Consider the following 57,671-nt stretch of genomic DNA (forward strand, 5'->3'; position numbering starts at 1 on the left):
CACCATTTTTGATAATCAAACGGCGCGCACAGGTACAGCGCTGACCTGCGGAAATAAAGGCAGATTGAATGGTTAAGTTCACTACCGCATCAATATCGGTAATTTCATCGATGATTAATGCGTTGTTACCCCCCATTTCTAGCGCGAGAATTTTCTCTGGAGCACCTGCTAATTGTTTATGCAAGTGGTAACCCGTATTGGCACTGCCTGTGAACAACAAGCCATCAATTTCATGGGATTGAGCCAGTGCTTCCCCAGTACTGCGACCACCTTGTACCAAGTTCAATACGCCTGCTGGTAAGCCTGCTTCTTGCCACAACTTCACGGTTTCTTCCGCTGTCCACGGCGTGAGTTCACTTGGTTTAAAAACAAGGGTATTGCCCGCGATTAAGGCTGGCACAATGTGACCATTCGGCAAGTGACCTGGGAAGTTATATGGACCAAATACAGCCAATACCCCATGTGGACGGTGACGCAAAGATGCTGCACCATCTGCCATTTCAGTGATGCTTTCGCCAGTACGTTCATGGTAAGCACGAATCGAAATCGCCACTTTGGCAATCATCGATTGAACTTCAGTTAAGGTTTCCCAAATTGGTTTGCTGGTTTCACGACTAATGATTGTCGCTAACTGTTGTTTATTTTGTTCTAGCAAGCTGGCAAAGCGGTGAATCACTTCAATACGCTCTGCAAGTGGACGACGCGCCCACGCAGCAAAAGCTGCACGTGCCGACTGACAAGCCTGTTCCACTTGTTCAGCCGTAGCTTCTGCACCGTGCCAAATTTTTTCTTGTGTGACAGGATCGAGTTTGTCCCATGCTGCACCCTGTGCAGGAGACCATGTCCCATTAATATATAAATTTCCTTGTGACATTATTTTTACTCCATCTTGTCTAAAGGCAGCATACGAATACTTTGCCCCGCTTGTACGCCAAGCGCATAGGCTTGTTCAGCCGTTAAACTTAAGTTGTCTGCATCCGCAGCATGTTGAATTAAAATCGCGCGATAATCGTGATAACGGTCATTTGCTACCAAATAACGACCTGTCGCTTCTGGCAGACTGCTCACGATTTTCACGGCACAGGTCTGGCTTTCCTTGACTGCACGTAAGTTTTTCACTTCGGCTTCGAGGGTTGGCCCTGCATCAAAAATATCGACATAGCCTTGATAACGCAGACCTTCCGACTCTAAAACACGAGAAGCTGGAACGGTCTGAGGATGAACTTGCGCAATCACTTGCTGTGCTGCCAATGGCAATAAATCGGTATACACAGGGAAACGAGGCATCAATTCCGCAATAAAGACTTTTTGCCCAATACCACTTAGGTAATCAGCCGTGGAGAAGTCCATATTGAAAAAGTGATAACCCAAGGCATCCCAAAAGGGTGATCGACCATTTTCATCCGAATAACCACGCATTTCTGCAATCAGGGTATTTTGAAATGCCTGCTGAAATGCTGCGATAAATAGAAAACGGATTTTAGAAAGCAATTTACCATTTTGATCTTTACGATATTCAGGATCTAAAAACAGCGTGCACAGCTCACTACATCCCGTATGGTCATTGCTTAAAAACAGAGTGTTTAAAGCCTTATAAACATTCAGAGCTTGTGAGGCATGAACTTGCTTACCCACATGAAAGTTATAAAATGGTTCTGTCAAACCCACCGCAACTTCAATCGCACTGACGCCAACCACGCGCTGCAACTGGGTATCTTCTAAAACAAATAAATAACCTTGCTCATTTGGCGCAGCTTGACCTTGTAAGGTCTTTTGTGTGCGTGCAATCCGAGCCAATAAGATGTCTTTATTTTGGGGTAAAGAAGTCAGACCTACGCCCGACTTCCCCGCCAGAATGAAGATATCATCTAAATCTCGATGCTCTGCATGTCTAACAATCATCATCAGCGGTGGCCTATCACGCGCCAACGAAACGTGCGAGCGCACGCTCAAAACGTTGTAAACCTGCTTCAATATCCGCTTCTGGAATAATTAAAGATGGCGTGAAACGCACGACATTTGGACCTGCAACTAATGCCAACAAGCCTTCTTCACCAGCAAGCGTAACGATGTCTTTGGCTTTGCCGGCATATTCTGCTTTGAGTACACAGCCAATCAATAAACCTTGACCGCGAACTTCTTCAAACAAGCCAAAACGTTCATTCAAACGCTTTAAACCATCAGCAAAGATTTGCGCACGAGTACGTACACCATTCAATACTTCAGGAGTATTAATAAAGCCAAATACCGCAGATGCCACCGCAGATGCCAATGGGTTACCACCATAAGTTGTACCGTGATCACCCACCGCATACATATTCGCGTATTTATCTGTGGTAATCATGGCACCAATGGGGAAACCACCACCCAATGCTTTGGCTGTGGTTAAAATGTCTGGCGTCACTTCTGTGTTCATATAAGCATATAACGCCCCTGTACGACCCACGCCAGTTTGTACTTCATCAAAAATCAATACTGCACCATGTTGATCACACAGTTCACGTAAGCCTTTTAAGAATTCAGGATCAGCCGTAATAACCCCACCTTCACCTTGAATCGGTTCAACAATCACTGCGCACGTATCGGCATCAATCGCTGCACGCGCTGCATCCAAATCATTAAATGGAAGATGCTGAATGCCTTCTGGTAAAGGGGCAAAATCTTGCGAGTATTTCGGTTGACCACCTGCCGAAACGGTAAATAACGTACGGCCGTGGAAGGCATTTTTAAATGCAATAATCTTGTTCTTGCGCGCAGAGCCTGAAAGTAGACCCACTTTGCGCGCAAGTTTCAAAGCCGCTTCGTTGGCTTCTGCACCAGAGTTACAGAAAAACACTTTATCGGCGAAGGTACTTTCAACCAATTGTTTTGCTAGAGTAAGTACAGGTTCATTGGTATAACCGTTACCGATATGCCATAACTTCTGACCTTGTTCGACTAAGGCTTTGACTGCAACTGGATGTGCATGTCCAAGCGCATTCACCGCAATACCACCTGCAAAATCAATATATTCTTTACCTTGCTGATCCCACAAACGAGAACCTTCGCCACGCACAGGAATAAATTGAGCAGGTGCAAAAACAGGCACCATATACTGATTAAAATCTTGGCGATTAGGTTGGCTATTCTGGTTCATGGTCTGTTCTTCCTTAATAAATCTGATATTTTTCTTACTTGAATGTGCCCCGAAGGGCACGAAACTCCCCCTTAACCTGGGAAAATTCCTCGTTCTTTACGTGCTTTCAAAATACGTTCACAAGCCAAAATGTACGCTGCGGTACGCAAGCTGCAATCTTTGTCATCTGCTGTATGCCAAACATCTTCAACTGCTTTAATCATAAGCTTGTCTAAACGCTCATTAATTTCTTCTTCAGTCCAGAAGTAGCTTGCCATGTCTTGAACCCACTCGAAGTAACTCACGGTTACACCGCCCGCGTTACACAGTACGTCTGGAACAATCATGATTTGGCGTTCTAAAAGAATGTCTTCTGCGTCTGGATAAGTTGGGCCGTTCGCACCTTCCAACACCAATTTGGCAGTCAATTTTTGCGCACGCTCAGCCGTAATCTGACCTTCTAACGCAGCAGGGATTAAAATATCCATCTCTACTGACCAGAACGCTTCATCTTCAATTAACGTTGCATCAGGGAAACCTGCGACACCTTTATGAATCGCAACGTAGTCTTGCAACTGCTTCACATTAAAGCCTTCCGCATTGAAGATCGTGCCTGTGTGGTCTTGCACACACACCACTTTCGCATTGGCTTTATGGAACAAATATGCAGCTTCGCTACCCACGTTACCAAAGCCCTGAACTGCAATACGACTGCCTTCAAGTGCTAAGTTAAGTTTTTTGGCCACTTCTAAACCCGTTACGAATACACCACGACCCGTTGCACGTACACGACCTAATGAGCCACCTAAATGCACAGGTTTACCTGTCACAACACCTGTTACGGTATGACCTTTGATCGTAGAGTAGGTATCCATCATCCAACCCATAATGTCCGCATTGGTGCCTACATCTGGTGCTGGAATATCGGTTTGTGGGCCAATGATTGGGCTAATTTCAGTGGTAAAACGACGCGTCAAACGTTCAAGTTCACGTGGAGACAATTTACGCGGATCTACTCGAATACCGCCTTTTGCACCACCATACGGTAAGTTTAATACCGCAGTTTTAATGGTCATCCACGCTGAAAGAGCCATCACTTCATTCAGTTCTACATCTGGATGGTAACGAATACCGCCTTTACCTGGTCCACGCGACAAATTGTGTTGTACACGGTAACCTTCGAAATGCTGAATAGAACCGTCGTCCATAACAATAGGCACATCGACAATCAACGCACGCTTTGGACGTTTTAAAGTATTGATAAATGGGATTAAGTCTTCTTCAAGATAAGGTGCTACACGGTTAATCTGAGCAAGGTAGGTTTGCCATGCGCCACTATTTTCCATTTCATACGACAAAGACATTATTTTATCCTCTGAGAATTTAATTGAGCTAATCCATTCAAAATAGGAAACACCCCATCTATTGGACACCGCCTCAGCTCGGTGTTGTTCCAACTGGAGTGTTACCTAATACGCATAGTATGAAAAATCAAAACGACTCTAAAAAGTTGTAATTTTGATAAAAATGCAATAAATTTTATCAAAATGATAATTATGGAAATCAAAATGAATGATACTGACAGCCAAATTCTAGGTTTGCTGCGTGACAACGCCCGTATGTCAATTACCGACATTGCCCACAAAGTGCGCGTTTCTCGAAACACTGTGCAGAAACGCATCGAATATTTAGAATCGAGTGGCATCATTACGGGCTATACCGTCCGTTTAAAACCGGGTAGCGAGAAAAACACCATTCGTGCATGGATGAATATTATGGTGGAAGGCACCAAAACCAGTGCCGTGGTAAAAGAATTAAGAATTGATCCCTCAGTACATACGCTGCATACCACCAACGGTAAATGGGATTTATTGGTTGAGCTAAAATCAGACAGTTTAGAAAGTTTTGATAAAACCTTAGAGCGCATTCGAACCATTTCGGGCATTTACAATACCGAAACCAGTATTTTGCTTTCGACTTATAAAGCATAAACAATTCACTTATCGTGATTTCAAGTGAGAAACCCGCATACTCTTAGAAAACAAACCACTCGGAGCAATACGACCTAATTTGACTAAAATGTACAGTTTGACCCCGTTTTCTTGAAAATTTGATCCGATTTTGACCCAATGAGTTTAATCGATTGCTCATTTTTAAATAGCACAACTCTTTTAAAGTCTTGCATGGCTGTGTATAACAATCGACGTACAGAAAAGTAAAAGCATAGGCAAACTGTCTAAAAAAGCGTTAGACTATGCCACAACCAAAAATGCAAACCCCTTGGTGATTTGCAGACGAATAGAAAGGTGAAGATTGATGCCGCTCAATACCGTTGAAGAGCTCGTAGCAGATATCCGTGCAGGGAAAATGGTCATCCTGATGGATGATGAAGACCGTGAAAATGAAGGTGACTTAGTTATTGCGGCGACACACGTGCGCCCAGAAGACATTAACTTCATGATTACGCATGCGCGTGGTTTAGTGTGCTTAACTTTAAGCCGTGAGCGTTGTCAGCAATTGAATTTACCTTTAATGGTCGATGCCAATGGTGCACAACATGCCACCAACTTCACCTTATCGATTGAAGCAGCAGAAGGGATTACCACAGGTATTTCCGCTGCTGAACGTGCTCATACCATTCAAACAGCGGTTGCTGCACATGCCAAGCCGAGCGATATTGTACAACCTGGACATATCTTCCCGCTGATGGCACAACCCGGTGGTGTACTGCACCGTGCAGGACATACTGAAGCAGGCTGTGACCTCTCACGTATTGCTGGCTTAGAACCCGCTTCCGTGATTTGTGAAATCATTAAAGAAGACGGCACCATGGCCCGTCGTCCAGATTTGGAAATTTTCGCTGAAAAGCATGGTCTTAAAATGGGGACCATTGCTGACCTGATCCATTACCGCATGACCAATGAACAAACAGTCGAGCGTTTAGGTCAAGAAACCATCGACACTGAATATGGTACATTTGAACTGTTCCGTTATCGTGAAATTGGCAATCCAGATATCCATTTGGCCTTGGTTAAAGGTGAGCCGAAAGACGGCGTAACCACAGTTCGCGTGCATGGTTTTAATCCAACTCGTGATTTATTGAAACTCAATAAGCAAGATGGCGAACCTGCTTGGAACTTAGACCGTGCGCTAAAAGAAATTGCCCACAGTGATCGTGGTGTACTGGTGTGGATTGGTCAACGTCACCTACAAGATTTAGGTCCTGCCCTAGACAGTTTAACTGCACCAAAGAAAACCAAATCGAGTGCAGCATTGTCTCAGCAATATCAAACGATTGGTGTGGGCGCACAAATTTTACGTGATTTAGGCGTTGAAAAAATGAAGCTGCTTAGTTCGCCGCTACGTTTCAATGCATTATCAGGTTTTAATCTTGAAGTGGTGGAATATGTCACCGCTCAACAAACATTAACGAAATAATCGAGGTTGCTATGGCGATTCGCCGAATTGAAGGTTTATTACATCTCGCGAGCGAAGGCCGTTACGCGATTTTAGTGGGTCGTTTCAATAGCTTTGTGGTTGAACACTTACTAGAAGGTGCAATTGATACATTGAAACGTCATGGTGTATCAGAGGATAATATCACTGTTGTTCATGCACCAGGTGCTTGGGAACTTCCAGTGGTTGCAAAAAAACTGGCCGCTTCTGATCGCTTTGATGCCATCATCGCTCTTGGCGCTGTGATTCGTGGTAGTACGCCTCACTTTGACTTTGTTGCAGGTGAATGTGCCAAAGGTTTAGGCGTAGTTGGCTTAGACACTGGTTTACCAGTAATTAACGGTGTATTGACTACGGACAGCATTGAACAAGCGATTGAACGCTCTGGAACAAAAGCAGGTAATAAAGGTAGCGAAGCTGCTCTTACTGCAATTGAAATGGTTAACTTGTTAAAGGCTATTTAAAGCATGTCGCAAACACTTCAAGCCGCTTATGCTGCAAAACGTAAAGCACGTCGTTTTGCTGTACAAGGCATTTATGAATGGCAAATGAGCCGCAACCCAGTGCATGAAATTGAAGCACGTACGCGTGTTGAAAATGCCATGCATAAAGTGGACCTAAGCTATTATCATGAATTGCTGACTCAAGTGGTTGCCAATCATGAAGCTTTGGATGCGCTTCTTATTCCTGTGCTAGATCGCCAAATCGAAGCACTAGACGGTGTTGAACTTGCAACATTACGTTTAGGCGCTTACGAATTGAAAGAACATCTTGAAATCCCGTATCGCGTGGTTTTAGATGAAGCGATTGAACTTGCCAAGCACTTTGGTGGGGCTGACAGTCATAAATACATCAATGGTGTATTAGACCGTTTAGCCAACAACCTTCGTGCAGCAGAAAAGCAACAAGCACAATAAGACGTGTAGTAAGTAATATGGCTGAGTTTTCTATCATTGAAACCTATTTTAATCGACAGAAGTATACTTCAGTCGACTTAGGGGTCGGAGATGACTCAGCCGTACTTACCCCTCCTCCACAGCAACAATTGGTGATCTGCACGGACACCTTGATTGCAGGACGGCATTTTCCTCTCGATACCCCTGCCCATGCGATTGGTTGGAAATCTGTTGCCGTGAACCTTTCCGATATCGCTGCAATGGGGGCCAAACCCCACAGTATTTTATTGGCATTGAGCCTACCCCAAATTGATCATGACTGGCTGAAAGACTTTAGTCAGGGACTCTATGATTGTTGCGATCAATTTGGCGTGAGTTTAATTGGCGGTGATACCACCCAAAGCCCACATCTCACTATTTCCGTTACTGCCCTCGGCTGGGTGGATACGGGTCAAGCGGTAAAACGCGCAGGTGCTCAAGTCGGTGATTACGTTTGCGTCAGCGGGCAAATCGGTGATGCAGCCTATGGGCTTCAACATTCCGATCATGCTTTAAAGCAACGTTTAGATTACCCAACACCACGCTGCCAGCTTGGACAGCAGTTAAAAGGCCTAGCCTCTGCCATGATTGATGTCTCTGATGGTCTAGCACAGGATCTGGGACATATTCTCAAAGCCTCACACGTGGGTGCTCGACTACAATTGGAACAGCTTCCTATCGATGGCGCTCTACAGCGCGTAACACAAGTACAACAATGGCAATACGCACTCGCGGGTGGCGATGACTATGAGTTATGCTTTACAATAAGTCCGCAAAATTACCAACGGCTTTTACAACAAGAATTAGATGTAAAAATTACGGTGATTGGAACCATTACAACGTCAACAGGGCTTACATTTGAAAAAGATGGCAAAGATCATCCGCTTCAATTCCAAGGGTATCAACACTTTGCATAAACCTCCAATTCAGTTTAACCATATGTCTTGGTCGAACCGCTGTATTGTTTTTTGCGGTGTCGGTTTTGGCTCTGGTTTATTACCCAAAGCACCCGGTACTTTTGGTTCTGCCTTTGCGTTACTTTTTATCCCATTGTGGTTGAATTTAGGCTTTCTCAACTCCATATACGCCATCATCTTCATGTCGCTGATTGGCATCTATATTTGCGGTCAAACCGCCAAAGTGATGGGTGTACATGATGATGGACGCATTGTCTGGGATGAATTTGCAGGTCAATCCATTACCTTATTGCCGCTGATTTATTTCGGACAAATGAGCATCTTCTCCGCATTGATTGGTTTCTTGCTGTTTCGCCTGTTTGATGTGTGGAAGCCATGGCCCATTCGTGTCATTGACCGCCAAGTCCACGGCGGATTTGGCATTATGCTCGATGACATTATTGCGGGGCTTTGGGCAGCGCTCTGTATTTTTATATACCTCAATAATATTTCTCTGGCTTAGCGCCAGCTTGTAAGGTGTGTTATGACAACTTCTGTGATTATTCTTGCTGCAGGTAAGGGAACCCGAATGCGTTCCCAACTCCCCAAAGTGTTACAACCCTTAGCAGGACGCCCCTTACTTGGACATGTGATTAAAACGGCAAAGCAACTCAATGCCGAGCATATCATCACCATTTATGGACATGGTGGTGAACAAGTGCAACAACACTTTAACCATGAACAAATACAATGGGTCGAACAAGCAGAACAACTGGGTACGGGTCATGCTGTTCAGATGACTTTACCTGTACTACCTCAAGATGGCATTTCCCTGATTCTGTCTGGTGATGTGCCGTGTATCACACCCATAACATTACAAAAATTGCTCGATGCTTCACGTGAAACAGGGATTGGTCTCGTGACCTTAACCCTTGACGATGCCACAGGCTATGGACGCATTGTCCGTAAAGATGGACAAATTCAAGCGATTGTTGAGCATAAAGATGCCAACGAACAGCAACGCCAGATTCGTGAAATCAATACCGGCATCTATTGCGTGAGTAATGCCAAGTTACATCAATGGCTACCACAGCTCACCAACAACAATGCTCAGGGTGAATATTACCTTACTGATATTGTCGCAATGGCGCTGACCGATGGTCTTGAGGTCGCTTCGGTTGAACCTGAGATGGCATTTGAAGTCGAAGGTGTGAATGACCGCATTCAACTCGCTGCATTAGAACGCCAATTTCAGAGCTTCCAAGCCAAACAATTGATGCAGCAAGGTGTACATTTGATTGACCCGAATCGTTTTGATTTACGTGGCAATCTTAAAGTTGGTCAAGATGTGCAGATCGACATTAATGTCATCATTGAGGGCGATTGCGAACTGGGTGATTCCGTTGAGATTGGCGCAGGTTGCGTAATTAAAAACACCAAAATTGCCGCAGGCACCAAAGTACAGCCATATAGCATTTTCGATCAAGCCATTGTCGGTGAAGATACCCAGATTGGCCCTTTTGCACGTTTACGTCCAGGCGCAAAACTGGCCAATGAAGTTCATATCGGTAATTTTGTTGAAGTGAAAAACTCCAGTATTGGTCTGGGTTCTAAAGCCAATCATTTTACTTATTTAGGCGATGCCGAAATTGGTGCAAATTCAAATATTGGTGCGGGAACCATTACCTGTAACTATGACGGTGCCAACAAATTCAAAACCATTGTTGGTGATTCAGCCTTTATTGGCTCGAACAGTTCACTGGTCGCCCCTGTACGCATTGGTCATGGTGCCACTGTCGGGGCGGGTTCGGTGATTACCCGTGATGTTGAAGATCATAACTTGGCCTTTGAACGTTCAAAACAGATAGTCAAAGAAAACTATCAACGTCCACAAAAATTGAAGAAATAAGAGGATATTCCTATGTGCGGTATTGTCGGTGGCGTTGCAGAACGTAGTATTACCAATATTTTAATTGAAGGTTTAAAACGACTGGAATATCGTGGCTATGATTCGGCAGGCTTAGCACTGGTGAGTCAAGATGATATTTTACGTGAACGTCGTGTCGGTAAAGTTGCCAACCTTGAACAAGCGGTGAATGAATCACTGGTCACAGGTTCACTTGGGATTGCACATACCCGCTGGGCAACTCATGGCAAACCAACTGAAAATAATGCCCATCCACATGTCTCAGGTCATGTTGCTGTCGTGCATAACGGCATTATCGAGAACTATCAAGAACTAAAAGATGATCTTGAAGCTTTGGGTTATGTGTTTACTTCACAAACCGATACCGAAGTCGTGGCACATCTGGTACATGATGCCTTGAAGTCAACCTCTAGCCTGTTAGAAGCTGTACAAAGCGTAGTACCACAGCTTAAGGGTGCATATGCACTGGGAATTATTCACACAGATTATCCTGATGAACTGATTACAGTACGTGAAGGCTCACCACTTGTGATTGGTGTGGGGATTGGTGAAAATTTCATTAGCTCGGATCAATTGGCTTTATTACCGATTACCAACCGCTTTATTTACCTTGAAGAAGGTGACATTGCTCGCTTAACGCGTGACAAGATTGAAGTCTTTGTGAATGGGCAATTGGTCAATCGCCCAGTGAAAGAACTGGATGCAACGGTCAGCAATGCCTCGAAAGGTGAATTTAAGCATTACATGCTGAAAGAAATTTACGAACAGCCTGAAGCATTACAACAAACCATTTCTCAAGCTTTAGATGGCAATGCATTACGTGCAGATTTCCTTCAACAAGCTGAAGCGGATTTCGCCAATATTCAACAAGTGCAAATCTTGGCTTGCGGTACCAGTTATCATGCTGGCATGATTGCCAAATATTGGTTTGAACAACTGATTGATGTGCCTTGTCAGGTTGAAATTGCCAGTGAGTTCCGCTATCGCACCCCTGTAATTGTCAATAACACGTTGTATCTGTGCATTTCGCAATCAGGGGAAACTGCAGATACGCTAGCTGCACTGCGTGATACCCAAAAGCGTGCCGCAGCGAAGCATATCAATATTGTCACCATGGCAATTTGTAATGTAGCAACGTCATCGATGATTCGTGAGACCAGCCACAGTTTATTGACCTTGGCAGGCCCTGAAATTGGAGTTGCTTCGACCAAAGCCTTCACTACGCAATTGGCCGCATTGATGTTACTGATTTTAAAAATTGGTCAAATCAAACAAACCATTTCAGAACATCAAATTCAAAGCATCGCAGCAGAATTATGGCACTTGCCTAAAGTTATTCTGGATACCCTGCAAAATAACGCCTCTATCCTACGTCTTTCAGAATTGTTTGTAGAAAAACAACACTGCTTATTCCTTGGTCGCGGTACGCATTTCCCGATTGCCTTGGAAGGTGCACTCAAACTGAAAGAAATTTCTTATATTCACGCTGAAGGTTATGCTGCGGGCGAACTCAAACATGGCCCATTGGCTTTGGTTGACAATGACATGCCTGTGGTTATTCTTGCACCACAAGATGACATGTTGGATAAACTTAAATCGAACATGGAAGAAGTTCAAGCACGTGGGGGCGAATTGTTTGTCTTCGCGGATGAACATAGTGGCATTCACAGCAAAGAGCGCCAACACGTGGTTAGCGTACCAAGTATCAGTGCGACTTTAGCACCAATCGTGTATAGCATCCCTGTACAACTACTGTCTTACCATGTCGCAGTATTGCGTGGCACCGATGTAGACCAGCCTCGAAACTTGGCCAAGAGTGTGACTGTCGAATAAGAATAAAGGCTCGAATTTCGAGCCTTTTTTATCAAATAATATGAGTTAAAAATATGACCTGCCTGACCTGTTTTAAAGCTTATGATATTCGTGGCAAACTTGGCACAGAATTGAATGAAGAGATTGCCTATAAAATTGGCCGTGCCTATGGGCAAATCTATCAACCTAAAACCGTGGTGATTGGTTGCGATATCCGCCTGAGCAGTGAAGGCTTAAAACAAGCCACCATTCAAGGCTTAATCGATGCTGGCATTAACGTCCTTGATTTAGGTATGACTGGAACTGAAGAAGTTTATTTCGGTGCTTTCCATCTTGATGTACAAGGGGGGATCGAAATCACGGCCAGTCACAATCCGATGGATTATAATGGCATGAAATTGGTGCGTGAAAATGCACGCCCAATCAGTGCTGACACGGGTTTAAAAGACATTCAAGCACTGGCGGAATCAGGCGCATTTACAACTGTTGAGCACAAAGGCACAGTTGAAAGTTACAATATTCTGCCTGAATTTATTGATCACCTCCTCACCTATATTCGTCCTGAAAAAATTCGTCCACTCAAACTGGTGGTCAATGCGGGCAATGGCGCAGCAGGACATGTGATTGATGCACTAGAGCAAAAGTTCAATCAACTGCAAGTTCCTGTAGAATTTATCAAAATTCATCATGAAGCCGATGGCACATTCCCAAATGGTATTCCAAATCCGATTTTAGTTGAAAATCGTGATAGTACGCGTCAGGCGGTACTAGAACATCAGGCGGATATGGGCATTGCTTGGGATGGCGATTTTGACCGCTGTTTCCTTTTTGATGAAAAAGGGCAATTCATTGAAGGCTATTATATTGTCGGCTTATTGGCTCAAGCCTTTCTATTAAAGCAAGCCAATGAAAAAATTGTGCATGATCCTCGTTTAGTCTGGAACACCTTAGATATTGTCGATCAATATCAAGGTATTACTGTACAGTCTAAATCTGGTCACGCCTTTATTAAAGATGTGATGCGTGAGCATAATGCAGTCTATGGCGGAGAAATGAGTGCTCACCACTATTTCCGTGATTTTGCTTATTGCGATAGTGGCATGATTCCATGGTTACTGGCGATTAGCGTTTTATCTGAAACACAGCAGTCTTTGTCTAGTCTGGTTGAAGATATGATCACCAAGTTTCCATGCAGTGGTGAAATTAATTTCAAAGTTGCAGATACACAAGCCACGATTCAAAAACTGTTTGACCATTTTGCACATCAGAATCCTGAGATTGATCGTACCGATGGGGTGAGTTTAGATTTTGGCACTTGGCGTTTTAACGTGCGTGCATCCAATACAGAGCCTTTATTGCGCCTAAATATTGAAAGCCGTTTGGATCAAAATCCGCAACCAATGCAAGCTTATGTGCATGAATTAACGCAATTGATCCAAAGTTAAAAAAAGGGGAGCGATTTGCTCCCCTTTTTAAAGTCTATTTTAATCTGCATACCCTTGCGGGTTCTGTTTTTGCCAGTTCCAACTATCAGCCAACATATCTTCCAGACCATATTTCGGTTGCCAGTTCAATTCTGTCACTGCGCGAGTATTGTCTGCGAATGAGGTGGCAACATCGCCTGCGCGTCGTGGTGCAAATTCAAACGCAATCGCAATCCCATTGACTTGTTCAAAGGTATTTTTAATTTGCAAAACTGAGGCGCCTTGCCCCGTACCAATATTCCATGCACGACAGCCCGTAGCCGCTAAACGATTATTCAAGGCACACAAATGCGCATTGGCCAAATCCACTACATGGATATAATCACGAACGCCTGTACCATCTACTGTATCGTAATCTTGACCAAAAATGGCCAGCTTTTCACGACGCCCCACAGCGACTTGAGTTACATAAGGCATTAAATTATTTGGAATTCCTTGTGGGTCTTCACCTATACGACCACTTTTATGCGCGCCTACAGGATTAAAGTAACGCAATAAAGCAATCGACCAACGCTCATCTGCAATACTGAGCTTTTGTAGCAATTGTTCAACAATCAGTTTGGTATAGCCATAATTATTAGATGGCATTCCTGTTGGCATCTCTTCATTCAATGGTGAAATATTTGCCTCATCATAAACAGTCGCAGAAGAACTAAATACCAACTTAAAGACGCCAGCACGTTCCATGGCTTTGACCAAATTCAGACTGCCCGTAATATTATTATCAAAATAGGTCAAGGGAATCTGCTGACTTTCACCTACGGCTTTTAAACCTGCGAAATGAATCACCGCATCAATCGCATGCTCTGCAAAAAGTTGATCGAGTGTTTCACCATCTCGAATATCCCCCTCAATAAAATCGAGTGATTTTCCAGATAGTTGTTGTACCCGCGTCAAAGATTCAACCGAACTATTTGAGAGATTATCTAAAACCACAACCTCATGACCCGCGGTTAATAACTCAACACAGGTATGTGAGCCGATATAACCCGCTCCACCTGTGACTAAAATTTTAGCCATGTCTATTTCCTAACAAAACTTTCAGTAAACCTTGGGTCGATGTATCAAACTGGGCAATATCAGATTGCTGACCATTCAACACAGGCAATAATTGGTTGGCAATCTCTTTGCCTTTTTCTACACCCCATTGATCAAAGGGATTAATATTCCAAATGACCGACTGTACAAATACTTTATGTTCATAGAGTGCAATGAGCATACCCAAAGTCTTTGGATTTAACTCATCCACCAGCATTGTTGAACTCGGCTGATTCCCCTCATATTTTTTATAATCGGGGAGATGATCCACTTCATCCGCACTCAATGCCTGATTACCAAACGCCAATAATCTGGATTGTGCCAAACAGTTAGAAAGAGCCAAATGATGTTGCTCAATTAAAGCTTCTGCATTTTCAACATAGGTAAATTGCTTGGCATTATAACGCTGTACAGGTGCGATAAAATCACAACTGACTGCATGCGTACCTTGATGCAACAACTGATAAAATGCGTGTTGCGCATTCGGCCCCACCTCTCCCCATACAATCGGACAAGTCGAGGATTCAACTTTTTGATGATCACGTTGTAAAGACTTACCGTTAGATTCCATCTCAAGCTGTTGTAAATACGCAGCAAAATATTTTAATCGACCATCATAAGGAAGTACGGCATGGGTTTGCATGTTCAGATAGTTGGTATTCCATACGCCCAACAATCCCATCAGCACAGGAATATTTTGCTCAAACGGTGCATTTTGAAAATGCTGATCCACCAAATACGCACCCGAAAGCAATGCTTTAAAGCCATCAACCCCAATTTGCAAGGCTATCGGTAGCCCAATACAAGACCAAAGAGAATAACGCCCTCCGACCCAGTCCCATAATACAAACTGGTGATCTGGATGAATTCCCCAAGCCGTCATTTTGTCAGGTTTAGTCGACACGCCAATAAAATGACTTTTTAAGACACAGTCACGCTGCCCTAAGGTTTTCTCTAACCATAGACGAACTGTTTCAGCATTCGACAAGGTATCAATCGTACCAAAAGATTTGGAAGAGATAATAAATAAAGTGGTTTCAGGTCTTAATTGATGCAATAACTCTGAGAGTTGGCTGCCATCCATCGTCGATACAAAATGCACATTTAAAGGTTTGGCTGTTTTCACTTTAAAATCAGATAGCGCATGGGAAACCATTAAAGGGCCCAAATCAGACCCGCCTACCCCAATATTCACCACATCCTGAATAACTTCACCTGTCACACCACGGTATTGTCCTGCATGAATTTTTTCAACCAGATCATACATTCGGTCTAATTGTTCATGCACTTGTTGTGACAATTCAGAAAAAACAAAAGAATCTTGCGGTAAACGTAACGCCCAATGCATGGCTGCACGTTGCTCGGTGTAATTAATTGCCTCAACTGAAAACAAGCGATCGATCCACGCTTTTAATTGTTTTGAGTCCGCCAAGGAAACCAAGGCCTGCATCACAGACAAATTGACCCGATGCTTACTGAAATCAAAAAGTACATTTTCACAGCGTAAGCTGAAATTTTCGAAACGTTGCACATGTTCTGAAAAAAGCTGATTCAAATTAACCGCTTGCATCTGTTCGGCTAACTGCTGTAATTTTTGTTCAGCAGAACGAATGCTTTGCTTGGGAAAATTTTCGATATTTTCTCTCATACTCGACCAACTCCCTCATAGGCAAAGCCCTGTGCTTTAACATACTGAGGATCATAGATATTACGTCCATCTAGAATAAGCGGATGACGCATGAATTGCTGTAGCTTTTTATAATCAGGGCTAAAATATTGCTTCCACGCCGTAATCACACATAACGCATCAGCATCTTGAACTGCATCATAAGCATCTGAACACAAGACCAAATCTGCACGATGACCGTACTGCTTATAAATTTCTTTCAACGCCTGCGGGTCATGCAGTTTCACCTTGGCACCTTGTGCCCAGAGTGCATCCAGCATGGCATGAATTGGGGAATTATGGATACTTGAAGTATTCTCTTTAAAGGCTGCCCCCCAAATGGCAACAACTTTATTGCTTAAATCTGAATGATAATAGTTCCAAAGTTTACGGAATAAAATTTCTTTTTGCTGTTCGTTAATGTCCAAAACTTGCTGTAATAGCCGACTTTTTGCACCACTTTTTGAGACTTCACTAGATAAAGTGAGAATATCATGCGAAAAATTTTCACCACCAAAACCTGCTCCAGGTGATAAATAAGACGAGCCTATTCGCGTATCTGCGCCCATCCCCTGTTTAACATTGGCAATATCAATTCCTAACTTTTCAGCCACCATCGCCAGATCATTGATATAACTAATCCGAGTCGCCAACATGCCAGAAATACTCAGTTTGGTAAATTCTGCATCAAGAATGGGCATAAATAAATATTGATTAGGCGTGCTAAATATTGGTCGTAATAATTCTTCAACCAAAGTTTTAGCCTGTTCTTCCCCCACCCCAACAATGATATGTTTCAAATGAAGTATGCTATTAATGGCATTGCCTTCCTGAATCACATCGGGTAAATAAACCCAGTGATCTTTAGGTGAAATCGCTTTAAGTTTTTCAGTACCATTTAACCCAAAAGTTGCAGCATTAATCATCAATTTTGGATGAACAATCGGCTTTAAAGCCAATACTTTGAGTGTTTGATCTGCTAATTCACTTTCTGTCGGACTATAACAAAAGAAATAAACATCCACATTCGAAGGTAAGTCTGCCAATGAAGAATAAAGAAGTTGGCCAAGTTTATACTGTTTATCTAGACGAAAATTGACTTCTTCATCTAAGTACTGGATATGTTTTGATGTGGAAGACTCATTATTCTGATGACTACACCAATACACCTGATTGCCATACTCAGACAATAAGGTAGCCATGACACCCGCATTGAGTGTCGCACCTAATATTGCAACTTTCATCACTCACCTATAAGAAATATTTATTATTAATCACTTAATTCGGCAATTAACTGTTTAAAGTCATGTCCTAAATTAGGATGAGCAATACCATAATGTAAAACAGCCTTTAAATAGCCTAGCTTACTTCCACAGTCAAAGGTCTCTCCTTTCATTCGATAAGCTTCAACTAAATCAGTACGCTGCAACATTGCAATTGCATCGGTCAACTGGATTTCATGTCCTGCACCTTTAGGTGTTTGTTCCAACAACTGCATAATTTTGGCTGGCAGAATATACCGTCCCACAACGGATAAATTCGAAGGAGCCGCCCCTACAGCAGGTTTTTCTACAATGCCCTGCATGGCAATACTTTCACCTTCTGCAGGAGAGCTTGCAACATCCACAATACCATATTGATCGACCATATGATCAGGAACTGCTTCAACCATGATTTGTGCAGCTTGCACAGCTTCATAACGCTGAATCATACAGGCAAGATCATTTTGATTTGATTTTGCTTTAACCAATACATCTGGCAATAGAACTGCAAAATCATCATCACCAATAATACTTTTGGCACAAAGCACAGCATGACCTAGACCTAAAGGTTGTGGCTGACGTACACTCACCACACTCACATGCGCAGGTAAAATTTCAGTAATTTCTTTTAGCAGACCAGTTTTATTTTTCTGTGCTAGGGTCGTTTCAAGTTCAAAATTTCGATCAAAATAGTTTTCTATTGAAGATTTCGAAGAATGAGTCACTAAAATAATTTGTTCAATTCCAGCCTCTACGGCTTCACGTACCACATACTCAATAGCAGGACGATCAACAACAGTAACCATTTCCTTAGGAATAGACTTACTTGCGGGTAAAAAACGTGTACCTAAACCGGCCACTGGTAGAACTGCTTTTTTAATCATGCGGCTAACTTTATTTAACTAACAATTAATACTGTACTTCATCTTTTTTTGGCGAACCTGAAAAACGACTTGCCCCTACTAACTGATCTGGTGCGTTAATCCCTTCTTTTTTCAACATAACCAGAACTGTTTTTACCATAATTTTAAAGTCTAACAAAATATTATGGGCCTCTACATATTCCACATCTAATTCGAATTTCTCTTCCCAGCTTAAATTATTTCGCCCACTCACTTGAGCAAGACCTGTCATCCCAGGTCTGACCTCATGGCGACGCATTTGTCTTGGCGTATAGTGCTCCATAAAATCAGCAAGTTGAGGACGTGGTCCAACAATACTCATATCACCTTTTAAAACATTAATAAGTTGAGGCATTTCATCTAGAGTAGTAGAACGTAATTTCTGCCCAAAAGGCGTAATACGGGCCTCATCGGGTAAGAGATTTCCATCCTTATCTAAAGCATCTTTCATTGACCGAAACTTAATCATTTTAAAAGTTTTTCCGTCTTTGCCTGGTCTTTCTTGGAGAAAGAAAATTGGAGAACCTAAGTTTTTACGTACTTTTAAAGCGACTAAAAGAAAAACTGGAAATAGCAACAAAAGCGCTATAGAAGCAATGATAATATCAACCAATCTTTTCATAAGAACCATTTAAACCCATGATTTCGAATAATCTATTATTTACTTGTTCAGCATCAAACTTTTGATGAGCCATTTTCATACTTTCTAGCCCCATAAGATTTATTTGAGATGGTGCCTCAATAAAAAAACACATTTTTTCTGCTAGTGCCTCGGCATCCCAACAAGGAACAATAAAGCCATTCACGCCATCAACTACCGTTTCTCTACATCCTGGAACATCTGTTGTAATAACAGGACGTCCTATAGCCATAGCTTCTTGTGTACTTCGTGGTACACCCTCTCTATAAGATGGAAGTACAAACACACTTGAGTTAGCGATCCAGTCTTTTACATTAGAAACATGACCAGGATATTCAAATAAGCCTTCTGCGATCAGTTCATCTAGCTGAGACCTCGACAATGCTCCCATATTCTGCGTGTCTAAGCCACCCAGTATTGTAAACTTCGTATTAGGATGTTTATGTTTTACAAATTTAATTGCATCAATAAATTCAAATATACCCTTTTCTTTCAACAAACGCCCAATAAATAAAAAATTTACAGGATCTATTGGAGCAAGACTATAACTATAATCTTTCAAGTCTAAACCGATGCCACCAAGAATGTGTACATTTTTGACTGGTAGATTATAGGTATGTATAAGATCTTTTTCATCATCAGAATTCAAAAAAATCATATCATCCAATCTTGGGAAGGCTAAACGATATAATAAAACCTGAATGTTACGAATCAGTTTCGTCTTAGTGCTTTGGCCTTCTGGTTGGTCTGTAAAAGTGTAACCGAGTCCTTCAAGCATACCAATAATATGAGGAACCCTTGCAAAACTTGCTGCTAGTGTTCCATAAATCACAGGTTTAGCAAAATATGAAAAAACGATATCTGGGTTAATTTTTTTTATTTTACGAACAAGTTGATATGTTGAGGCAATATCAGCAAAAGGGTTTAACCCCCCACGACTTAATTGATAAGTAACAGGTTCAGCACCTAAGGCTTTAATTCTTTCTAAACAGTCTTCTGTATATTCAGAAGTGAAAGCATATATTTGGTGGCCATTTGCTACGAGAGATCGTATTAAATCAGCGCGAAATCCATAGAAACTTGAGCCAGTAGTCCCTATAAGTATAATTACTTTCTTATTCATCAGATTTCACTGCCAGAGCTAAATTATTCCTCGCATTTTCAAGCTCGTGAGACGATATAAAATTATCATTTCTCCTCTTAACTAAATAGCCTTCCTTACCTAAATAAAATAAAATATTAACTATATTTTTTTTAAATAAATTATTAAAACTTGCTTTTAAGTAATAAATAGAGCCAATATTTTCTTTGAATTTCTTATATATATAGCCCGTAGTTTTATACGATAATAAAAGTTTTTCTTTAGTAATATTACCCACTTCACGATAGTATAATAATGGTTCAGGCAATACATGAACTTTTAAATCTTTATTTAAAATTGAACGAAGCCATAATTCATAATCCTCAGCACGCTCTGACTGCTCATCATACATGTTTCTAAGATACCAGTTTTTCTTAGCAAGAATAGTTGGGTGTGCAATTTGATTATTACCTCTCAATAACGATTGAATGGTCACAGGAGAATCTATTATTCTCTTTCCAACTATATTATTATTTATATCAATTGAGTACAATGATGAAGAGACCAAATCATATTCATTATTTTTTAAAAAATCATATTGAACTCTTAATCTATCAGGGTGCATAATATCATCTGCATCCATTCGAGCAATAAATTCATATTTAGATAAAGAAATAATCTGATTGAGTCTAGTTGGTAACTTTAAATTCAAACCATCTGATATCACTTTTATACGACTATCTTTTCTTTCAAATTCTTTTGCAATTTCAAGAGACCTATCAGTAGAACCATCATCAACTAAAATAAGCTCCCACTCTTTAAAACTTTGATTAATTACAGACTGTATAGCGTCAGATAAGAATTTTTCAGCATTATAGATAGGAATTGCAACACTCACTCCATCTTTTGAATACATTTAAAACACCTCGAATATCGGATTGATCTGATAAGGATATAATTCACCAAATCTCATGGTTATTATTAAGAAATAAAATATAGAGAAGATAACAAATAAAATATTAATAAAAATATTATTATATTTTTTTAAAACATATGGAATTAAAAAAATACACATACTTGTAAAATAATATAATATTCGTTGTGGGCCAGATGGATCTGTACCTAAAAAAGCGACTGGAAAAACCAAAGCCAAACCGCACAAGAGAATTTGCTCAGACCTATTAAATACTACATCCTCATTCCTAAATCTCTTACCAGTAACAAATACAAAAAAACCAATTAATGCAAAAAATAGTAATGTAATATACCCACCGGCCTGATCAACTTCCCTAGTATAATTATCATAACGACTATTTCCCTTAGCTAAATAACCTATTAGAATTTGACTAATCAAAGTAGAAAATATAAAACATACTAATACTTTATACTCGATTTTAATTTTTAAATTAACCAAAAAATATATAGGAACCATTACCAAGGCAGATACATGAAACATAGCAGCAAAAATAATTATTATAAAATAAGAAATTATCCGCTTTTCAATCAAATAAGGTAAGCTAAAAAAACATATTGCCATAGCAATACCTTGCCTAAGCCCATTAAAAAAAAATGTATAAAAACCAAATGTAACAAATATTAATATAGAGTAATAATAGTTTATAGATAGTTTCTTTATAGTTAATAAATATGCTGGAATTACAAATAAAGAGGATATAAAAAATAACCAAAAGTAATTATGTGTAAAATTTAAAATAATAGAATCGAGCAATTGATACCCATATTCTATATCTGGATCAAATCCATATCTGTAAGGATCATAATTAAAATCGTAGGCTAGAGTATAAGTTTTGCTATCTGTCCCAATATTATTACTCCTTAGTGATGGCAATAATATTAAAAAAAGAGATGGAACGATAATTGCCTTACGCGACAATTTCTTACTTTCAATAAAAGTAATAAACATCACAAAAAACAAAACAATTAAGTAAGGTATCATCTATAAAACATCCATCTATCTTAAAATAACCATTTTATATTTTTCCGCATAACAAAATAATTATATAGATAAAAATATTGAGATTCATATACTTTGATCTTTATAAAAAATTTTGATTATTTCTCATAAATATCTAACCATTGTTGGAAAATATTTTCTTTTGAAAAATTTTCTTTTACATACTCTTTTTGAGATATTAAAGAATTATTTTTTTCCTGAGAATTTAAAAAATTAATTGCTTTTTCGATACTTAAAGCCAATTCATTACAATCAGATATATTTGCAAGAAAAGGACTATCTCTTAAAATCTCATCAACCCCTTCACACTTTGTTGATACAACAATATTTTCAGCCATAATAGCTTCAACAAGTACTGTTGGTAAACCTTCAAATTTTGATGAAAGAACAAAAATATCTGCCATACTCAGTAATTCTTTAATATCATCTCTTCCTCCTAAAAAAATTATTTCATTTTCTAAACCATATGTGCTCACCATTTTCTTTAATTCTGTATCAAGCGGACCATTCCCAACAATAAATTGCTTAAAATTATGAATTCCTTGTACTTTTAAAATAGATATTGCTTTAATTAAAATTGGGTAATCCTTTGCTTCTTTTAAAGTTCCAACTGAAATTAATACAGTAGTATTTTCTAATTCAAAATTCTTCCTATACTTATCTCGGCTAATTTCACAAAAATCATAACTTAAAATATCAATTACGTTATAAACTCTACGAATATCGTTTTTTCTTATATAATTATTATCTATATACTTTTTTACAGCAGCATCACTCACATTTGTATTAATATCAGCCAAAAAATTAGTATATTTATAAATTTTCATAAAAATACCTCCACCTTCATTTGAACTATGTGCGGATGAAATTAATTTTTTCATCGGCGTAATTGTTCTAAGCAATCGAGTGATGACATTTGCATGTAAGCAGTGACTATGTACAACATCTGGATCAAGTTGATTAATTAAATATCTCAAGTCAATAAAAGATTTAAAAAAATTTCTTTTAAAATCTAGAAATTGAATATTCATATCATTAGTTTCCATACCTGAAATAGGTAATAAACTTACAATATGTATTTCATGTCCTTTTTTTTCCATTTCATTGGCAAGGTTCATTAAAACTCTTTCAGCCCCGCCTATCCCGAATTGAGTAATAATGTAAAAAATTTTCATTTAAAAAACAAATCCTTGACTGCTTTAAGGTATGTATATGGTATAATTAATTTTACGAAAAAAACAAATGTTTGTAAGGTAGTTATTGAATGATCCTTTTTTAATTTTTGTATTTCAATCAAAGCATTTCGTTTGTCATACCAAAGATAGTAGTTCAACCTATCTAATTCTAAAGTAGTTACTGCTTGTGCATAAAACTCAGAGTCTTGATATTTATTTATTAGCTTAATTCTTTCGTTAAAAATTATTTTTCGATTTTTTGTTATATTTTCATCATGATCTCTATACGAAGCCAAAATATTATCTATACACATAACATTCCACCCCATATGAGTTAACTTTAATAAAATATCTAAATCCTCTAACTTTGTATCAGTTGAATATTTTCCCACCAAATTTACTGCTGCTAATTTTGTAATCTGTGTTGGAGCATAAAGTGTGTAATTTCCAGTTAAGATTTTTTTAAAATCAACTAGCTCATTTCTCACTTTAAAAATTTTTCTTAACTTATTTTCATGATTTATTGACTTTATACTCCCATACAAAGCTACGATTTCTGGATGCTTATTTAAATAATTTACTTGGATATCAATTTTATCTTTTTCAATCATATCATCAGAAGCAATAACAGAATAATATTCTCCTTGGCACCATTCAAGGGCCTCATTTAAGGTAGTACACAAGCCTTTATTCGATCGATTTTTAAATTCGAATCTAATAAATCTTTCTTTACACTGATTCACTAACTTTTGAATTTTTTTAACAGATTCATCTTTTGAACCATCATCAATGATGATAAGTTCAATATTTTGATAGGTTTGATTAATCACACTTTGGATACAGTCTTGAACGAAATTTTCATGATTATAACAAGGTATAACGACAGAAACTAAAGGCTGATTTTTATCAGTCATACTGCACCCTTTTCTTTTAAACTTTTAAAAACACAAATACTCATGACAAACCAGTACACTCCATAATTAATTAAGTGAGCTATAGAGACTCCTTCAAATCCAAATATATGGGTGCACAGATAAGTTAATAATATTGAAGTTATTGCAAATAAAATTTCCGTTGTTACAAATAATTTGGTCATAGTCTTACTTAACATTAGATATGCAAGTATCCAGCTACCAATTTTTAAAGAATCGCCTATCATCTGCCAAAAAAACAGATCACGCATCGGCAAAAAATTTTTAGTAAACAAAATACCTATAATCCAATCTCTGAGAAAATATACAACTAGACTACCTATAGCAGCCAACGGAAATATATATTTATATCCCAAGTAAACTTCTGACTTAATTTCCCCAATTCTTGATAGTTCTGAAAGTCTCGGTAAATAATATACACTCAACGTTGTAGTCACTAACATGAGATATGCTGCACTTAGACGTATCATCGCTTCCCAGTAGCCAGCATAAGTTACCCCGTACTCGTGTGTGAGGTAACTTCGAATGACTATCTGAGAAAGTGGAACACAGATAGCGCTAACTAAAGCCATAAGAGCAAAAGCTACAAATTTTTTAGCAATAGCTTTATCTATTTTTCCGAATAGATATGACACTTTAAACCAATCAGCTTTGTAACATAAAAATAAAGTTATTAAGAAAGCTAGAGACTGATAAATTGAAAGAGCAACTAAAGCACCATACAAACCATATTTTATTGCTAAAAAACTCGTGACAGCTAAAGAAAAAATACTGCCTACAATATTTGCAATAACTAACCTTAAAACTTCTTTTTTTCCATTTAAAATAGCCAAAAAAAGTGCATTAAAGGTAAATAATGTTAAGAATATAGCAAACCAAACAAAGACTGCTTGATAAAGTTCAGTATGGAAAATATAAATTGAAAGTTGTTTTTGAAAAATTAGTATAATTAGTGAAAAAATTAAGCTAAAAAGTAAGACGATACTTCCCGCTGTTTTCCATATATTTCGTTGTTTGGTTTCATCTTCATAATACTCTGCTGTATATTTAATAACTGCAGTATTAATTGCACTACCAGCGAAAGTTGTCACCATTTGTATAAAATTTTGAAACTGCCCAATAGCCGCATAACCAGCTGGACCAACATAAATAGCTAAAATCTTATTTAAAATAAACATCGTGGCCGTTTTAATTAAAACAGCCACGCCATTTAGTACACTTGTTTTTAGTAAATTCATTTTAGACTTTAAAATTATTACAAATCTGAATTACTTTCTCAGCCTCTTCCACGCTTAGTGTAGGACCAATAGGTAAACTCATCACTTCAGCATGAATCTCCTCAGATATAGGATAACTTAAGTCATTCCATTCTTTATAAGCCTGTTGCTTATGAGGTGGGATAGGATAATGAATTAAAGTTTGTACACCCTGTTCAGCCAAGTACTTTTGCAAAGCTTCACGATGCTCAGTACGAATCACAAATAAATGCCAAACGTGTTGCTGATACTCTTCAGCATTTTTCTGGGCTAAGGGTAATTTGATTAAAGGATTGACTATATGCTGCAAATATAATTGAGCAATTTTACGGCGATGAGCTATTTCTTGATCTAAATATTTTAATTTAATATCTAGCATGGCAGCTTGAATTTCATCAAGACGACTATTTACACCAGGCACTAAATTTTTATATTTCTCATGAGAACCATAATTACGAAGAGCACGTAACATTTGTGCAAGTTCTTCATTATTAGTGGTTACAGCGCCAGCATCCCCTAATGCACCTAAATTTTTACCAGGATAGAAACTGAAACCAGAAGCATCTCCCCAGTTTCCAGCTTTTATTCCATTAATTTCAGCACTATGTGATTGAGCTGAATCTTCTAAAACAAATAGATTATATTTATTGGCAATTGCCATGATTGCAGGCATTTCTGCTAATTGCCCATATAAATGAACAGGTAAGATTACTTTCGTTTTTGGAGTAATTGCAGCCTCAATCTTGCTTGGATCGATATTATAAGTATTAATATCCGGTTCAACTAAAACTGGAGTTAGGTTATTTGCAGTGATTGCTAAAATACTTGCAATGTATGTATTTGATGGGACGATTACTTCGTCACCATCATTTAGTTTCCCCAACTCTTTCCATGCTCGAAGCGTAAGAATCAAGGCATCTAAACCATTTGCAACTCCAATTGCAAATTTTACTCCACAATACTCCGCAAAGTTTTTTTCAAATTGAGCTAGCTCATTTCCGCCTATGTACCAGCCAGAGTCTATGACACGAGTACAAGCCTCAATGAGTTCTGTACGATATTGACTATTTATACTTTTTAAATCTAAGAAAGGAATCATTATTTCACATAGCCTTTAATAATTGCAGGATTTCCTACTACAATTGCATTTTCCGGAACATCTTTAGTTACTACTGCGCCTGCACCAACCAATGCATTTCGACCAATTCTTATGCCCGGTAAAATGGTAGCATTACCACCAATACTTGCACCTTGTTCAACTATAGTTTTTAGAAACTCATCGGGGTATTGCTTTGAACGGGGAGTCTTATCATTTGTAAAAGTAACGCTAGGACCAACAAAAACGTTATCTTCTAATGTAATCCCATCCCATACATATACACCTGATTTAATTGTGACGTTATTACCAATTTGCACATCATTTTCAATCATAGTGTGCGCACAAATATTACAATTTTCTCCAATAACCGCTTGTGGGAAAATCACACTATATTGCCAAACTTTTGTTTTTTGACCAATATTTTTAGATTTAACATCGGATAATGGATGAATATAAGGCTGATTTACTACACGCAGAAACTCATCGTAATTTCGAATATAATCTTGCTCTGTAAAATGTTCACTTGCTAAAACGAGTAATACACAATCTTCTGAAAAATCATGCATTTCACGCCAGATCAATCCTTTAATAACCAAACCTTGGGTCGGGTTATCTAAAACAACTTCTTCTTTAGTAGAACCATTATCCAGAATAAATCTACAGCTACCTTTCAAACATATTGCAACTTGTTTTAAATCAATATGAGCATGAAAGCCACGCGGTTTTTGTGACGTATTAAAGATGTAATACAAACGTTTTACATCAAAAGGAATTGACTGATTAGACTCAATCGCAACTAAACCACCTCGTTCATCACCAAAACTCGGCAAGTCAATTAATTTTACAAAGCTCATTTTATTCAGTTACCAAAGAAATCAAATATTGACCATAATCATTCTTACTCATGCTTTGGCCAATTTCTAACACTTGAGCTTTCGTCAACCAACCATTATGAAGTGCAATTTCTTCAAGACACGCCACTTTATAACCTTGACGTTTTTCAATGGTTTCAACAAACTGTGCTGCTTCAAGTAAGCTTGCATGTGTTCCTGTATCTAACCAAGCAAAACCGCGTCCAAGTAACTCAACATTGAGATCACCACGGTCTAGATACATCTGGTTCACTGTCGTAATTTCAAGTTCACCACGATCTGATGGTTTTACTTGTTTTGCAATTTTTACTACATCATTATCGTAAAAATAAAGTCCCGTAACCGCAAAATTCGATTTTGGATGTTTTGGTTTTTCTTCTAATGAAACAGCTCGTTTTTCCTCATCAAACTCAACAACACCAAAACGTTCAGGATCTTTGACTTGATAACCAAATACGGTTGCACCCTTTTGACGAGCCACAGCCTGGCGTAGCATTGGTGTAAAACCTTGACCATAGAAAATATTATCGCCAAGTACTAAACAGACATTACTTTCGCCAATAAACTCTTCGCCAATAATAAATGCTTGAGCTAAACCATCTGGACTTGGTTGGATCGCATAACTTAATTCAACTCCGAATTGTGAACCATCACCCAATAATCGCTTAAAGCCATCTATATCGTCTGGCGTACTGATAATAAGGACTTCACGAATACCAGCCAACATCAACACAGACAATGGATAGTAAACCATTGGCTTATCGTAAATTGGTAACAGTTGTTTTGAAACGCCTTTTGTGATCGGATACAAACGTGTCCCTGAACCACCTGCTAAAATTATACCTTTTGTACTCATTATGCACTTACACCTAATCTTTCTCTTTGGTAACTACCATCTTGTACCCGGCGGCACCACTCTAAATTATTTAAATACCACTCAACGGTCTTTCTAATCCCTGTTTCAAATGTTTCCTCAGGCTTCCAGCCTAAATCTTTTGCAATTTTCGAGGCATCAATTGCATAACGCAAATCATGTCCTGGGCGATCTTTTACGAAAGTGATTAATGTCTCATAAGGTTGATGATTATTTTGCGGTTTTAATTCATCTAAAATTTTACAAATTGTTTTCACAACTTCTATATTTTGTTTTTCATTATGACCACCGATATTATAAGTTTCCCCAACTTTACCTTCAGTCACAACTTTATATAGAGCTTTGGCATGATCTTCGACATACAACCAATCACGAATCTGGTCACCTTTACCATAAATCGGTAAAGCCTTACCATCCAGCGCATTTAAAATCACTAATGGAATAAGCTTTTCTGGAAAGTGGTATGGCCCGTAATTGTTTGAACAATTCGTTACTACGGTTGGTAAACCATATGTTCTATGCCAAGCACGCACTAAATGATCTGAACTTGCTTTACTTGCTGAATACGGCGAACTTGGCGCATAAGATGTCGTTTCAGTAAATAAATCTGTTGTACCCTCTAAATCACCATAAACCTCATCTGTTGAAATATGATGAAATTTAAAAGAGGTTTTCTTCTCTTCATTTAATTGTAGCCAGTACTTACGCGCAACCTCTAATAATGTATAAGTTCCCACAATATTTGTTGTAATAAACTCAGCGGGACCATCGATTGAACGATCTACATGCGACTCAGCGGCTAAATGCATAACCACATCTGGCTTAAATTGCTGGAAGATTTTCTCTAATGCGGCTTGGTCACAGATATCAATTTGACTAAATTGATAACGTTCATTGTTCTCAACTGATACCAGTGATTCTAGATTGCCAGCATAGGTGAGTTTATCGATGTTAAGTACGTGATGTTTTGTATTTTCAATAATATGGCGAACGACTGCTGAACCAATAAATCCAGCACCACCTGTTACCAATAAGTTCATACTTTCCTGCTTTTAATCCAAATTAATTTTTAACTAAATAATTTAAGGGTAATCTTTCAATAAGTAATATATGCCTTTTTTCTAAAACTATTTGCCAAATTTGTTCAAAACACATAAATGCATGATATAAGCAGTTGAATCGAACAGCGCATAATTTATCAAATTTAGATGAATAAATTATATCATTTTTGTTCAATTCTTGGGAGCTTTAAGCACTCGGGCTGTTTAAGAAAACTGCTAAATATTCAACGGACAATCTCTATATTCGCTTCACACTATAAGTCATGATTCATATAGCTAAAAACCAACTTTTGAAATAGCGAAATTTATCCAAACAAACGTTTTGTATTAATAATTTTTTTTGACCGAAAAAAGCCATATATAACCCCTACAGATTGTCGCATGCAAATATTTGTCATACACACCCATGATTATGCAATCCAATTATGTCACAATATGGACATTACTACGAACTCCATCACAGCATCAGCAATAAAAAGTCTCCTTTGAAGTTTTCAAATTTGGACTTTTCAGCTTTTGACATGCACTGCATGATCGCAAAAAATTACGCTGAATAGGCAACTCCATATCGTAGCCTTGTAACATAAGCGCTTTTTATCCCCTAATAGTAAGAGAAAAACAAACTCACTATAGACAATTATGGAAGAAGTCTGTTGTACAGGTAGTATATAAACCTTTGATTTAGAAACGATAACTTTAAATTTTCATGAAATGAAAAAACTATAAACGTAAGTCACTTTCAGTTTTATCAAGAATATATTTCAAATCATAAAGCACACATTTTTCTTTACCCAAAGCATGAAACTCTTGAGCAGTCATAGACTTAAACTGATTGTGGGCAACAGCAATCACAATTGCATCATACAGACCTTGCTCTAGGTGCTGAATCGGTGCTAGACCATATTCGTGCTGCACTTCTTGCTCATCGACCCAAGGATCATAAATGTCCAAGTCTAAGTCATAATCTTTGAGTGCTTTAATAAAATCGACAATTTTGGTATTACGAATATCTGGGCAATTTTCTTTAAAACTAAGCCCCATGACTAAGATTCGTGCACCTACCACCTGAATGCGCTGTTTGACCATTTCTTTAATGAGTTGCGTTGCAACATACTCACCCATACGATCATTTAAACGACGTGCAGCCAAAATAATTTCAGGATGCAATCCAATAGACTGTGCTTTATGAGTTAAATAATAAGGGTCTACACCAATGCAATGTCCACCGACTAAACCTGGACGAAACGGTAGAAAATTCCATTTTGTACCCGCAGCTTTAAGCACTTCTTCGGTGTCGATACCCATTTTATTAAAGATGAGTGCAAGCTCATTGATTAATGCAATATTTACATCTCGTTGTGTATTTTCTATCACTTTTGCCGCTTCAGCAACTTGAATACTCGGAGCTTTATACGTGCCTGCATGAATAATTAAATTATAAACTTCATCAATAAAATCGGAAACTTCAGCCGTAGACCCTGAAGTTATTTTCAAAATATTAGTGACCCTGTGTTGTTTATCCCCTGGGTTAATTCGTTCAGGACTATAGCCTGCAAAAAAGTCTGTATTGTATGTTAAGCCAGATACTTTTTCTAAGACAGGAATACACGCCTCTTCCGTGGCGCCAGGATATACCGTTGATTCATAAACCACGATGTCATCTTTTTTTAATACCTGGGCAATACTGGTTGATGCCTTAATAAGAGGGCTCAAGTCTGGTTGCTTAAAGTCATCAATCGGCGTTGGAACTGTAACTATAAAAAAGTTGCAATCTTTTAAATCGGCTAAGCTTGCACTATAGCGTAAACTCACAGCTTGCTGTAATTCCTCATTAGAAACTTCTAAAGTAGAATCTTGACCGTTATTAAGCTCATCAATACGTTTTTGGTAAATATCAAAACCCACCACTGGGACTTTTTTACCAAACTCCACGGCTAAGGGTAACCCAACGTAGCCTAATCCGATGATGGCAATTTTTAGATCAGCAAGTTGAAGCATAGTACAGCCTTGTGCTAATTAGGATAAGAAATCATTAAATCACGCACAATATAGCAGAAATTCATTTTATTTAATGACTAAATTATGTTGTTCAACGCAATATGAATCTGAACGGTTTCGATCATTTTACATAGAATATATACATTGTTTCTCTGACAAATGATCTTAAGCGTGTAAACCCATTCTTTAGGCGGACAAATTTAGAGACTTAGGTCGTTCTTTTTAAAAAACCACTTACATCTTAGGAATGCGAGTTACTTATTACATCAAAAAAATATTTAGCTATGTTATACAAACAGTACGTTTCACTAACATCTTAGGCTATATTAAAGATGCTAATTGGTATAGTATTTACCAGTTTTATATAAATTCTTCGGGTTCTCGAAACCCAGATTCAATATTCAAATTACTTATAAATAGGGTTTATTTTCGAGTGAGTTACTACCGTTATAGCATATTGTTAGCACTAGGTTTAGGCATAACTGGTTGTGCAGCAACATCAGGACTTCAAACCTACGATCTTCCTGATCAAGGCTCGTATAAAACCAACCAAGGTGCTGAACTGAATGTTATACAGTTAACACAAGATAATATTTCCAATATTGGACAACCACCGATAACTAATTTTTCAGGAATTCAGGCACTTTTTAATAAAAAACCTAGCGTTTATCGTTTAAATTACGGCGATGTATTGTCTATTCAATTGTGGGCATACCCAGAAATTACGCCCCCAATTCAAGATACAGCAAATATCAGATCGACAGGTTATCCTATTGACCCGAATGGAAATGTTCAACTTCCACTGATTGGTTCGGTCAAAATTGCGGGAAAAACACTTGCTGAAGCACATACGTTTTTACGTGATCAGTTCAGCCGATACTTAAAAAATCCTGATGTGATCGTACGCGTACTCTCTTTTGAAGCCAAGCGTTATTATGTCAATGGCCAAGTTCTAAGAAGTGGGCAATATACCATCAGTGATTTACCAATTAGCCTTTATACAGCATTGGGACAAGCAGGAGGTATTGACACCAAGACTGGAGATACCACTAATATTCAACTGATTCGGAATGGTCATACTTACAATCTGAATACGATTCAATTAGAAAAGCAAGGTTTATCTTTACACAATTTGCTCGTTCAAGCGGATGACACTATTTTCGTCAATACAAAACAAGAACAAAAACTTTATGTCATGGGTGAATCAAATAAAAGTCAAGCCATTAACTTAAGAGATCAAGGTATGTCTCTAAGTGATGTATTAGGTGAGAGTGAAGGGATTAATCCTTATTCTGCCAGTGCAGCAAGAATTTATGTCATGCGTACCGATTTGAATACTAAGCAATCAACCATTTATCACCTCAATTTGAGTAGTCTTGGAAACCTAGCTTTAGCCAATCAATTCAATATGAAGAAAAATGATATTGTCTATATAGATGCAACAGGTTTAACTCGTTGGCAACGTGTAGTAAATCAAATTATACCGTTCTCAAGTACCTTATATACCTTAGATCAACTTGGGAAATAATTTGATGGCCATACAAAATATTTTAGTGGTTTGTGTTGGAAATATTTGTAGAAGCCCTATGGCAGAGTATTTTTTAAAGCATGAATATCCCCATTTACAGATTGAATCAGCAGGTTTATCCGCCATGGTCGGTCATGGTGCTGATGAAAAAGCGATTCACTGTATGGATAGATTTAATATCGATATGCGACAACATATCGCCAAACAAATAAATGCCAACTTAATTAAAGCCGCTGACTTAATTTTAGTTATGAGTAACAATCAAACTCAACATATAGAAAAACAGTGGCCTTTTGCTAAGGGTAAGGTCTTTCGTTTAGGTCATTGGCAAAAACAAAATGTTGCTGACCCCTACCAGCATGATCAAGCTTTTTTTGATACGACCTGTGCCAATATTCAAAGCTTTGTTGCTGATTGGAAGTCACATTTTTAATAAATTATTACGATATTAACCTATGAATCAAAATTCTAGTACTAGCGAAGATACTATCAGCTTAAAAGAGTTATTCTTTTCCTTAATTGCTCAATGGAAACTTATAGTTCTGTGTATTATTCTGAGCTTAATTTTTGCCTTACTCTATTTAAGAATTACACAACCTGTTTATTCAACAGACGCTCTTGTACTTGTAGAAGATGGTAAAAGCGCAGCCTCTGCGGCACTGCTTGGTGAATTGAGTCAACTTTCAGGAGGTATAGGACAAAAGTCTTCTGCCGATGCTGAAATTGAAGTTTTAAAATCTAGAATGGTTTTAGGCAAAGTTGTTCAGGATTTAAATCTTGACCTGGGTGTTACTGATTCCGAAAATTCCGTATTTAATCGTTTAATATCAGAAAATAGAACAACGATAGACTACACGCCTACACAAGTCGTTTATCAAAATAAGTCATCGCTAGTTCAGATTAAACAATTCAATGTACCAGATTACTTTTTAGATAAACCTTTAAAATTAAACTTTAATCAACAGGGTTCATTCCAGCTCATTTATAAAGATGAAGTGGTTTTTGAAGGTAAAACCAATACTAGAAATCAAGCCCCGAATAAATACGGTTTATGGACTCTCTATATTAAAAAGGACAATACCTCTACCCCAGAACTTGTACTGACCAAATACTCTTTACCGACTGCCATGAAAAACCTCATGTCAAATTATGCTGTTGCTGAGCGTGGAAAGTTAACGGGTGTCATTGGTTTAAATTATCAGGGAACTGATAAAGAGCATATTACTAAAGTGCTTAATCATATCCTCAGTGTTTATCACAAACAGAATATTGAACGAAAATCGCTAGAGTCAACGCAAACGCTAGCGTTCTTGGATAAGCAATTACCTATACTTAAACAGCAACTTGACGATTCTGAAATTAAATTCAATAGATTTCGTGAAAAATATAACACGGTCGATGTGACACAAGAATCTGAATTATTATTGAAGCAAAACATTGAGCTAGAACGCTTAATGATTGAACTAAAGCAAAAGCAAGCCGAACTTTCTGCTAAATATACAAATGACCATCCTTTAATGGCTGAAATTAACGCTCAATTAAGCGAATTGTCAGACAAAAAAGCGCAGCTTAATCAAACTTTAAAACAGCTCCCTGAAACTCAACGCTTATACTTACAGTTATACCGCGATGTTAAAGTCAATGCTGAACAATATACAGCGCTCTTAAACAACTACCAACAACTCAAAATTGCCAATGCTGGTGAAATTGGGAATGTTCGTATTGTCGACACAGCAGTTAAACCTTTTGAAAAAACAAAACCACAAACTCTCATTGTGCTTATTTTATCAATTTTTGTCGGTGGATTTATGGGCGTATTAGTCGCATTGATGCGAAATATGCTGCGTACAGGGATTAAAGATTCTGGTCAAATTGAAACAGAACTCGATCTTCCCGTCTATGCGACTGTGCCACGTTCACCTGCACAGGAGAGTCGTGTCAACATTATCAAGAAGAAGAAACATATTCCTATTCTTGCAGTCAAAAATAGTGACGATATTGCGATTGAAAGCTTACGTAGTATGCGTACGGCAATTCATTTCGCCCTCAATAATGCACGAAACAACATCATTATGATTTCAGGCCCTGCACCAGAACTCGGTAAATCATTTGTTTCCACTAACCTTGCAGTTATTTTGGCACAAAGCAATAAGCGTGTATTGTTGATTGATGCGGACTTACGTCGTGGCTATTTACATAAGTACTTCCATCAAGATAACCAAACAGGACTCTCTGAATACCTTAATGGTCAACATCCGCTAGAAAAAATTCTCAAAACGACAGAAGTTGAAAATTTATCAGTGATCACTCGCGGGAAGAGTCCAGCAAATCCATCTGAGCTACTCAGTACTGAGCGCTTTAAAAACTTGTTGGAACAATTATCGTCTCAATTTGACCATATCATTGTCGATACGCCACCTATTTTGGCAGTTACCGATGGTATTATCATTTCCCAATACGCAGCCGTTAACCTTGTGATTGCACGTTATGGCAAAACACAAATTAAAGAGCTTGAGTTGGTCGTGAATCGTTTTGAACAGGCAAACGTTAAAGTGACAGGGATTATCTTGAATGATATTCAACGCACGGCAGGTACAAGTTATGGCTATAACTACGCCTATGCCTATAAAAATGCGAAAGATGATTAATCATTTAGTATTCATTTTTCACCTAAAAGGATCAGCATAATGCTGGTCCTTTTTATTTGTATAAAAAATGTTTTAGGTAATCAGTCTGTTATAGCTTCTTTGCCCATACAGGCATATAGTAATATCCAAATATATCGTCGGTTGAAATACCATCTAAGCATTAAAAAATTTGCTAAAATAGCAGCAAATTTTTGATTACTACAATGAATTTTGGAAAACCCTATGAGTAAAGCCTTACCCATCGCTGTTGCTGTAATTTTAGGCGGTGCTGCACTTGTTCCAGTTTATTATGCCACCAAACATCCCGAAGCGATCACATCAAAAGCCTCTAAAAATGCTTCTGCTGTTGAAAAAATTAGTTATGCTTTAGGTTATGAAGTTGCACATCAAACACCTCCTGAACTTGACATCAATAGCTTTGTGACAGGCGTACGTGAAGGTCATGCTCGTACACAACCTGCATACACTGAACAAGAATTACAGCAAGCGTATCAGCAATTCCAACAAGAAATGCAGAAAAAACAGGCAGATCAAGCTAAAAATACACAGAGTGCAAGCGACGGCTTCCTTACTGAAAATGCCAAAAAACCAGGGGTAAAAACGACCGCTTCTGGATTGCAATATATTATTACCCAAGAAGGCACGGGCAAGCAGCCAGCGGCTGACTCGGTAGTAACTGTGCACTACACAGGTAAATTGGTTGATGGGAAAGTCTTTGATAGCTCAATCCAACGTGGTGAGCCAATTGAGTTCCCACTAAATCAAGTGATTCCAGGTTGGACTGAAGGTTTACAATTGATGAAGGAAGGCGGTAAAGCCACTTTATTTATTCCAGCTAAATTGGGTTATGGCGAACAAGGCGTGCCAGGTACGATTCCAGCCAACAGCACACTGATTTTTGATGTTGAATTAATTAAAGTAAAGTAAGAAATTAAGGAGAGCTTAGCTCTCCTTCTTTGACTTTAAAGATGAATTTTTGCACAAGATACGGGTTTAAATCGAGCAAACAGATTAAATCAAAATGATTTTAACGTGAAACTGATTTAAATCTAACGCGCAAAAAAATAAAAAAGTCGGGTCATGGATATTCCCCAAATTTTTAGATATTCCGACATGAAAAATACTTTAGGAAGGTTGAATGAAAATACAAATTCTCTTGGCATCGACGCTGTTATTCAGTGCGACTACTTTTGCTAAACCCATTACCACCAGCAGTTCAAGTTCAGAACAGGTCGGCTATAGTTTTGGTTATTTGATGGGCCGTACCAATGCTGAATCGATGAAAGATTTAAATCTAGAAGCCTTCATTCAAGGACTCAGAGAAGCCGCTCAAGGCAAAGAAGCTTCATTGACCGATGAAGAAATGGCACGCGTCTTAACCCAATATAAAAAACAGGCAGAAGCTCAACAACTAATTGAATTAAGAAAGAAAGCCGAAGAAAATAATAAAATCGGTAGTGCATTTCTCGCAGAAAATGCCAAAAAATCAGGCGTACAAACCACAGCATCAGGCTTACAATATCAAGTCATTCAAGCTGGTACGGGTAAAACACCTAAAGTCAGCTCAAAAGTTAAAGTGGACTATGAAGGTCGCCTGATTGATGGCACGGTTTTCGATAGCTCGATTGCACGTCAGCACCCTGCCGAATTCCAAGTCAATCAAGTCATTCAAGGCTGGACCGAAGGCTTACAATTAATGAAGGAAGGGGCAAAATATCGCTTCTTTATTCCTGCGAATCTTGCTTATGGTCAGATTGGTTCTGGCGATATAATCGAGCCAAACAGCACCTTGATTTTCGATGTCGAATTATTACAAGTATTACCGTAAAAAAAGGGACTGATCACAGTCCCTTTTTTTACTATAGATCATCTCAATGCAGCTGATTTTTTATTTACGTATCAACTTAACATCATGTTTATGGGCGTAAATCACGCGGGCGGAATCCCATCACAATTAATCCAATCAGGTAGGCCAAAACACCCACTACACACAAGCCAATCACTTCAGCCACGCGCAGCCATTGGGATAAGCTGCCATCATACCAAGTTAAACCGTAAGCCAAGGCCGCAATCATTACAATGTTGGCTACCCCGTATTGTAAAAACAGCTTTTTCCAATGCGGACCAAAACGGAAAATATGGCGTTTATGCAAGTAGAAGTACAGCATTCCCGCATTGACTAAAGCTGAACCAGAAGATGCCATTGCCAATGCCATGTGTTCGGCATGCCAATCAATCAATTTAAAGAAACCAATAAACACCACGTTTAAAATCGCATTGGCTGCAACTGCCATTAAACCGACCCGTACTGGGGTTTTGGTATCTTGCTGGGCATAAAACCCAGGCGCAAAAACTTTAATCAGCATAAAAGCAATGACCCCAGCACTCATACACTGCAAAGCCAGTGCCGTCATTTGCGTATCTTCTACAGTGAATTCCCCTCGTTGGAACAAAGCTTGAATAATCGGGGTCGACAGCATAAAAAGTGCGATGCTGGCAGGAAGCCCAACCAACACAATAACCTTGGCAGCCCAATCCATCATGCCACGGAATTTATGTTGATCTTGCTCCGCGTGTCGTGCCGACAATGACGGCAAAATGACCGTTCCGATGGCAACGCCAATAAGCCCCAATGGTAACTCGGTCATACGCTCCGCACTATATAGCCATGACACAGAACCATCCTGCATAAATGAAGCCCAAATGGTATTCAGCAGTAAATTAATTTGCGTCACGGATACCCCAAACAATGCAGGCAGCATCAGCTTCATGATGCGATCAACACCTTCATGTTTGAAGTCAACCTTCGGGGGAATCAATAAGTTTTTACGCCAAAGTTCAGGAATCTGAACGGCTAGCTGTAACACCCCCGCCGCGACAACAGACCACCCCAAGGCCATAATCGGCTCAGCCATATACGGTGTGAGCCACCATGCTCCTGCAATCATTGCCACATTGAGGAGTACTGGAGAGAATGCTGGCGATGCGAATGAACCGTAACTGTTCAAAATACTGCTGGCAAAGGCCGTCAGTGACATGAACATTAAATATGGAATGGTGAGGCGGAACATGCTCACGGCCAGATCAAACTTCTCTGGATCTGAATGGAAACCCGGCGCATAGATATACAAAATTGCTGGCGCTGCAACCATGGCGATAAACGTCAGCAAGGTCATGATCGTTAGTAAACCGCCAAATACACGACTGATGAGAATCTGGACTTCTGCATGTGCCTTACTGGTTTTATATTCGGTCAGTACAGGAATAAAGGCTTGTGAAAATGCCCCTTCTGCGAATAGGCGCCGAAAGAAATTGGGGATACGGAAAGCCACCACAAATGTATCGAAATCCTTCCCTGCACCAAAGACATTGAGCAAGACGATATCACGTACTAATCCGAGTACACGAGACAACATGGTCATTGCACTGACAATAAAGGTCGATCGCCAAAGCGCCATCGTATCCACCCAGTTAAAAAATTAGTCGCTATTGTAATGAAACTTGTGAAGAAAAATCGTTGTTAAATGATTAACCTCAACGGAAATGTCTCTTTATTTTGAGTTCTTTATCTGTTGTACCAAGCTTCTGAACTTGACCCAATCAAAGTAAGGACCTGGATCGGTTTTACGACCCGGTGCAATATCGGAGTGCCCTGCCACATGCTGTTGTATCGTTGGATAAGCTTGTTGCAAACTCACCATCACTTGCGCTAAGACCTGATATTGCAGGCTTTCAAAGGCACAGTCATCGCTGCCTTCAAGCTCAATCCCGATGGAATAATCATTACATTCCTGCTGCCCTAAATAGGTAGAACGTCCTGCATGCCAAGCCCGTTGCTGAAAATTCACAAATTGCAGCACCTCTCCAGTACGTAAAATCAGCAGATGGGCCGAAACCTTTAGGTCTTGAATGGTTTCAAAATAAGGGTGTAGCGTTGCATCTAGCCGGTTCTGGAAAAATTGCTGGATATAACCTCCCCCAAACTGCGACGGTGGCAAGCTGATATTATGAATCACCACCAATTCAATTTTCGCTTCTTCTGGTCGCTGATTAAAATTAGGTGATGGAATTTGCTTCGCACCGATGAGTTGACCATCGACAACCTGAAAAGAGGGGAGCTGCTGCATAATCCATTCCTTGCTCTATGGAAGCTTTATTTATAAGTACACCATGCTAAAACTTTCATCATAAAATCTCAAATCTACGCAATAAACTGTTTAGAACAATGTTAAGATAACGCGCAATTTTCATGGGTTAAAATGACACGGAAAGACTATGAGTATTTCTCCAACGCTGCTTGAACAATCAATTCAGATCAACATTCAACAAGCACTCCAAGAAGACATTGGTGATGGGGATATTACTGCCTTATTAACCCCTGAAAATGAGCAAGCAACGGCGACCATCATTAGTCGAGAAGATATGATTCTCGCAGGTCAACCTTGGGTGGATGCCTTAATTCAGGCATTTGATGCTACGGTTCAAGTCACTTGGTTAAAACAGGACGGCGATAAAGTTGCCGCCAATGAAGCTTTTTTAAAGCTTGCTGGCTCTGCGCGTAGCTTACTTACAGTAGAACGCCCTGCACTCAACTTTATTCAAACTTTATCGGCAGTTGCGACCAAAACTGCTGATTACGTCAAACAGTTGGATGGTTTAAACACCAAGTTGCTCGATACTCGTAAAACCCTACCCGGTTTACGTATTGCACAAAAATATGCGGTTGCAGTGGGTGGCGGACAAAACCACCGTTTGGGTTTATTCGATGCGTTCTTAATTAAAGAAAATCACATTATGGCGGCAGGTGGTATTGCCGAGGCAATTGCCAAAGCGCATCAGATTGCACCGAGTAAACCCGTTGAGGTTGAAGTGGAAACTTGGGATGAACTCAATCAAGCCCTTGAAGCCAAAGCAGACATTGTGATGCTAGATAATTTTAGTCAGCAACAAATGATTGATGCCGTAAACCACGTTGCAGGACGTTGCAAACTGGAAGCCTCGGGTAACATTACCCTTGATAATTTACGCCTAGTGGCCACCTCAGGCGTTGACTATATTTCCATGGGTGTACTGACCAAAGATGTCAAAGCCATTGATTTATCTATGCGTTTTAATGGCTAATGACTGATCCAAATCAGGCGATCAAGAATTAGCTTTTTCGCCTAACTTTTATACACACTAAGTCGATTGAAATTAATTTCTAAAGTTTTATAATGCCGAGCTAATATTTCTCCCCCCATAGCAACCGTTATGAATATCTGGAAACAGCAAACTTTATTTTTGCTGATTGCACTCGTGTCTGTAGCCTTTTTTTGTCTTTATCCTGCTCTACCAAAAATTCTACAAAATCCTGAAATCTATTTTCAATATAATGGCGCTAGACTTTTCATCTCTGTGCTCATCAATTACGCCTTGATTTCCTTTGTTTATTTATTGTTTAGAAAGACCTTTATTACGGTTCTATTTAGCCAATTTATTTTTTTACTGCTCATTTTTATTAACAATCAAAAAGAACAATATTTATCTGCCAGCCTAGTTCCCACCGATTTCTTATTGATTCAAGAAACCTTTACCGTTGCACCGTGGTTACTCAAATTTTCGGTACTGACAGCGGTTGCTGTGTGTGTTGCGCTTATGGTGTTCCTGTTTCGAAAAGAACAATTTGAACGAAAGCGCCTCTTTTTTTCTAATCTACTGATATCATTACTTGTATTAGGTTTTTTTGTTACTGCAAACTTTAGCAATAATTTTAGTAATTTTTGTAGTCAGAATAATCTAAATTGGGTGTGTAAGTACCAACAAGATTTTCCCAATACCAAAGGCGATTGGATTGGTGATCATCTCACCATTCAAAAAATTGGTTTTATTCCGTTCTTTTTTTCAAAGTCGATGGATAGCCTGAATACTCGGCTGTTTAATACCGAAAATATTCCTGAACCCACCATCAAGGCACTCTATACACCTTTCAGTACAACCCCACCTGTGCTCAAGCCTGAGCAACAGCCGAATATCATCATGATTATGAGTGAGGCGCATTGGGATGCGCGTCAGTTGGGCAAAAGTATTCCACAGAACATCACCCCAACACTTGATCGCTATCAAACCTCAAGCTTGCTTTCGCCCAGTTTTGGCGGCGGTACTGCCAATGTGGAATTTGAAGTCCTGACCAGTCTGAATATCTATCTCAATCATAACGAATTGATGTATGTGTCCAAACTAAAACGCCCAACCTATTCTCTAGCCACGTATCTGAATAGTTTGGGTTATGACACCACGGCCATGCATAACAGCGGTAAGTTTTTTTACAATCGTAATAGTGTCTATCAAAACTTAGGTTTCAATCGCTTTACCTCACTGGAAAACATGACCAGTGCCCAAGACCGCGCCAAATATATCAATCAGGCAGGTTGGGCAAACGATGATTTACTCTATCAATCGATTCGCAACCAACTGAAACACACCGAACAACCGCAATTTATTTATGCGATTACGGTAGAAAATCACTTTAACTATAATGATGATCGTTATGGTAAAGATCATTTCAAGATTGATCAGCCAGAACTAAGTGACAGTTCCAAACGCCAACTGAATACTTATCTGACTGGTTTACAGCGTGCGGATCAACATGTTGAAAAATTGCTGCAAGATTTAAAACAACAGGAACGCCCAACGATTGTGATTTTCTTTGGTGATCATTTGCCGAATTTGGGTCAGGTCTATGATGACTTCCATTTCTTTGCGTCCGCCCAAGAAAAAGCAGAAAAGAAAGATGTGAAGTTTTTTAGTACGCCATTGGCGGTCTGGAGCAACTACCCTATAGACCGTAAACTGTTTACACAAAGCAATATTCCAGCGCACTTTCTCGCGCCTAAAGTGCTCACGGCAGCCCAATTGCCGCTTCCTCCTTATTATCAATTTATTCAGGAAGTGAATGCTTGCTATAGTGCCATACATCAAACAGGGGTCGAACTCAATCCTAAGTGTAAACATCCGCATCCGCAATTGTTAAACCAATATAAAGATTTAAATATGGATGTGTTGAATGGGAAAAATTATAGCTATCAACTGCTGACTCAAAAGGCATCTTAAGTTTTATGATGCTGTTGAATCTTTAGATTTTTGTTGCTCTTGTTGTGATGGATGAGCTGTTTGATCCCAAGCCGAAGCCGTTTGTTTGAATTGAGTCGGACGTGGATCACACGCCATGAGTGCAAAAGTCACCACTGCGCAGAACAGTATAAAAAATTGAGCCATAAAACCATGCTCCAATGAAATGAATGGCATGTACTCTACACCGCGATCATGACCATAAAATTAAGCGCATGTTATGGATTGAGCTTGATTTGATTAAGTTTTGTAATAAAAAAAATGCACCCTGATGGGTGCATTTTTTATTTTTCAATACTCAAAGGTATTACCAGCCTAAAGCTTCTTGCTGCTTCTGGATCAAGGCTTGAATACCTTGTTCGGCCATTTCTAACATGTCATTGGTTTGAGCACGAGTAAATGGTTTGTCTTCCGCTGTGCCTTGAATTTCAATAAACTCACCTGCTTGCGTCATAACAACATTCAAGTCGGTCTGGCAGTTTGAATCTTCTTCATAGCACAAATCCAACAATACTTCGTCCTTAAAAATACCAACAGAAATAGCCGCAACTAAACCTTTTAATGGATCATGCTTAATTTTCTTTTGTGCAAGCAACACGTTCATGGCATCTACCAACGCCACGGCAGCACCCGTAATGGCAGCAGTACGTGTGCCGCCATCAGCCTGAATCACATCACAGTCGATGGTAATGGTATTCTCGCCCAATTTTTTTAGATCCACCATGGCACGTAAACTACGGCCAATCAAACGTTGGATTTCTTGAGTACGCCCTGACTGCTTGCCGCGTGCCGCTTCACGGTCACTACGGGTATGCGTTGAACGTGGTAACATGCCATATTCAGCAGTTACCCAACCTTGTCCCTTACCTTTCAGAAAGCGCGGTACAGAATTATCAATACTAGCAGTACATAGCACTTTGGTGTGGCCAAATTCAACCAGCACAGATCCTTCTGCATAACGTGTGTAATTGCGAGTAATTTTTACATCACGTAATTGATCTAGAGTACGTTGGTCGATACGCATAATTCGCCTTTAATATTGACAGAAATTCGTTGCGCACAAGTATACCAGATGCAATCTCGTCAAATGGTATATCCACAACCCTGTCATCAAAAAACTCGGTTGAATGACATGCCACGACTTTTTACCTCAGAATTACTGCTGTTTTTCTGGACAAAAAATTTGTTAAACTCCATCAAAGCCAGTCGAGAGCCATTATGTCGATTAGAGATGAACGTAAACAACAAAGTCGCCAAGCCCTCTTGGATGCCGTCTTAAGTTTAAGTTCATCAGGAATTTCTTTTAGCAGCATGAGCTTACGAGAAATTACCCGCCATGTTGGCTTGGTTCCAACGGCGTTTTATCGTCACTTCTTAGATAAAAATCAGCTCGGTCTGGAATTAATTGATCAGGTTGCCCTACAACATAAACGGGTCTTGCACGAACTCAAGTTAGCCTCCTTGCTTCAACAACCTACCAATATAGAACCTCGCCTAAATCAGTTCCTTGCCGCCGTACAACAACATCCTGAATGGTGGATTTTTATCAGTGCGGAACGTTGGGGAGGCAGTGCTTTATTACGTTATGCCATTGCCCGAGAAATTGAATATCTCATTGAAGATTTAAGTGATGAGCTGAGTGAGACTGAACCTAAATATGCTTTTCAAGACCTGAACATCCTGTCCAATCTGCTGATTAATTTATCTTTTAATTGGGCAATGTCTTGGATTAATTTAATGGTTAGCACCGACAGCCCGCAACTGATGCAGCAACGCCTCAGTTTTAAACATCAAACCGTTCAACAAATAGAACTGCTCTTTAGCGGCATCACCCATAAGAAATAAGCCGTTATACATATTGTAGGTCACCGAAACGCTCATAAAAAAACCTGCAAAAATGCAGGTTTTTTTGACACTTCACAACTTATTTGGCTTTACGCTCTTTCTCAACCAAGTAGCTTACGACTTGCGTTACTTTGGCATCTTCACCTTGTACCACATATTTACCATTCACCACCACCGCAGGTACACCTGTTAACTGATACTGTTTTGCCAGTTGATTCGCTTGTGCGACTTTAGAGGTAATCATGAATGAGTTAAACATGCTGTTAAATTTAGCTTCAGGTACACCATATTTGCTAAAGAATTTCGCCTGAGATTGCTGATCAAAAATTTGCTGACCATTCACATGGATCGCATGGAACAAAGGTAAATGGGTCTTTTGACGCACACCTAAGGCTTCAGAAACATAGTAACCACGTGCACCTTGTTCCCACACTGGGTTCATTGCTGCTGGCGTACGCACAAAACGCACACCCTTTGGAATGTTCTTCAACCATGCCTGCATATGCGGTTCTAATTTAAAACAGTGTGGGCAACCATACCAAAAGAATTCACGCACTTCGATTTTTCCTGGCACTTCAACTTTGCCTGGGTTGGCGACTACCGTATAGTCCTTACCTGCAACAAAATCCGCTGCCATAACACTACCAGAAAATGCCAATACGACTGTTGCAAGGCTACCCAAAAGGAATTTTTTCATTGCGTTTGTTGTCCTCTAAATCATTATGATGAGCTTATGCGAAAACTATAAAACAATTTAGTCGATTTCGTTTTCCTTCTGTGAACTTTTTTACTGCTTTTATCGCTTTTTTTAGAATTAACGCTACACTAGCCGTATTGATCTTTATACCAAAACAACTTGATTGAGGTGGCGCAGATGTCGCAATTAAATGTTGATCCGCAAGAAATTGCCAAATTTGAAGCCTTCGCTGCTATATGGTGGGATCAGCATTCTGAATTCCGACCACTGCATCAAATTAACCCGCTGCGCCTCAACTGGATTGATGAACGTGCCAATGGCCTTGCCGGAAAAAAAGTCCTTGATGTGGGCTGTGGCGGCGGCATCTTGGCAGAAAGCATGGCACGTCGCGGGGCACAAGTGCTGGGCATTGATATGGGCGTGGCACCATTGAATGTTGCGCGGATTCATGCCGAACAAGAAGGCGTACAAAATATCGAATATCGCCAAATTCCAGTGGAAGAATTAGCCAAAGAACAAGCAGGTCAATACGATGTAGTGACCTGTATGGAAATGCTGGAACACGTGCCAGACCCTGCTTCCATTATTCAAGCCTGCCAAACACTGGTCAAACCAGGTGGACAGGTGTTTTTCTCGACCATTAACCGCAATCCGAAAGCCTATTTATTTGCCATTATCGGGGCAGAATATATTTTAAGAATGTTGGCCAAAGGCACCCATGATTATCATAAATTTATTAAGCCATCTGAATTGGCGCATGATATCCGTCAAGCTGGCTTAAACCTGAAAGACATGACAGGATTACATTATAATCCGCTGACGAAACGTTACTGGTTGGCACCAAATGTCGATGTGAACTACATGGTCTACACTGTAAAAGCAGGTGCAGAATGAAAGCCGTTCTGTTCGATTTAGATGGTACTTTAATTGATACCGCTGCGGACTTTATTCGCATTATTCAAGGCATGTGTCGTGATGCAGGTCGTGAAGTGGTTGATGCAGCGCTCATTCGTACCCAAGTGTCTGAAGGTGCACGCGCCATGGTCAAACTGGTCTATCCAGAACTTGAAGTCGATGACCCTATTTTTCTGGCGCACCGTCAACGCTTTCTAGACTTGTACGGCGCTGAGATTGCAGTAGATACCGACCTATTTACGGGGATGTATCCGCTTTTGGAACAATTGGAACAGCAGAATATTCCATGGGGCATTGTGACCAACAAACCCCGCGGGCTCAGTGAGTCTTTATTGGCTGCCCTCAATCTAACTGAACGCTGCGCTGTTTTGGTTTGCCCTGAAGATGTCAGTAAAACCAAGCCTGATCCTGAACCGATGTATCTTGCCGCACAGCAATTGCAACTGCCCGCAGAACAATGTATTTATGTGGGTGATCATCCGCGTGATATTGATGCAGGTCGCAACGCCCAGATGTACACCATCTTGGCAGCCTATGGTTACTTACCGTTGGCCTACAGCGATGACTTAACCGCATGGCAAGCCAATTGTATTGTGAACACAGTGACCGAATTACAACACGTGATTCAACAAAAACTCACGTTCAACCGTACTATAAATACATAAACTTGATGAAGTAAAAAATAAGAAGGAGGTGGCCATGAAATATTCTGAATATCAGCCTCGCCCTGATCTACTTAAAGATCGCATCATTTTAATTACTGGGGCTGGTGATGGCATTGGTCGTGCTGCGGCACTCAGCTACGCCTTACATGGTGCAACCGTGGTCTTGCATGGTCGTACCTTAAACAAACTGGAAGTCATTTATGATGAAATTGAAAGTTTGGGTGCGCCACAACCTGCAATTTTGCCGCTGCAATTATCCAGTGCTTCACCGCGCGATTATGAATTGTTGTACGACACTTTAGAAAAACAGTTTGGTCGTTTGGATGGCATTTTGCATAATGCTGGCATTTTAGGTGAACGTACCGAGCTTGAGCATTATCCGATTGATGTTTGGGATGATGTCATGGCCGTCAATCTGCGTGCGCCCTTCCTTTTGACGCAGGAACTGTTACCTCTACTGCAAAAATCTGAGCATGCCTCCGTCGTGTTTGCCAGTTCTGGAGTTGGACGTCAGGTTCGGGAAAAATGGGGGGCTTACTCAGTTTCTAAAGTTGCGATTGAAGCGGTGAGCCAACTGTTTGCCAAAGAAAATCAACATCCCAATGTCCGCTTTAATTGTATTAATCCAGGGGCAACACGTACGGCAATGCGTGCCAAAGCCTATCCAGATGAAGATCCAAAAACCTTAGCAACGCCAGAATCGATTATGCCAGCTTACTTATACTTGATGGGTGATGACAGTCTGCATCTTAGTGGACAAAGCATTGATGCTCAAGATTAATCTCTTGGCCGTTTAAGCCCGAGCTAAAAATCCTTTGTTAAAAACAAAGGATTTTTTTACAACTCATTAATCGTTTTATTTTATTAATTTAACAAATATATTCGATTTTATAAATTAAAACATCTCTCCTAAACTCTATCGACATGCTCAACTACAGATTTAGGAGGCAATTTTCATGACCGATTTACAACACAAAGTCGCATTGATCCGTTCAATCCAATCCCTGCAACTGCCTGAAACACTGATACACGCTTTGGATGATGCGCAACAAGCACCGAGTGTCATTCAAGCGGTCGACTATTTACAACACTGGGCTGAACAGTGGAACTAGAGCATTCACTGATTCAGTATAAAGATACCTGTCACTGAAAATTTGTGCTGTTGTTGCCCCGTATATCGAATAAGCTGAAAAAATTGCCCGTGCAGAAAGATTTCCAAAATGGATGATTTCATGGATAATATTCTTAATTTATCTATTTTTTTAAAGAATTAATCCAATTCCTTCACAGTTTCTCTGCATTTTTTTCGTACATTAAGAACTGTGAAATGAATACATCTATAACGAGGGGTCAACATGAAAAAGACGATGGCGATATTGACCATTTCTTTCAGTGCATTGATGGCAAGCAGCCTGAGTTCTGCAGCTCCCCACTTTGATCATCGTGGCGATGACCAGCCACGCGGCAATCAAGGTAAAGGGCGCGACTTTCGTGATTTTGATCAAGATGATGAACGCATGCAAGATAAACGCCGCATGCGTGAAGAACGTGGGGTAAAACGTCTACAGCAGCATCAATGGCAAACTGGTTATGTCATGCCACAACATTATCGTGGTAACGGCTATAAAGTTGATTATAAAGACCATAGTCTCCCTAAGCCCGCACGTAATCAACAATGGTACAAAATCAACAATGACTATATTTTAATCGATTCGGGCAGTAATGATATTTTACGTATCGTGAATGACTAAATACTCAACTTAACTGTTGTATTTTCGCCAGTCTTACACCTCGTTAGACTGGCTTTTCTATCGCTGTATTTTTAAAACGCTTTGATTCACTGTGCTGAAAGGCTTGTGCCTCAACGCTTAGATGCTGTTTACAATCTTCGTTTTTTCTTCATAAAATTCACATTTGCACAATAGTGCTCTCATTTTTTCTCTGCTGTTGTTGGTTACCTTAAGTCTATCGAAAGACATAAAGATACATTGAGGTTCAACATGAAAAAATTAGTTTCTGCTCTCGTTTTTACTTTAGGCAGCACAATTGCTGTATCAGCGATTGCTGCGCCAAGTTATGAACATCGTTACGATGAGCGCCACTACGCAGAACAACATGATCATGATTGGCACAAAGAAGATGGCCGTTGGAACGATCAGCGCTATCAACGTATTAACCCAAGCCGCGATTGGCGTGTAGGTCAAACGTTACCTCGTGGTTATGATTCTTCACGTTATGCCGTGGATTATCGTGATGCCAAACGCTTGCACAAACCTGCCCGTTATCAACAGTGGTACAAAATTAATGGCGATTACGTGCTAGTGAACGAACGCAACAACCGCATTATTCGTATTTTGAGCTAATGCTTACAATCCTCGATATAAATCCCTTCCCCCGTCGACACCTTAACCAAAGTTAAGGTGTTTTTTTATCTAAGATTGTTCGCCTGTCATTTTTTTGATTAGAATCTACTATTGATCAGTTTTTTTGAGATAGGCATGCCAACGAATTCGAACGATGTTTCACAAAGCACAACCTTACAATATGTGCACTGGTTTCGACATTCTGCACCCTACATCAATGCACACCGTAACAAGACTTTCGTGATTATGTTTGATGGTGAAGCGGTTCAGCATGAAAACTTCCAACATATTATTCACGATATTGCCTTGCTCAATTCATTGGGCATTCGGCTGATTCTGGTACACGGCGCGCGTCAGCAAATTAATCAGAATCTAAAAAGCAGTGGGTTAAGTACCCCATTTCATCAACACCGCCGCATCACCACCCGAGAATCTCTGGGCTGTGTGATGAATGCCGTAGGTTCAGTTCGCCTACAAATTGAAGCGTTGTTGTCTATGGGTTTGGCCAATTCACCCATGTATGGCGCGCGCATTGATGTCGTTTCAGGTAATTTTATTACTGCTAAACCGTATGGCATCCGCGATGGCATTGATTTTCAACTGACTGGTGAAGTTCGCAGTGTCGATACCGATGCCATTCAAAAACATCTGCAACAACACAATATTGTGATGCTCGGCCCAGTGGGATATTCCACCACAGGCGAAGTCTTTAACTTACCTGCCGAAGAAGTGGCGACCAAAACCGCCATTAGCCTCAAAGCAGATAAATTGATTTTTCTTGGCAAACAGCATGGTCTGCTCAATGCCCGAGGCCAGTTACAACGCGAAATTACCCCGCAAGGTCTAGATCAATACATTTCACAATCTCAAAACCATAATCCTGAGCTGGCGCAGCAACTCCGCAGTGCACAAAATGCCTCACTCAAAGGTGTGCATCGTGTGCATCTGATTTCTTATACCTATGATGGGGCTTTGCTCGAAGAACTGTTTACTCGCGATGGTTCGGGCACTCTGGTCACAGATGCACATTATGAAGATGTGCGCATGGCGAATATTCAAGATGTCGGTGGGCTGATCAATTTGCTGCGACCACTCGAAGAAGAAGGGATTCTGGTCTACCGTTCACGAGAACGACTGGAAACGGAAATCGAACAGTTTGCAGTGATTGAACGCGACGGCATGATTCTGGCCTGTGCAGCCCTGTATCCCATCCCTGCTCAAGAACATGAATTACGTTGTGCTGAAATTGCCTGCGTAGCCGTGCATCCGAGCTACCGAAAATCCAATCGCGGCAGCCAAATTCTGCACTATTTGGAAGGCAAAGCCCGCAGTATGGGCATACAACAGTTGTTCGTCCTGACCACGCGTACCGCGCATTGGTTCTTAGAGCATGGCTTTGAAACCGCCAATGTCGATGATTTACCCAATGCACGTCAGGCATTGTATAACTATCAGCGCAATTCTTTGGTGTTTAAAAAGCGGATTTAAGTCGCTTTACCCATTTCAAGAACATTTCACCTGAATCACAATGACTTTACCTAGCTCAGAAAAGGCGAGGTAAAGTTCATCTGAGATAGGTCTTTTTACCTTCAAATTTAGCCGTGCATGTGCCATCACCTTAGCAGCATTTATGCAATCTATATCGTCCTGCGTGCTAATTCAGGCTAAAAGCTATATTCCGCTACAGCATAAACTTATACTGATCGGTTAATTACAAAATAAATCTAATATTTTCAATAAATTAAATAAATACAAATTGATATTCTATTTTTCCTATAAATCAACTTTAACGCTAAGTTTTGCATTTTTTTATTTATCTTTTTTTTTCATGACCAATCCCTATTTTTTTATTTTTTCCGCAAAAGAAAGCGCTATAGCTTATCTGCTCAAGCTTATCGCAACTTAAATTACAACGGAGCACGTCGAACATGAGCAAGCCTTCTTTTACTTCAACACGTCCTTGGATTCTTTTGACTGTTGTGGCTGGCAGCATACTCATGGCGGGCTGTACACCCCAAAAAGTGGAAACGACTACTTTAAATATTGGTTTTCAAAAGTACGGCATCTTACCGATTGTGAAAGCACGTGGCACTTTAGAGCAAGCTTTGGCAGCACAAGGCGTGCAGGTGAAATGGGTCGAGTTTCCTGCTGGTCCACAATTACTGGAAGGGCTAAATGTGGGCAGTGTAGCGTTGGGTGAAGCTGGTGAAGCACCACCTATTTTTGCCCAAGCAGCCAACTCAAATTTAGTTTACCTCGCCAATCAGCCACCCGCACCACAAGCTGAAGCCCTGATTGTGCCGAAAACCTCGAACCTGAAAACCATTCAAGATTTGAAAGGTAAACGCGTGGTGCTGAACAAAGGCTCCAACGTACATTATTTACTGTTAAAAGTGCTTGAAGCCAATCAGCTCAAACTCTCCGATATTGACGTGGTATACCTTCCACCTGCGGATGCTCGTGCCGCTTTTGAACGCGGTGCAGTCGATGCATGGGTTATTTGGGACCCGTTCTTTGCCGCAGCAGAGCAACAGCTTGGGGCACGTGTACTCGCAACGGGTAAAAATCTAGTCAACAACCATCAGTTTTATTTGGCAGATCGCAAATTTGCACAACAACATCCTGAGCTTTTAAAAACGGTGGTGAATGAATTAAATCAGACCACCACTTGGGTCTCACAGCATCAACAACAGGCTGCTCAGTTGCTACAACAACCGACAGGCTTGCCCGTCGAAGTCTTAAACCGTTCAATTTCTCGCATGGGATTTGGCGTTCAACCCATTTCTGAACAAGTGGCAAAACAACAGCAATTTGTCGCAGACGCTTTTTATCAACAAAAGCTGATTCCCAACAAAATTGACATTCAAACTGCGCTGTTAAAAACGGCACCATAATAATGAGGAACAGCAAAATGAACTCGCTTAAAACAATAACTTTCGTTGGCATTACTGCACTGAGCCTTGCGCTGAGTGCTTGCCAAAAATCTGAATCAAGTCAGACCCAAGCGGTCACTCAAAATAAAGCTGAATCAGTCGATACGCTCTCTATTGGTTACCAAAAATCTTCCCTAAATTTGTTGGTGGCGCGTCAGCAAAAGTTGTTTGAACAGGAATTTCCTCACGCCAAAATTGAATGGAAAGAATTCCCTGCGGGTCCACAAATGCTTGAAGCTCTAGCAGTAGGTGCTGTTGATTTTGGTGCTGTCGGCAATACGCCCCCTATTTTTGCTCAAGCAGCAGGTAAAGACTTAAGTTATGTCGGTTATGAGCTAGTGCCTGCCAACTCTCAGGCATTACTGATTCCCAAAAGCAGTGGCATTCAGTCCATTCAAGAGCTAAAAGGCAAACGCATTGCGGTACAGAAAGGTTCAAGTGCGCATGAGTTACTCGCCAAAATTTTGCAACAAGCGGGCTTAAGTTGGCAGGACATTCAACCGATTTGGTTACCCCCTGCCGACGCACGCGCCGCCTTTGACAAACAATCGGTGGATGCTTGGGCCATTTGGGAACCCTACCTCAGTGCGGCCGAGCAAGATGCACATGCCAAAGTGCTGATTGATGGAACTGCCTTCCCAAAAACCTACTCCTTCTATATTGGGAACCCAAAATTCATCGCAGCACATCCTCAAGCCACTGCACAGTTCTTACATGGCTTGAATCAGGCGGATCAATGGGTATTAAAAAATCAGCCGCAAGCCTTAACCGTCTATACCCAAAGTACAGGTTTACAGACTTCAATTGCGCAACGCGTGATTGATAAGCGCCTGAAACCATCGCCGATTCAGACCTTAACCCCTGAAGTGGTGCAAGCGCAGCAACAAATCGCAGATCTGTTCCAACAGGTTCAATTGATTCCGAAAAACATTCAAGTTCAAACCACCGTTTGGGCAGCACCTAAAACCCACTAATCTGTAGAAATTGTAAGGATATTGATAATGAAAATTTTCTGGTTTATTCCCACCCATGGTGACAGTCGTTATTTAGGAACCAGCAAAGGCGCACGCCAAGTCGATCATGCTTATATGAAGCAAATTGCAGTTGCAGTGGACAATTTAGGCTATGAAGGTGTGCTGATCCCAACAGGACGTTCATGTGAAGATCCATGGATTACTGCCGCCAGTTTGATTGATGCAACCAAGAATCTGAAGTTTCTCGTGGCACTACGCCCAGGGGTGACTACTCCTGCATTAGCTGCGCGTATGGCTGCCACATTTGACCGTTTATCCAATGGACGTGTCTTGTTAAATCTGGTGACGGGTGGTGACGAACAAGAGCTTAAAGGTGATGGCATTTATGAAGACCATGCCACTCGTTATGAAACTGCCAGCGAATACACCAAAATCTGGCGTGAAATTCTGACCCGCTCACACACTGGCGAATCTTTCAGTTTTCATGGAGAACACTTAAAAGTTGATGATGCCAAACTACTCTATCCACCTGTGCAACAGCCCTACCCGCCTTTATGGTTTGGTGGTTCTTCAGAAGCAGCGATTGAACTGGCAACCGAACAGGTCGATACCTATTTAACGTGGGGTGAACCACCCGCAGCAGTCAAAGAAAAAATTGAAAATGTCCGCGCTAAAGCCGCTGCAAAAGGACGTCAGCTTAATTACGGTATTCGTCTGCACGTCATTGTGCGTGAAACCAACGAAGAAGCATGGCAAGCAGCCAATGAGCTGATTCAGTATGTCGACGATGCGACCATTGCTGCGGCACAACAAAAGTTTAAGCAAATGGACTCTGTAGGACAGCGTCGTATGGCTGAACTGCATAATGGTGATCGTAGCAAACTTGAAGTGTCACCAAACTTATGGGCAGGGGTTGGACTGGTACGTGGTGGAGCGGGTACAGCTTTGGTAGGTGACCCGCAAACTGTGGCAGATCGAATTCAGGAATATGCCGATTTGGGTATCAGCACCTTTATTTTTTCTGGCTATCCGCACTTGGAAGAATCGATTCGCTTTGCTGAATTGGTTTTTCCACTCTTGCCACTTGAAACGCGCAAAAAATTGTCGCAACCCAATCTAACTGGACCTTTTGGAGAAATTGTCGCCAACAATTATGTGCCGAATCAGACCACGGTTTCACGTCCAATTAAGGAGCCTGCCTAATGTCCAAAATAACTGCGGCTGAAACTTTCACAAAACAGAAAGTTTCACGTGGAACAAACTTTGGGCAGCGCTTGCTGCCTTGGTTGTTCCCTTTTTTACTGATTCTGATCTGGCAAATTGCCTCCAGTACAGGTTTGCTACAGAGTCGCATTTTACCTGCACCTACAGCAGTGGTCAGTGCATTCTGGCATTTACTGATCAGTGGTGAACTTTGGCATCATGTCAAAGTCAGCGCAGGACGTGCCTTATTGGGACTGGCTGTTGGTGGTGGTTTAGGTTTATTGCTGGGCTTACTCAACGGCTCTTCCAAAACAGCCTCAACCCTACTCGATACCACCTTGCAAATGATCCGCAATATCCCTGCCCTCGCCTTGATTCCATTGGTGATTCTCTGGTTTGGCATTGATGAAACTGCAAAACTGTTTTTAGTGGCAGTTGGGGTATTTTTCCCGATTTATATCAACACCTACCACGGCATTCGTTCGGTTGATCCCCAACTGATTGAAATGGGCAAAAGCTACGGTCTCAGCCGATGGGAACTGTATAAAAATATTATTTTACCTGGGGCAATGCCCTCCATTTTAGTTGGCTTACGCTTTGCTCTTGGCTTGGTTTGGGTCTTACTCATTGTTGCAGAAACCATTTCTGCCCAAGCAGGCATTGGTTATATGACCATGAATGCACGTGAATTTTTACAGACCGATGTGGTTCTGGTCGGCATATTACTCTACGCCCTATTAGGTAAACTGGCAGATGTGCTGGCAGTCAGTTTAGAAAAATACTTACTGCGCTGGCACCCAGGCTATCAAAAATAAGGAGCCGAAGATGACAGATCTCAGTATAGGCCAGCATGTTGCTGAACAGATTCAACACCCGAAAATACCACACTCAGATCTACAGTCCAATGCCGTACTTGGGGCGGAAATTCTGATTGAACAACTGCATAAATTTTATGGTGATGTCAAAGTTCTCGAAGATTTAGATCTCCATATTCAACCTGGTGAATTTCTTGCCATTGTTGGGCGTAGCGGTTGTGGCAAAAGTACCTTATTAAGACTGATTGCGGACTTAGAACAACCGAGTTACGGCGAAATTAAATTTAAATCGGCACGCCATTTACGTGAAGGTATTACCAGTGACGATATTCGGGTCATGTTTCAGGACCCACGCCTGCTGCCGTGGCGCAGTATTGAACAGAATGTACAGCTTGGACTTAACAAAACCGCACATGCACATGCCACGGCATTATTGGAAAAAGTCGGTTTAAAAGAAAAAGCCTTACTCTGGCCTGCGCAACTTTCAGGCGGACAGCGCCAACGTACCGCACTCGCACGCGCGCTGTCTCATCAACCCCGCGTGTTGTTATTAGATGAACCACTGGGTGCACTTGATGCCTTAACTCGATTGGAAATGCAGAATCTGATTGAAAAGCTATGGCGAGAACAAGGTTTTACTGCCGTTTTAGTGACCCACGATGTGAGTGAAGCCGTACAACTGGCAGACCGCATTATTCTACTCGACAAAGGCCATATTGCCCGTCAATTCCAAGTTGACTTACCACGCCCACGTGAAAAAAATCTGCATTTCGCTGAACTGGAACAGCAAGTCTTGAATGCCGTTCTTGCCACTTAAATAATTTTTTTGCTCCAAGCTGAAAGCCAAGATTGGGGCAAAAACTTAAAATTGATTGGATCAAGCACCTGTGCACAACTGTCATCAAACTGTAATATTTGAAATAAAAAATGATCCAAATTGATGCATTTTGGTCTTTAGTTATCCTTTTGATTTATTTAACGGAATGAATGTGAAACGGCGCACTGTTTTTTTATCTGTAAAATATAGGATTTCATCAAATTACCTGATTTGTTGATGCACAAATCTGACGATTTGCCGTACAATTTGAGCTTCCCTGAATTTTTTAAAGCTACGAATGGAACAAAAAAAGAGTACTCAAAAGCGCCATCAATTGCTGAATGCCGCACTTGATGTTTTTTCCTTATATGGATTTAACGGGGCTAGTTTAGATGAAATTGCTCAACTAGCAGAAATGCATAAGTCGAACATTTTTTACTACTATGAAAATAAAGAAGCACTTTATGTTGAAGTGCTGACGACCGTTTTACAAAAATGGTTAGCGCCACTGCAAATGCTCGAATCTGAGCTTGAACCGACGGAAGCAATTACCAATTATTTAATGCAAAAAATTGAACTGTCGCGCACTCAGCCCAAAGCATCACGTTTATTTGCCTTAGAAATTATCCAAGGTGCGCCGCATATCTTAGAAATTCTCAAAGGTCCGCTGAAGAAACTGGTCAAGCGCAAAGCTAAAGTTATCAGCATGTGGCAAGAACAAGGTAAAATTTCCGCAGAGATCGATCCTGAATTGCTCATTTTGAATATCTGGGCGGTGACGCAAAACTATGCCGACTTTGCGACTCAAATGGAAATGGTGACAGGTAAAACCTTACGCAACCGCAGTATGCAACAACGCGTGATTCAACATACGGTACATATGATGCTATACGGCATTTTACCGCGTGAGCAACACAACTAAGCCCTGTATTGATTTTGGCATACGACCATAGCCATCTATGGTCGCCGAGCCAATTAAGTCGTAATAGACTGATATAAAGACAATAACTTTTTCGCCCCAAGCATTAAATTTTCTTCCCAGTCCAGATGCGCACTGTCGTCTGCCCCATCGGTGATATATTTCACCGAAATTAAACGCACACCCAGTTTTTTACACACTTTGGCCATGGCATAGCCTTCCATATCAACCAAGTTACACGGAACTTTCGGCTCACCAATCTCAAAGCTGTCACCTGTGCCACATACACCTTTCGGTAAATGGGAAAAATAAGGTTCTAAGTCAATTGCCGCAGGATGATCCTGATCCATCGGTGTTACCCCGACTTCAAAGCCAAGCGGAGATACATCCATATCACGTTGTACAAAGCTGGTGACTTCGACTAAGGCATGGCGCTCAAAATGCGAACTGCCTGCACTGCCAAGGTTTAATAAGGTTTTACAGCCAGTTGCCTGAATCACTTGAAAGGCTTTAAATGCCGCATTGACTTTACCAATGCCACTGTAATGTACATCAATCTGTGCTTGCTCAAATAAACCTTTCGACTCATTCGGTAGAGCCATAATCAGCGCCAAAGAAGATTTCATTGCATCTACTCAAAATCAGAACCGTGCTATTAAAAATCAAAACCATCCTGTGTGCAAATTCTGTCGTCATCTATCTCTCAATGAGTTTTTAGCCCGCGCTGTGCAGCTTTATTTTTGTTGCAGATACAGATTTAAACAGGGTGAGAAGAAAAGCCGTCCT

57 protein-coding genes (2 of these 57 cut by a window edge) are annotated in these 57,671 nt (G+C 40.2%); 30 read left to right on the forward strand and 27 right to left on the reverse strand.

Going from position 1 to position 57,671, the window contains the following annotated elements:
* The 4 genes from astD to E0H87_RS14585 form a co-directional block, all read right to left on the reverse strand.
* A protein-coding gene (gene astD, locus E0H87_RS14570; RefSeq protein WP_131324255.1) for a succinylglutamate-semialdehyde dehydrogenase crosses the window boundary here: on the reverse strand, nucleotides 1-874 show its 5' portion. The gene continues 596 nt to the left of window position 1, outside the view; 874 of the gene's 1,470 nt are visible here — the first part of the coding sequence; its start codon is at nucleotides 872-874; the stop codon falls past the left edge of the window.
* Nucleotides 875-879: 5 nt separating this feature from the next.
* Entirely contained in the window at nucleotides 880-1,905 is a 1,026-nt protein-coding gene (gene astA, locus E0H87_RS14575; protein ID WP_016165648.1) for an arginine N-succinyltransferase, read from the reverse strand.
* Nucleotides 1,906-1,918: 13 nt separating this feature from the next.
* Nucleotides 1,919-3,136 carry a bifunctional succinylornithine transaminase/acetylornithine transaminase gene (locus E0H87_RS14580; protein ID WP_131324256.1) on the reverse strand — a complete coding sequence of 406 codons (1,218 nt, stop codon included), beginning with the start codon at nucleotides 3,134-3,136 and terminating at the stop codon, nucleotides 1,919-1,921.
* A gap of 71 nt (nucleotides 3,137-3,207) precedes the next feature.
* Nucleotides 3,208-4,482 (reverse strand): Glu/Leu/Phe/Val family dehydrogenase, encoded by a 1,275-nt coding sequence (locus E0H87_RS14585; protein WP_171458387.1) that lies wholly within the window; start codon nucleotides 4,480-4,482, stop codon nucleotides 3,208-3,210.
* A 201-nt stretch (nucleotides 4,483-4,683) separates the two neighbouring features.
* On the opposite strand from E0H87_RS14585, the gene E0H87_RS14590 reads away from it, so the two are divergent.
* From E0H87_RS14590 to E0H87_RS14630, 9 genes are all read left to right on the forward strand, one after another.
* Entirely contained in the window at nucleotides 4,684-5,106 is a 423-nt protein-coding gene (locus E0H87_RS14590) for an Lrp/AsnC family transcriptional regulator (RefSeq protein ID WP_116762678.1), read from the forward strand.
* Nucleotides 5,107-5,431: 325 nt separating this feature from the next.
* The gene (gene ribBA, locus E0H87_RS14595) at nucleotides 5,432-6,553 is read left to right on the forward strand and encodes a bifunctional 3,4-dihydroxy-2-butanone-4-phosphate synthase/GTP cyclohydrolase II (protein WP_131324258.1); all 1,122 of its coding nucleotides are present in this window, start codon (nucleotides 5,432-5,434) and stop codon (nucleotides 6,551-6,553) included.
* An 11-nt stretch (nucleotides 6,554-6,564) separates the two neighbouring features.
* Nucleotides 6,565-7,035 carry a 6,7-dimethyl-8-ribityllumazine synthase gene (gene ribE, locus E0H87_RS14600; protein WP_016165653.1) on the forward strand — a complete coding sequence of 157 codons (471 nt, stop codon included), beginning with the start codon at nucleotides 6,565-6,567 and terminating at the stop codon, nucleotides 7,033-7,035.
* Nucleotides 7,036-7,038: 3 nt separating this feature from the next.
* The gene (gene nusB / locus E0H87_RS14605; RefSeq protein ID WP_131324259.1) at nucleotides 7,039-7,488 is read left to right on the forward strand and encodes a transcription antitermination factor NusB; all 450 of its coding nucleotides are present in this window, start codon (nucleotides 7,039-7,041) and stop codon (nucleotides 7,486-7,488) included.
* A 17-nt stretch (nucleotides 7,489-7,505) separates the two neighbouring features.
* On the forward strand, nucleotides 7,506-8,423 hold the full coding sequence (thiL, locus tag E0H87_RS14610; RefSeq protein WP_131324260.1) for a thiamine-phosphate kinase: 918 nt from the start codon (nucleotides 7,506-7,508) through the stop codon (nucleotides 8,421-8,423).
* On the forward strand, nucleotides 8,374-8,925 hold the full coding sequence (locus E0H87_RS14615; RefSeq protein ID WP_131324261.1) for a phosphatidylglycerophosphatase A: 552 nt from the start codon (nucleotides 8,374-8,376) through the stop codon (nucleotides 8,923-8,925). Before thiL ends, E0H87_RS14615 begins: the two co-directional genes overlap by 50 nt.
* Before the next feature lie 21 nt (nucleotides 8,926-8,946).
* The gene (gene glmU / locus E0H87_RS14620; protein WP_131324262.1) at nucleotides 8,947-10,311 is read left to right on the forward strand and encodes a bifunctional UDP-N-acetylglucosamine diphosphorylase/glucosamine-1-phosphate N-acetyltransferase GlmU; all 1,365 of its coding nucleotides are present in this window, start codon (nucleotides 8,947-8,949) and stop codon (nucleotides 10,309-10,311) included.
* 12 nt (nucleotides 10,312-10,323) lie between these two features.
* Nucleotides 10,324-12,162 (forward strand): glutamine--fructose-6-phosphate transaminase (isomerizing), encoded by a 1,839-nt coding sequence (gene glmS, locus E0H87_RS14625; protein ID WP_131324263.1) that lies wholly within the window; start codon nucleotides 10,324-10,326, stop codon nucleotides 12,160-12,162.
* A gap of 53 nt (nucleotides 12,163-12,215) precedes the next feature.
* Nucleotides 12,216-13,586, forward strand: a complete 1,371-nt coding sequence (locus E0H87_RS14630) for a phosphomannomutase CpsG (RefSeq protein WP_131324264.1) — start codon at nucleotides 12,216-12,218, stop codon at nucleotides 13,584-13,586.
* 39 nt (nucleotides 13,587-13,625) lie between these two features.
* Here E0H87_RS14630 and galE read toward each other — a convergent pair whose 3' ends face one another.
* The 16 genes from galE to tviB all read right to left on the reverse strand — a co-directional run bounded on the left by galE (nucleotide 13,626) and on the right by tviB (nucleotide 31,456).
* The gene (galE, locus tag E0H87_RS14635) at nucleotides 13,626-14,645 is read right to left on the reverse strand and encodes a UDP-glucose 4-epimerase GalE (RefSeq protein ID WP_131324265.1); all 1,020 of its coding nucleotides are present in this window, start codon (nucleotides 14,643-14,645) and stop codon (nucleotides 13,626-13,628) included.
* Nucleotides 14,638-16,311 (reverse strand): glucose-6-phosphate isomerase, encoded by a 1,674-nt coding sequence (gene pgi, locus E0H87_RS14640; protein WP_131324266.1) that lies wholly within the window; start codon nucleotides 16,309-16,311, stop codon nucleotides 14,638-14,640. Before pgi ends, galE begins: the two co-directional genes overlap by 8 nt.
* Nucleotides 16,308-17,573, reverse strand: a complete 1,266-nt coding sequence (locus E0H87_RS14645; protein WP_131324267.1) for a nucleotide sugar dehydrogenase — start codon at nucleotides 17,571-17,573, stop codon at nucleotides 16,308-16,310. Before E0H87_RS14645 ends, pgi begins: the two co-directional genes overlap by 4 nt.
* 26 nt (nucleotides 17,574-17,599) lie before the next feature.
* Nucleotides 17,600-18,475 (reverse strand): UTP--glucose-1-phosphate uridylyltransferase GalU, encoded by an 876-nt coding sequence (galU, locus tag E0H87_RS14650; RefSeq protein ID WP_131324268.1) that lies wholly within the window; start codon nucleotides 18,473-18,475, stop codon nucleotides 17,600-17,602.
* A gap of 25 nt (nucleotides 18,476-18,500) precedes the next feature.
* On the reverse strand, nucleotides 18,501-19,115 hold the full coding sequence (locus E0H87_RS14655; protein WP_131324321.1) for a sugar transferase: 615 nt from the start codon (nucleotides 19,113-19,115) through the stop codon (nucleotides 18,501-18,503).
* The gene (locus E0H87_RS14660; RefSeq protein WP_131324269.1) at nucleotides 19,099-20,256 is read right to left on the reverse strand and encodes a glycosyltransferase family 4 protein; all 1,158 of its coding nucleotides are present in this window, start codon (nucleotides 20,254-20,256) and stop codon (nucleotides 19,099-19,101) included. The genes E0H87_RS14655 and E0H87_RS14660 overlap by 17 nt, the downstream gene beginning before the upstream one ends.
* Nucleotides 20,249-21,130, reverse strand: coding sequence for a glycosyltransferase family 2 protein (locus E0H87_RS14665; RefSeq protein WP_131324270.1), 882 nt, complete (start codon nucleotides 21,128-21,130; stop codon nucleotides 20,249-20,251). Before E0H87_RS14665 ends, E0H87_RS14660 begins: the two co-directional genes overlap by 8 nt.
* Nucleotides 21,131-22,171, reverse strand: a complete 1,041-nt coding sequence (locus E0H87_RS14670) for an EpsG family protein (protein ID WP_131324271.1) — start codon at nucleotides 22,169-22,171, stop codon at nucleotides 21,131-21,133.
* A gap of 116 nt (nucleotides 22,172-22,287) precedes the next feature.
* On the reverse strand, nucleotides 22,288-23,364 hold the full coding sequence (locus tag E0H87_RS14675) for a glycosyltransferase (protein WP_131324272.1): 1,077 nt from the start codon (nucleotides 23,362-23,364) through the stop codon (nucleotides 22,288-22,290).
* Nucleotides 23,361-24,278 carry a glycosyltransferase family 2 protein gene (locus E0H87_RS14680; protein ID WP_131324273.1) on the reverse strand — a complete coding sequence of 306 codons (918 nt, stop codon included), beginning with the start codon at nucleotides 24,276-24,278 and terminating at the stop codon, nucleotides 23,361-23,363. Before E0H87_RS14680 ends, E0H87_RS14675 begins: the two co-directional genes overlap by 4 nt.
* Nucleotides 24,275-25,534 carry an O-antigen translocase gene (locus E0H87_RS14685; protein WP_131324274.1) on the reverse strand — a complete coding sequence of 420 codons (1,260 nt, stop codon included), beginning with the start codon at nucleotides 25,532-25,534 and terminating at the stop codon, nucleotides 24,275-24,277. Before E0H87_RS14685 ends, E0H87_RS14680 begins: the two co-directional genes overlap by 4 nt.
* 1 nt (nucleotide 25,535) lies before the next feature.
* Complete coding sequence (locus E0H87_RS14690; protein WP_131324275.1) at nucleotides 25,536-26,651, reverse strand: DegT/DnrJ/EryC1/StrS family aminotransferase; 1,116 nt, start codon at nucleotides 26,649-26,651, stop codon at nucleotides 25,536-25,538.
* Nucleotides 26,651-27,505, reverse strand: a complete 855-nt coding sequence (locus tag E0H87_RS14695; RefSeq protein WP_131324276.1) for a WxcM-like domain-containing protein — start codon at nucleotides 27,503-27,505, stop codon at nucleotides 26,651-26,653. Before E0H87_RS14695 ends, E0H87_RS14690 begins: the two co-directional genes overlap by 1 nt.
* Before the next feature lies 1 nt (nucleotide 27,506).
* A complete protein-coding gene (rfbA, locus tag E0H87_RS14700) occupies nucleotides 27,507-28,379 on the reverse strand; it encodes a glucose-1-phosphate thymidylyltransferase RfbA (protein ID WP_039249217.1) in 873 nt (290 codons plus the stop codon).
* Nucleotides 28,379-29,437 (reverse strand): dTDP-glucose 4,6-dehydratase, encoded by a 1,059-nt coding sequence (gene rfbB, locus E0H87_RS14705; RefSeq protein WP_131324277.1) that lies wholly within the window; start codon nucleotides 29,435-29,437, stop codon nucleotides 28,379-28,381. The genes rfbA and rfbB overlap by 1 nt, the downstream gene beginning before the upstream one ends.
* A gap of 741 nt (nucleotides 29,438-30,178) precedes the next feature.
* Nucleotides 30,179-31,456: a Vi polysaccharide biosynthesis UDP-N-acetylglucosamine C-6 dehydrogenase TviB gene (tviB, locus tag E0H87_RS14710; RefSeq protein WP_131324278.1), complete on the reverse strand. Its 1,278-nt coding sequence runs from the start codon at nucleotides 31,454-31,456 to the stop codon at nucleotides 30,179-30,181.
* 433 nt (nucleotides 31,457-31,889) lie between these two features.
* Here tviB and E0H87_RS14715 point away from each other — a divergent pair, with 433 nt between their 5' ends.
* The 5 genes from E0H87_RS14715 (at nucleotide 31,890) to E0H87_RS14735 (ending at nucleotide 37,460) form a co-directional block, all read left to right on the forward strand.
* Nucleotides 31,890-32,984 (forward strand): polysaccharide biosynthesis/export family protein, encoded by a 1,095-nt coding sequence (locus E0H87_RS14715; RefSeq protein WP_131324279.1) that lies wholly within the window; start codon nucleotides 31,890-31,892, stop codon nucleotides 32,982-32,984.
* Between the two features lie 4 nt (nucleotides 32,985-32,988).
* Nucleotides 32,989-33,417: a low molecular weight protein-tyrosine-phosphatase gene (locus E0H87_RS14720; RefSeq protein WP_131324322.1), complete on the forward strand. Its 429-nt coding sequence runs from the start codon at nucleotides 32,989-32,991 to the stop codon at nucleotides 33,415-33,417.
* 22 nt (nucleotides 33,418-33,439) lie between these two features.
* Nucleotides 33,440-35,632 carry a polysaccharide biosynthesis tyrosine autokinase gene (locus E0H87_RS14725; protein WP_131324280.1) on the forward strand — a complete coding sequence of 731 codons (2,193 nt, stop codon included), beginning with the start codon at nucleotides 33,440-33,442 and terminating at the stop codon, nucleotides 35,630-35,632.
* Between the two features lie 222 nt (nucleotides 35,633-35,854).
* On the forward strand, nucleotides 35,855-36,559 hold the full coding sequence (locus E0H87_RS14730) for an FKBP-type peptidyl-prolyl cis-trans isomerase (protein ID WP_131324281.1): 705 nt from the start codon (nucleotides 35,855-35,857) through the stop codon (nucleotides 36,557-36,559).
* A 211-nt stretch (nucleotides 36,560-36,770) separates the two neighbouring features.
* A complete protein-coding gene (locus tag E0H87_RS14735) occupies nucleotides 36,771-37,460 on the forward strand; it encodes an FKBP-type peptidyl-prolyl cis-trans isomerase (protein WP_131324282.1) in 690 nt (229 codons plus the stop codon).
* A gap of 88 nt (nucleotides 37,461-37,548) precedes the next feature.
* On the opposite strand, the gene murJ is transcribed toward E0H87_RS14735, so the two are convergent.
* Together murJ and ampD are read right to left on the reverse strand one after the other, a co-directional pair.
* Complete coding sequence (gene murJ / locus E0H87_RS14740) at nucleotides 37,549-39,099, reverse strand: murein biosynthesis integral membrane protein MurJ (RefSeq protein WP_171458386.1); 1,551 nt, start codon at nucleotides 39,097-39,099, stop codon at nucleotides 37,549-37,551.
* An 84-nt stretch (nucleotides 39,100-39,183) separates the two neighbouring features.
* Nucleotides 39,184-39,759, reverse strand: coding sequence for a 1,6-anhydro-N-acetylmuramyl-L-alanine amidase AmpD (ampD, locus tag E0H87_RS14745; protein WP_131324284.1), 576 nt, complete (start codon nucleotides 39,757-39,759; stop codon nucleotides 39,184-39,186).
* 148 nt (nucleotides 39,760-39,907) lie between these two features.
* On the opposite strand from ampD, the gene nadC reads away from it, so the two are divergent.
* Complete coding sequence (gene nadC, locus E0H87_RS14750) at nucleotides 39,908-40,753, forward strand: carboxylating nicotinate-nucleotide diphosphorylase (protein WP_131324285.1); 846 nt, start codon at nucleotides 39,908-39,910, stop codon at nucleotides 40,751-40,753.
* 129 nt (nucleotides 40,754-40,882) lie between these two features.
* The gene (locus E0H87_RS14755) at nucleotides 40,883-42,721 is read left to right on the forward strand and encodes an LTA synthase family protein (RefSeq protein WP_131324286.1); all 1,839 of its coding nucleotides are present in this window, start codon (nucleotides 40,883-40,885) and stop codon (nucleotides 42,719-42,721) included.
* Nucleotides 42,722-42,724: 3 nt separating this feature from the next.
* Here the strand turns inward: E0H87_RS14755 and E0H87_RS16080 are convergent, their stop codons facing one another.
* Nucleotides 42,725-42,886 carry a hypothetical protein gene (locus E0H87_RS16080; RefSeq protein ID WP_165493977.1) on the reverse strand — a complete coding sequence of 54 codons (162 nt, stop codon included), beginning with the start codon at nucleotides 42,884-42,886 and terminating at the stop codon, nucleotides 42,725-42,727.
* A 160-nt stretch (nucleotides 42,887-43,046) separates the two neighbouring features.
* A complete protein-coding gene (rph, locus tag E0H87_RS14760; RefSeq protein WP_131324287.1) occupies nucleotides 43,047-43,763 on the reverse strand; it encodes a ribonuclease PH in 717 nt (238 codons plus the stop codon).
* Nucleotides 43,764-43,957: 194 nt separating this feature from the next.
* Here rph and E0H87_RS14765 point away from each other — a divergent pair, with 194 nt between their 5' ends.
* Nucleotides 43,958-44,584, forward strand: coding sequence for a TetR family transcriptional regulator (locus tag E0H87_RS14765; protein WP_131324288.1), 627 nt, complete (start codon nucleotides 43,958-43,960; stop codon nucleotides 44,582-44,584).
* A gap of 79 nt (nucleotides 44,585-44,663) precedes the next feature.
* Here the strand turns inward: E0H87_RS14765 and E0H87_RS14770 are convergent, their stop codons facing one another.
* Nucleotides 44,664-45,281: a thiol:disulfide interchange protein DsbA/DsbL gene (locus E0H87_RS14770; RefSeq protein WP_131324289.1), complete on the reverse strand. Its 618-nt coding sequence runs from the start codon at nucleotides 45,279-45,281 to the stop codon at nucleotides 44,664-44,666.
* 177 nt (nucleotides 45,282-45,458) lie between these two features.
* On the opposite strand from E0H87_RS14770, the gene ubiG reads away from it, so the two are divergent.
* The 13 genes from ubiG (at nucleotide 45,459) to E0H87_RS14830 (ending at nucleotide 56,888) form a co-directional block, all read left to right on the forward strand.
* Nucleotides 45,459-46,175 (forward strand): bifunctional 2-polyprenyl-6-hydroxyphenol methylase/3-demethylubiquinol 3-O-methyltransferase UbiG, encoded by a 717-nt coding sequence (ubiG, locus tag E0H87_RS14775; protein WP_131324290.1) that lies wholly within the window; start codon nucleotides 45,459-45,461, stop codon nucleotides 46,173-46,175.
* Nucleotides 46,172-46,861: an HAD family hydrolase gene (locus E0H87_RS14780; RefSeq protein ID WP_131324291.1), complete on the forward strand. Its 690-nt coding sequence runs from the start codon at nucleotides 46,172-46,174 to the stop codon at nucleotides 46,859-46,861. Before ubiG ends, E0H87_RS14780 begins: the two co-directional genes overlap by 4 nt.
* Nucleotides 46,862-46,895: 34 nt before the next feature.
* Nucleotides 46,896-47,642, forward strand: a complete 747-nt coding sequence (locus E0H87_RS14785) for a YciK family oxidoreductase (protein ID WP_131324292.1) — start codon at nucleotides 46,896-46,898, stop codon at nucleotides 47,640-47,642.
* Between the two features lie 175 nt (nucleotides 47,643-47,817).
* Nucleotides 47,818-47,973, forward strand: coding sequence for a hypothetical protein (locus E0H87_RS16085; protein WP_165493978.1), 156 nt, complete (start codon nucleotides 47,818-47,820; stop codon nucleotides 47,971-47,973).
* Between the two features lie 243 nt (nucleotides 47,974-48,216).
* Nucleotides 48,217-48,612, forward strand: a complete 396-nt coding sequence (locus E0H87_RS14790; protein ID WP_131324293.1) for an RcnB family protein — start codon at nucleotides 48,217-48,219, stop codon at nucleotides 48,610-48,612.
* Nucleotides 48,613-48,861: 249 nt separating this feature from the next.
* Nucleotides 48,862-49,224: an RcnB family protein gene (locus E0H87_RS14795; protein ID WP_131324294.1), complete on the forward strand. Its 363-nt coding sequence runs from the start codon at nucleotides 48,862-48,864 to the stop codon at nucleotides 49,222-49,224.
* 135 nt (nucleotides 49,225-49,359) lie between these two features.
* Entirely contained in the window at nucleotides 49,360-50,712 is a 1,353-nt protein-coding gene (gene argA, locus E0H87_RS14800; RefSeq protein WP_131324295.1) for an amino-acid N-acetyltransferase, read from the forward strand.
* A gap of 509 nt (nucleotides 50,713-51,221) precedes the next feature.
* Entirely contained in the window at nucleotides 51,222-52,118 is an 897-nt protein-coding gene (locus tag E0H87_RS14805) for a sulfonate ABC transporter substrate-binding protein (protein ID WP_413773131.1), read from the forward strand.
* A 17-nt stretch (nucleotides 52,119-52,135) separates the two neighbouring features.
* The gene (locus E0H87_RS14810) at nucleotides 52,136-53,131 is read left to right on the forward strand and encodes an aliphatic sulfonate ABC transporter substrate-binding protein (RefSeq protein ID WP_131324297.1); all 996 of its coding nucleotides are present in this window, start codon (nucleotides 52,136-52,138) and stop codon (nucleotides 53,129-53,131) included.
* Nucleotides 53,132-53,158: 27 nt separating this feature from the next.
* Nucleotides 53,159-54,334: an FMNH2-dependent alkanesulfonate monooxygenase gene (ssuD, locus tag E0H87_RS14815; protein ID WP_131324298.1), complete on the forward strand. Its 1,176-nt coding sequence runs from the start codon at nucleotides 53,159-53,161 to the stop codon at nucleotides 54,332-54,334.
* A complete protein-coding gene (ssuC, locus tag E0H87_RS14820; RefSeq protein WP_131324299.1) occupies nucleotides 54,334-55,149 on the forward strand; it encodes an aliphatic sulfonate ABC transporter permease SsuC in 816 nt (271 codons plus the stop codon). Before ssuD ends, ssuC begins: the two co-directional genes overlap by 1 nt.
* A gap of 10 nt (nucleotides 55,150-55,159) precedes the next feature.
* Nucleotides 55,160-55,966, forward strand: coding sequence for an ABC transporter ATP-binding protein (locus tag E0H87_RS14825; RefSeq protein ID WP_131324300.1), 807 nt, complete (start codon nucleotides 55,160-55,162; stop codon nucleotides 55,964-55,966).
* A gap of 298 nt (nucleotides 55,967-56,264) precedes the next feature.
* Nucleotides 56,265-56,888 carry a TetR/AcrR family transcriptional regulator gene (locus E0H87_RS14830; protein WP_131324301.1) on the forward strand — a complete coding sequence of 208 codons (624 nt, stop codon included), beginning with the start codon at nucleotides 56,265-56,267 and terminating at the stop codon, nucleotides 56,886-56,888.
* A gap of 53 nt (nucleotides 56,889-56,941) precedes the next feature.
* Here the strand turns inward: E0H87_RS14830 and E0H87_RS14835 are convergent, their stop codons facing one another.
* Together E0H87_RS14835 and E0H87_RS14840 are read right to left on the reverse strand one after the other, a co-directional pair.
* Complete coding sequence (locus E0H87_RS14835) at nucleotides 56,942-57,511, reverse strand: 5'-nucleosidase (protein WP_131324302.1); 570 nt, start codon at nucleotides 57,509-57,511, stop codon at nucleotides 56,942-56,944.
* 108 nt (nucleotides 57,512-57,619) lie between these two features.
* Nucleotides 57,620-57,671, reverse strand: the end of a protein-coding gene (locus E0H87_RS14840; RefSeq protein ID WP_131324303.1) for a TDT family transporter. 1,079 nt of this gene lie beyond the right edge of the window; only the last 52 of its 1,131 coding nucleotides appear in the window; its start codon lies beyond the right edge, outside the window; it ends in the stop codon at nucleotides 57,620-57,622.

Origin of the sequence: Acinetobacter sp. ANC 4178 (genome assembly GCF_004331175.1) — a bacterium.
In the GTDB taxonomy this organism is placed as follows: domain Bacteria; phylum Pseudomonadota; class Gammaproteobacteria; order Pseudomonadales; family Moraxellaceae; genus Acinetobacter.

What these genes read in the sequence shown, in the direction of transcription:
- astA (WP_016165648.1), bottom strand. Translation starts at nt 1,905, where the DNA reads ATGATGATTGTTAGACATGCAGAGCATCGAGATTTAGATGATATCTTC.
- E0H87_RS14580 (WP_131324256.1), bottom strand. Translation starts at nt 3,136, where the DNA reads ATGAACCAGAATAGCCAACCTAATCGCCAAGATTTTAATCAGTATATG.
- E0H87_RS14590 (WP_116762678.1), top strand. Translation starts at nt 4,684, where the DNA reads ATGAATGATACTGACAGCCAAATTCTAGGTTTGCTGCGTGACAACGCC.
- ribBA (WP_131324258.1), top strand. Translation starts at nt 5,432, where the DNA reads ATGCCGCTCAATACCGTTGAAGAGCTCGTAGCAGATATCCGTGCAGGG.
- ribE (WP_016165653.1), top strand. Translation starts at nt 6,565, where the DNA reads ATGGCGATTCGCCGAATTGAAGGTTTATTACATCTCGCGAGCGAAGGC.
- nusB (WP_131324259.1), top strand. Translation starts at nt 7,039, where the DNA reads ATGTCGCAAACACTTCAAGCCGCTTATGCTGCAAAACGTAAAGCACGT.
- thiL (WP_131324260.1), top strand. Translation starts at nt 7,506, where the DNA reads ATGGCTGAGTTTTCTATCATTGAAACCTATTTTAATCGACAGAAGTAT.
- E0H87_RS14615 (WP_131324261.1), top strand. Translation starts at nt 8,374, where the DNA reads ATGGCAAAGATCATCCGCTTCAATTCCAAGGGTATCAACACTTTGCAT.
- glmU (WP_131324262.1), top strand. Translation starts at nt 8,947, where the DNA reads ATGACAACTTCTGTGATTATTCTTGCTGCAGGTAAGGGAACCCGAATG.
- glmS (WP_131324263.1), top strand. Translation starts at nt 10,324, where the DNA reads ATGTGCGGTATTGTCGGTGGCGTTGCAGAACGTAGTATTACCAATATT.
- E0H87_RS14630 (WP_131324264.1), top strand. Translation starts at nt 12,216, where the DNA reads ATGACCTGCCTGACCTGTTTTAAAGCTTATGATATTCGTGGCAAACTT.
- galE (WP_131324265.1), bottom strand. Translation starts at nt 14,645, where the DNA reads ATGGCTAAAATTTTAGTCACAGGTGGAGCGGGTTATATCGGCTCACAT.
- pgi (WP_131324266.1), bottom strand. Translation starts at nt 16,311, where the DNA reads ATGAGAGAAAATATCGAAAATTTTCCCAAGCAAAGCATTCGTTCTGCT.
- E0H87_RS14645 (WP_131324267.1), bottom strand. Translation starts at nt 17,573, where the DNA reads ATGAAAGTTGCAATATTAGGTGCGACACTCAATGCGGGTGTCATGGCT.
- galU (WP_131324268.1), bottom strand. Translation starts at nt 18,475, where the DNA reads ATGATTAAAAAAGCAGTTCTACCAGTGGCCGGTTTAGGTACACGTTTT.
- E0H87_RS14655 (WP_131324321.1), bottom strand. Translation starts at nt 19,115, where the DNA reads ATGAAAAGATTGGTTGATATTATCATTGCTTCTATAGCGCTTTTGTTG.
- E0H87_RS14660 (WP_131324269.1), bottom strand. Translation starts at nt 20,256, where the DNA reads ATGAATAAGAAAGTAATTATACTTATAGGGACTACTGGCTCAAGTTTC.
- E0H87_RS14665 (WP_131324270.1), bottom strand. Translation starts at nt 21,130, where the DNA reads ATGTATTCAAAAGATGGAGTGAGTGTTGCAATTCCTATCTATAATGCT.
- E0H87_RS14670 (WP_131324271.1), bottom strand. Translation starts at nt 22,171, where the DNA reads ATGATACCTTACTTAATTGTTTTGTTTTTTGTGATGTTTATTACTTTT.
- E0H87_RS14675 (WP_131324272.1), bottom strand. Translation starts at nt 23,364, where the DNA reads ATGAAAATTTTTTACATTATTACTCAATTCGGGATAGGCGGGGCTGAA.
- E0H87_RS14680 (WP_131324273.1), bottom strand. Translation starts at nt 24,278, where the DNA reads ATGACTGATAAAAATCAGCCTTTAGTTTCTGTCGTTATACCTTGTTAT.
- E0H87_RS14685 (WP_131324274.1), bottom strand. Translation starts at nt 25,534, where the DNA reads ATGAATTTACTAAAAACAAGTGTACTAAATGGCGTGGCTGTTTTAATT.
- E0H87_RS14690 (WP_131324275.1), bottom strand. Translation starts at nt 26,651, where the DNA reads ATGATTCCTTTCTTAGATTTAAAAAGTATAAATAGTCAATATCGTACA.
- E0H87_RS14695 (WP_131324276.1), bottom strand. Translation starts at nt 27,505, where the DNA reads ATGAGCTTTGTAAAATTAATTGACTTGCCGAGTTTTGGTGATGAACGA.
- rfbA (WP_039249217.1), bottom strand. Translation starts at nt 28,379, where the DNA reads ATGAGTACAAAAGGTATAATTTTAGCAGGTGGTTCAGGGACACGTTTG.
- rfbB (WP_131324277.1), bottom strand. Translation starts at nt 29,437, where the DNA reads ATGAACTTATTGGTAACAGGTGGTGCTGGATTTATTGGTTCAGCAGTC.
- tviB (WP_131324278.1), bottom strand. Translation starts at nt 31,456, where the DNA reads ATGCTTCAACTTGCTGATCTAAAAATTGCCATCATCGGATTAGGCTAC.
- E0H87_RS14720 (WP_131324322.1), top strand. Translation starts at nt 32,989, where the DNA reads ATGGCCATACAAAATATTTTAGTGGTTTGTGTTGGAAATATTTGTAGA.
- E0H87_RS14725 (WP_131324280.1), top strand. Translation starts at nt 33,440, where the DNA reads ATGAATCAAAATTCTAGTACTAGCGAAGATACTATCAGCTTAAAAGAG.
- E0H87_RS14730 (WP_131324281.1), top strand. Translation starts at nt 35,855, where the DNA reads ATGAGTAAAGCCTTACCCATCGCTGTTGCTGTAATTTTAGGCGGTGCT.
- E0H87_RS14735 (WP_131324282.1), top strand. Translation starts at nt 36,771, where the DNA reads ATGAAAATACAAATTCTCTTGGCATCGACGCTGTTATTCAGTGCGACT.
- ampD (WP_131324284.1), bottom strand. Translation starts at nt 39,759, where the DNA reads ATGCAGCAGCTCCCCTCTTTTCAGGTTGTCGATGGTCAACTCATCGGT.
- nadC (WP_131324285.1), top strand. Translation starts at nt 39,908, where the DNA reads ATGAGTATTTCTCCAACGCTGCTTGAACAATCAATTCAGATCAACATT.
- E0H87_RS14755 (WP_131324286.1), top strand. Translation starts at nt 40,883, where the DNA reads ATGAATATCTGGAAACAGCAAACTTTATTTTTGCTGATTGCACTCGTG.
- E0H87_RS16080 (WP_165493977.1), bottom strand. Translation starts at nt 42,886, where the DNA reads ATGGCTCAATTTTTTATACTGTTCTGCGCAGTGGTGACTTTTGCACTC.
- rph (WP_131324287.1), bottom strand. Translation starts at nt 43,763, where the DNA reads ATGCGTATCGACCAACGTACTCTAGATCAATTACGTGATGTAAAAATT.
- E0H87_RS14765 (WP_131324288.1), top strand. Translation starts at nt 43,958, where the DNA reads ATGTCGATTAGAGATGAACGTAAACAACAAAGTCGCCAAGCCCTCTTG.
- E0H87_RS14770 (WP_131324289.1), bottom strand. Translation starts at nt 45,281, where the DNA reads ATGAAAAAATTCCTTTTGGGTAGCCTTGCAACAGTCGTATTGGCATTT.
- ubiG (WP_131324290.1), top strand. Translation starts at nt 45,459, where the DNA reads ATGTCGCAATTAAATGTTGATCCGCAAGAAATTGCCAAATTTGAAGCC.
- E0H87_RS14780 (WP_131324291.1), top strand. Translation starts at nt 46,172, where the DNA reads ATGAAAGCCGTTCTGTTCGATTTAGATGGTACTTTAATTGATACCGCT.
- E0H87_RS14785 (WP_131324292.1), top strand. Translation starts at nt 46,896, where the DNA reads ATGAAATATTCTGAATATCAGCCTCGCCCTGATCTACTTAAAGATCGC.
- E0H87_RS16085 (WP_165493978.1), top strand. Translation starts at nt 47,818, where the DNA reads ATGACCGATTTACAACACAAAGTCGCATTGATCCGTTCAATCCAATCC.
- E0H87_RS14790 (WP_131324293.1), top strand. Translation starts at nt 48,217, where the DNA reads ATGAAAAAGACGATGGCGATATTGACCATTTCTTTCAGTGCATTGATG.
- E0H87_RS14795 (WP_131324294.1), top strand. Translation starts at nt 48,862, where the DNA reads ATGAAAAAATTAGTTTCTGCTCTCGTTTTTACTTTAGGCAGCACAATT.
- argA (WP_131324295.1), top strand. Translation starts at nt 49,360, where the DNA reads ATGCCAACGAATTCGAACGATGTTTCACAAAGCACAACCTTACAATAT.
- E0H87_RS14805 (WP_413773131.1), top strand. Translation starts at nt 51,222, where the DNA reads ATGGCGGGCTGTACACCCCAAAAAGTGGAAACGACTACTTTAAATATT.
- E0H87_RS14810 (WP_131324297.1), top strand. Translation starts at nt 52,136, where the DNA reads ATGAACTCGCTTAAAACAATAACTTTCGTTGGCATTACTGCACTGAGC.
- ssuD (WP_131324298.1), top strand. Translation starts at nt 53,159, where the DNA reads ATGAAAATTTTCTGGTTTATTCCCACCCATGGTGACAGTCGTTATTTA.
- ssuC (WP_131324299.1), top strand. Translation starts at nt 54,334, where the DNA reads ATGTCCAAAATAACTGCGGCTGAAACTTTCACAAAACAGAAAGTTTCA.
- E0H87_RS14825 (WP_131324300.1), top strand. Translation starts at nt 55,160, where the DNA reads ATGACAGATCTCAGTATAGGCCAGCATGTTGCTGAACAGATTCAACAC.
- E0H87_RS14830 (WP_131324301.1), top strand. Translation starts at nt 56,265, where the DNA reads ATGGAACAAAAAAAGAGTACTCAAAAGCGCCATCAATTGCTGAATGCC.
- E0H87_RS14835 (WP_131324302.1), bottom strand. Translation starts at nt 57,511, where the DNA reads ATGAAATCTTCTTTGGCGCTGATTATGGCTCTACCGAATGAGTCGAAA.